50 protein-coding genes and 2 pseudogenes (1 of these 52 running past the window's edge) are annotated in these 57,521 nt (G+C 64.4%); 25 read left to right on the top strand and 27 right to left on the bottom strand.

Annotated features, from left to right (window positions below; translation table 11 throughout):
• A protein-coding gene (locus R6258_RS06710; RefSeq protein ID WP_318448868.1) for a BCCT family transporter crosses the window boundary here: on the top strand, positions 1-277 show its 3' portion. Its footprint begins 1,391 nt before the window's first position; only the last 277 of its 1,668 coding nucleotides appear in the window; the start codon falls outside the window, past its left edge; its stop codon occupies positions 275-277.
• Positions 278-347: 70 nt separating this feature from the next.
• On the opposite strand, the gene R6258_RS06705 is transcribed toward R6258_RS06710, so the two are convergent.
• The 4 genes from R6258_RS06705 to R6258_RS06690 all read right to left on the bottom strand — a co-directional run bounded on the left by R6258_RS06705 (position 348) and on the right by R6258_RS06690 (position 5,578).
• On the bottom strand, positions 348-1,076 hold the full coding sequence (locus tag R6258_RS06705; protein ID WP_412176359.1) for a 3'-5' exonuclease: 729 nt from the start codon (positions 1,074-1,076) through the stop codon (positions 348-350).
• A complete protein-coding gene (locus R6258_RS06700; protein ID WP_318448866.1) occupies positions 1,076-2,983 on the bottom strand; it encodes a DUF294 nucleotidyltransferase-like domain-containing protein in 1,908 nt (635 codons plus the stop codon). The genes R6258_RS06705 and R6258_RS06700 overlap by 1 nt, the downstream gene beginning before the upstream one ends.
• A gap of 98 nt (positions 2,984-3,081) precedes the next feature.
• A complete protein-coding gene (gene cobA, locus R6258_RS06695; RefSeq protein ID WP_318448864.1) occupies positions 3,082-3,948 on the bottom strand; it encodes a uroporphyrinogen-III C-methyltransferase in 867 nt (288 codons plus the stop codon).
• Positions 3,949-4,117: 169 nt separating this feature from the next.
• Positions 4,118-5,578 (bottom strand): sodium-dependent transporter, encoded by a 1,461-nt coding sequence (locus tag R6258_RS06690; protein ID WP_318448862.1) that lies wholly within the window; start codon positions 5,576-5,578, stop codon positions 4,118-4,120.
• A gap of 323 nt (positions 5,579-5,901) precedes the next feature.
• Here R6258_RS06690 and R6258_RS06685 point away from each other — a divergent pair, with 323 nt between their 5' ends.
• Complete coding sequence (locus R6258_RS06685; protein WP_318448860.1) at positions 5,902-6,381, top strand: MarR family winged helix-turn-helix transcriptional regulator; 480 nt, start codon at positions 5,902-5,904, stop codon at positions 6,379-6,381.
• A gap of 122 nt (positions 6,382-6,503) precedes the next feature.
• Here R6258_RS06685 and R6258_RS06680 read toward each other — a convergent pair whose 3' ends face one another.
• Together R6258_RS06680 and R6258_RS06675 are read right to left on the bottom strand one after the other, a co-directional pair.
• Positions 6,504-6,710, bottom strand: a complete 207-nt coding sequence (locus R6258_RS06680; protein WP_318448859.1) for a DUF2795 domain-containing protein — start codon at positions 6,708-6,710, stop codon at positions 6,504-6,506.
• A 234-nt stretch (positions 6,711-6,944) separates the two neighbouring features.
• Positions 6,945-7,289: a general stress protein gene (locus R6258_RS06675; RefSeq protein ID WP_318448856.1), complete on the bottom strand. Its 345-nt coding sequence runs from the start codon at positions 7,287-7,289 to the stop codon at positions 6,945-6,947.
• Positions 7,290-7,671: 382 nt separating this feature from the next.
• Here R6258_RS06675 and R6258_RS06670 point away from each other — a divergent pair, with 382 nt between their 5' ends.
• The 5 genes from R6258_RS06670 to R6258_RS06650 all read left to right on the top strand — a co-directional run bounded on the left by R6258_RS06670 (position 7,672) and on the right by R6258_RS06650 (position 11,853).
• A complete protein-coding gene (locus R6258_RS06670) occupies positions 7,672-8,112 on the top strand; it encodes a translesion error-prone DNA polymerase V autoproteolytic subunit (protein ID WP_318448854.1) in 441 nt (146 codons plus the stop codon).
• The gene (locus R6258_RS06665; protein WP_318448852.1) at positions 8,109-9,389 is read left to right on the top strand and encodes a Y-family DNA polymerase; all 1,281 of its coding nucleotides are present in this window, start codon (positions 8,109-8,111) and stop codon (positions 9,387-9,389) included. The genes R6258_RS06670 and R6258_RS06665 overlap by 4 nt, the downstream gene beginning before the upstream one ends.
• 514 nt (positions 9,390-9,903) lie before the next feature.
• Positions 9,904-10,131: a hypothetical protein gene (locus tag R6258_RS06660; RefSeq protein ID WP_318448850.1), complete on the top strand. Its 228-nt coding sequence runs from the start codon at positions 9,904-9,906 to the stop codon at positions 10,129-10,131.
• A gap of 361 nt (positions 10,132-10,492) precedes the next feature.
• The gene (locus R6258_RS06655; RefSeq protein ID WP_318448848.1) at positions 10,493-10,834 is read left to right on the top strand and encodes a hypothetical protein; all 342 of its coding nucleotides are present in this window, start codon (positions 10,493-10,495) and stop codon (positions 10,832-10,834) included.
• Between the two features lie 224 nt (positions 10,835-11,058).
• A complete protein-coding gene (locus R6258_RS06650; protein ID WP_318448847.1) occupies positions 11,059-11,853 on the top strand; it encodes a Crp/Fnr family transcriptional regulator in 795 nt (264 codons plus the stop codon).
• A 732-nt stretch (positions 11,854-12,585) separates the two neighbouring features.
• On the opposite strand, the gene R6258_RS06645 is transcribed toward R6258_RS06650, so the two are convergent.
• Positions 12,586-14,259 (bottom strand): methyl-accepting chemotaxis protein, encoded by a 1,674-nt coding sequence (locus R6258_RS06645; RefSeq protein ID WP_318448845.1) that lies wholly within the window; start codon positions 14,257-14,259, stop codon positions 12,586-12,588.
• A gap of 442 nt (positions 14,260-14,701) precedes the next feature.
• Between R6258_RS06645 and dusA the strand changes: the two genes are divergently transcribed.
• The gene (gene dusA, locus R6258_RS06640; RefSeq protein WP_318448843.1) at positions 14,702-15,760 is read left to right on the top strand and encodes a tRNA dihydrouridine(20/20a) synthase DusA; all 1,059 of its coding nucleotides are present in this window, start codon (positions 14,702-14,704) and stop codon (positions 15,758-15,760) included.
• 7 nt (positions 15,761-15,767) lie between these two features.
• Here dusA and R6258_RS06635 read toward each other — a convergent pair whose 3' ends face one another.
• Positions 15,768-16,796, bottom strand: a complete 1,029-nt coding sequence (locus tag R6258_RS06635) for a succinylglutamate desuccinylase/aspartoacylase family protein (protein WP_318448841.1) — start codon at positions 16,794-16,796, stop codon at positions 15,768-15,770.
• Positions 16,797-16,937: 141 nt separating this feature from the next.
• Between R6258_RS06635 and R6258_RS06630 the strand changes: the two genes are divergently transcribed.
• A complete protein-coding gene (locus R6258_RS06630; protein WP_318448839.1) occupies positions 16,938-17,684 on the top strand; it encodes a sulfite exporter TauE/SafE family protein in 747 nt (248 codons plus the stop codon).
• Positions 17,685-17,780: 96 nt separating this feature from the next.
• On the opposite strand, the pseudogene R6258_RS06625 reads toward R6258_RS06630, so the two are convergent.
• Positions 17,781-18,245 (bottom strand): annotated as a pseudogene (locus R6258_RS06625) (CDP-alcohol phosphatidyltransferase family protein); the annotation flags it as partial.
• Between the two features lie 403 nt (positions 18,246-18,648).
• Between R6258_RS06625 and R6258_RS06620 the strand changes: the two are divergent.
• The 5 genes and pseudogenes from R6258_RS06620 to R6258_RS06600 form a co-directional block, all read left to right on the top strand.
• Positions 18,649-19,620, top strand: a complete 972-nt coding sequence (locus R6258_RS06620) for a zinc-binding alcohol dehydrogenase (protein WP_318448837.1) — start codon at positions 18,649-18,651, stop codon at positions 19,618-19,620.
• Positions 19,621-19,724: 104 nt separating this feature from the next.
• On the top strand, positions 19,725-20,123 hold the full coding sequence (locus tag R6258_RS06615; protein ID WP_318448835.1) for a 6-carboxytetrahydropterin synthase: 399 nt from the start codon (positions 19,725-19,727) through the stop codon (positions 20,121-20,123).
• Complete coding sequence (locus R6258_RS06610; RefSeq protein WP_318448833.1) at positions 20,120-21,220, top strand: glycosyltransferase family 4 protein; 1,101 nt, start codon at positions 20,120-20,122, stop codon at positions 21,218-21,220. The genes R6258_RS06615 and R6258_RS06610 overlap by 4 nt, the downstream gene beginning before the upstream one ends.
• Positions 21,217-22,092 (top strand): hypothetical protein, encoded by an 876-nt coding sequence (locus tag R6258_RS06605; RefSeq protein WP_318448831.1) that lies wholly within the window; start codon positions 21,217-21,219, stop codon positions 22,090-22,092. Before R6258_RS06610 ends, R6258_RS06605 begins: the two co-directional genes overlap by 4 nt.
• Positions 22,089-23,000 (top strand): annotated as a pseudogene (locus R6258_RS06600) (lysylphosphatidylglycerol synthase transmembrane domain-containing protein); the annotation flags it as partial. The gene R6258_RS06605 and the pseudogene R6258_RS06600, both read left to right, overlap by 4 nt.
• Before the next feature lie 45 nt (positions 23,001-23,045).
• On the opposite strand, the gene R6258_RS06595 reads toward R6258_RS06600, so the two are convergent.
• Positions 23,046-23,924 carry a RibD family protein gene (locus R6258_RS06595; RefSeq protein WP_318449164.1) on the bottom strand — a complete coding sequence of 293 codons (879 nt, stop codon included), beginning with the start codon at positions 23,922-23,924 and terminating at the stop codon, positions 23,046-23,048.
• 81 nt (positions 23,925-24,005) lie between these two features.
• On the opposite strand from R6258_RS06595, the gene ribA reads away from it, so the two are divergent.
• A complete protein-coding gene (gene ribA, locus R6258_RS06590; RefSeq protein ID WP_318448829.1) occupies positions 24,006-25,196 on the top strand; it encodes a GTP cyclohydrolase II RibA in 1,191 nt (396 codons plus the stop codon).
• Here the strand turns inward: ribA and R6258_RS06585 are convergent.
• Positions 25,172-26,002, bottom strand: a complete 831-nt coding sequence (locus R6258_RS06585; RefSeq protein WP_318448827.1) for a creatininase family protein — start codon at positions 26,000-26,002, stop codon at positions 25,172-25,174. The genes ribA and R6258_RS06585 overlap by 25 nt on opposite strands.
• Positions 26,003-26,139: 137 nt before the next feature.
• Between R6258_RS06585 and R6258_RS06580 the strand changes: the two genes are divergently transcribed.
• The 4 genes from R6258_RS06580 to R6258_RS06565 all read left to right on the top strand — a co-directional run bounded on the left by R6258_RS06580 (position 26,140) and on the right by R6258_RS06565 (position 31,292).
• Positions 26,140-27,699 (top strand): cation:proton antiporter family protein, encoded by a 1,560-nt coding sequence (locus R6258_RS06580; RefSeq protein WP_318448825.1) that lies wholly within the window; start codon positions 26,140-26,142, stop codon positions 27,697-27,699.
• A 113-nt stretch (positions 27,700-27,812) separates the two neighbouring features.
• On the top strand, positions 27,813-28,814 hold the full coding sequence (locus R6258_RS06575) for an amidoligase family protein (protein ID WP_318448823.1): 1,002 nt from the start codon (positions 27,813-27,815) through the stop codon (positions 28,812-28,814).
• The gene (locus tag R6258_RS06570) at positions 28,811-29,515 is read left to right on the top strand and encodes a gamma-glutamyl-gamma-aminobutyrate hydrolase family protein (RefSeq protein ID WP_318448821.1); all 705 of its coding nucleotides are present in this window, start codon (positions 28,811-28,813) and stop codon (positions 29,513-29,515) included. Before R6258_RS06575 ends, R6258_RS06570 begins: the two co-directional genes overlap by 4 nt.
• A gap of 106 nt (positions 29,516-29,621) precedes the next feature.
• Positions 29,622-31,292: a GMC family oxidoreductase gene (locus R6258_RS06565; protein ID WP_318448819.1), complete on the top strand. Its 1,671-nt coding sequence runs from the start codon at positions 29,622-29,624 to the stop codon at positions 31,290-31,292.
• A 111-nt stretch (positions 31,293-31,403) separates the two neighbouring features.
• Here the strand turns inward: R6258_RS06565 and R6258_RS06560 are convergent, their stop codons facing one another.
• From R6258_RS06560 to nfi, 3 genes are all read right to left on the bottom strand, one after another.
• The gene (locus R6258_RS06560; RefSeq protein WP_318448817.1) at positions 31,404-31,835 is read right to left on the bottom strand and encodes an OsmC family protein; all 432 of its coding nucleotides are present in this window, start codon (positions 31,833-31,835) and stop codon (positions 31,404-31,406) included.
• A 207-nt stretch (positions 31,836-32,042) separates the two neighbouring features.
• The gene (locus R6258_RS06555; RefSeq protein ID WP_318448815.1) at positions 32,043-32,582 is read right to left on the bottom strand and encodes a DUF1415 domain-containing protein; all 540 of its coding nucleotides are present in this window, start codon (positions 32,580-32,582) and stop codon (positions 32,043-32,045) included.
• Positions 32,583-32,715: 133 nt separating this feature from the next.
• A complete protein-coding gene (gene nfi, locus R6258_RS06550) occupies positions 32,716-33,483 on the bottom strand; it encodes a deoxyribonuclease V (RefSeq protein WP_318448813.1) in 768 nt (255 codons plus the stop codon).
• 418 nt (positions 33,484-33,901) lie between these two features.
• Here nfi and R6258_RS06545 point away from each other — a divergent pair, with 418 nt between their 5' ends.
• Positions 33,902-35,155: an exonuclease SbcCD subunit D gene (locus R6258_RS06545; RefSeq protein WP_318448811.1), complete on the top strand. Its 1,254-nt coding sequence runs from the start codon at positions 33,902-33,904 to the stop codon at positions 35,153-35,155.
• Entirely contained in the window at positions 35,152-38,433 is a 3,282-nt protein-coding gene (locus R6258_RS06540; RefSeq protein ID WP_318448809.1) for an AAA family ATPase, read from the top strand. The genes R6258_RS06545 and R6258_RS06540 overlap by 4 nt, the downstream gene beginning before the upstream one ends.
• Before the next feature lie 34 nt (positions 38,434-38,467).
• On the opposite strand, the gene R6258_RS06535 is transcribed toward R6258_RS06540, so the two are convergent.
• The 4 genes from R6258_RS06535 to R6258_RS06520 are packed head-to-tail and all read right to left on the bottom strand — an operon-like array spanning position 38,468 to position 42,183.
• The gene (locus tag R6258_RS06535) at positions 38,468-39,409 is read right to left on the bottom strand and encodes a 3-keto-5-aminohexanoate cleavage protein (protein ID WP_318448807.1); all 942 of its coding nucleotides are present in this window, start codon (positions 39,407-39,409) and stop codon (positions 38,468-38,470) included.
• A gap of 19 nt (positions 39,410-39,428) precedes the next feature.
• Complete coding sequence (locus R6258_RS06530; RefSeq protein ID WP_318448805.1) at positions 39,429-40,466, bottom strand: 2-dehydropantoate 2-reductase; 1,038 nt, start codon at positions 40,464-40,466, stop codon at positions 39,429-39,431.
• Positions 40,463-42,037 carry a sodium:solute symporter family protein gene (locus R6258_RS06525; protein ID WP_318448803.1) on the bottom strand — a complete coding sequence of 525 codons (1,575 nt, stop codon included), beginning with the start codon at positions 42,035-42,037 and terminating at the stop codon, positions 40,463-40,465. Before R6258_RS06525 ends, R6258_RS06530 begins: the two co-directional genes overlap by 4 nt.
• Positions 42,034-42,183, bottom strand: a complete 150-nt coding sequence (locus R6258_RS06520; protein WP_318448802.1) for a hypothetical protein — start codon at positions 42,181-42,183, stop codon at positions 42,034-42,036. Before R6258_RS06520 ends, R6258_RS06525 begins: the two co-directional genes overlap by 4 nt.
• A gap of 243 nt (positions 42,184-42,426) precedes the next feature.
• On the opposite strand from R6258_RS06520, the gene R6258_RS06515 reads away from it, so the two are divergent.
• Positions 42,427-43,461, top strand: coding sequence for an AraC family transcriptional regulator (locus R6258_RS06515; protein ID WP_318448800.1), 1,035 nt, complete (start codon positions 42,427-42,429; stop codon positions 43,459-43,461).
• 135 nt (positions 43,462-43,596) lie between these two features.
• On the opposite strand, the gene wrbA is transcribed toward R6258_RS06515, so the two are convergent.
• Entirely contained in the window at positions 43,597-44,202 is a 606-nt protein-coding gene (gene wrbA / locus R6258_RS06510) for an NAD(P)H:quinone oxidoreductase (protein ID WP_318448798.1), read from the bottom strand.
• 164 nt (positions 44,203-44,366) lie between these two features.
• Here wrbA and argE point away from each other — a divergent pair, with 164 nt between their 5' ends.
• Complete coding sequence (argE, locus tag R6258_RS06505) at positions 44,367-45,524, top strand: acetylornithine deacetylase (RefSeq protein ID WP_318448796.1); 1,158 nt, start codon at positions 44,367-44,369, stop codon at positions 45,522-45,524.
• An 86-nt stretch (positions 45,525-45,610) separates the two neighbouring features.
• Complete coding sequence (locus tag R6258_RS06500; RefSeq protein WP_318448794.1) at positions 45,611-46,372, top strand: FadR/GntR family transcriptional regulator; 762 nt, start codon at positions 45,611-45,613, stop codon at positions 46,370-46,372.
• Positions 46,373-46,408: 36 nt separating this feature from the next.
• On the opposite strand, the gene R6258_RS06495 is transcribed toward R6258_RS06500, so the two are convergent.
• From R6258_RS06495 to R6258_RS06460, 8 genes are all read right to left on the bottom strand, one after another.
• Positions 46,409-48,214, bottom strand: a complete 1,806-nt coding sequence (locus R6258_RS06495; RefSeq protein ID WP_318448793.1) for an IlvD/Edd family dehydratase — start codon at positions 48,212-48,214, stop codon at positions 46,409-46,411.
• An 86-nt stretch (positions 48,215-48,300) separates the two neighbouring features.
• Complete coding sequence (locus R6258_RS06490) at positions 48,301-49,329, bottom strand: sn-glycerol-3-phosphate ABC transporter ATP-binding protein UgpC (protein WP_318448791.1); 1,029 nt, start codon at positions 49,327-49,329, stop codon at positions 48,301-48,303.
• Positions 49,330-49,333: 4 nt separating this feature from the next.
• On the bottom strand, positions 49,334-50,974 hold the full coding sequence (locus R6258_RS06485) for a glycoside hydrolase family 43 protein (RefSeq protein WP_318448789.1): 1,641 nt from the start codon (positions 50,972-50,974) through the stop codon (positions 49,334-49,336).
• A gap of 3 nt (positions 50,975-50,977) precedes the next feature.
• Positions 50,978-51,808, bottom strand: coding sequence for a carbohydrate ABC transporter permease (locus tag R6258_RS06480; RefSeq protein ID WP_318448787.1), 831 nt, complete (start codon positions 51,806-51,808; stop codon positions 50,978-50,980).
• A complete protein-coding gene (locus R6258_RS06475) occupies positions 51,805-52,728 on the bottom strand; it encodes a sugar ABC transporter permease (protein WP_318448785.1) in 924 nt (307 codons plus the stop codon). The genes R6258_RS06480 and R6258_RS06475 overlap by 4 nt, the downstream gene beginning before the upstream one ends.
• Before the next feature lie 60 nt (positions 52,729-52,788).
• Positions 52,789-54,054: an ABC transporter substrate-binding protein gene (locus R6258_RS06470; protein WP_318448783.1), complete on the bottom strand. Its 1,266-nt coding sequence runs from the start codon at positions 54,052-54,054 to the stop codon at positions 52,789-52,791.
• A gap of 43 nt (positions 54,055-54,097) precedes the next feature.
• The gene (locus tag R6258_RS06465) at positions 54,098-54,982 is read right to left on the bottom strand and encodes an SMP-30/gluconolactonase/LRE family protein (RefSeq protein ID WP_318448782.1); all 885 of its coding nucleotides are present in this window, start codon (positions 54,980-54,982) and stop codon (positions 54,098-54,100) included.
• Positions 54,979-55,749, bottom strand: a complete 771-nt coding sequence (locus tag R6258_RS06460) for an SDR family oxidoreductase (protein ID WP_318448780.1) — start codon at positions 55,747-55,749, stop codon at positions 54,979-54,981. Before R6258_RS06460 ends, R6258_RS06465 begins: the two co-directional genes overlap by 4 nt.
• Before the next feature lie 311 nt (positions 55,750-56,060).
• On the opposite strand from R6258_RS06460, the gene R6258_RS06455 reads away from it, so the two are divergent.
• Entirely contained in the window at positions 56,061-57,293 is a 1,233-nt protein-coding gene (locus R6258_RS06455; RefSeq protein WP_318448778.1) for an ROK family protein, read from the top strand.
• Positions 57,294-57,521: the final 228 nt, after the last annotated feature.

Raw genomic sequence — 57,521 nt, 5'->3', positions numbered from 1 at the left:
CGGTATCGTGCTGGTGATGGTGTTCTTCATTACCTCGTCGGATTCCGGCTCGCTGGTGATCGATTCCATCACCGCCGGCGGCAAGGTCGACGCGCCCAAGCCCCAGCGCGTGTTCTGGGCGTTGATCGAGGGCGCCATCGCCGTCGCGCTGCTACTCGGCGGGGGGCTGACGGCGCTTCAGGCGGCGGTGATCTCGACCGGCCTGCCCTTCACGCTCGTGTTGCTGGCGGCGTGCTACGCCATCGTCAAGGGGCTGATGAGCGAGCCACGCGCCTAGGCGCATTGCTCACTGCCTACGAAAAAAAGAGCGGCTCGCGGGCCGCTCTTTTTTGCGTCGATGAACCTCCTCAACGCCAGAATGTGCCGACCGGGGTCTGCCAGGAATAGTGGCGGGCGATCTGCGCCTGGAATAGCTCGGCGGTGGCCAGCGCGTCGCTTAAGGCATGATGACCGGTATAGGCCGGCAGGTTGTAGCGTTGACGGCTCTCGTGCAGCCGAACCGATGCCGGCGGTCGTCCAACCAAGCGCTGCAGCCACAACCAGCGCCGCCGACGGTGACGCACCGCCTCCAACGACATGGTATCGATCATCGGAAACAGCAGGTGCTCGTCGACCCGATCGTGCATCGCCGCATCGAGAAACTCACGCTCGATGGGCCGATAGTGAACCACCGCCAGCCGTCCGGCCAGGCACTCCAGCAGGTCATCGAGAATATCTTCCAGGTCCGGCGCGTCGGCCACTTCCGCATGGGTAATGTGGTGAAACGTCACCGACTCGTTGCTCAGCGATCGACGTGGCGCCACCACCCAGTAGCGTGCCTCGCCAAGGCGAATGCGCTCCAGCGTGAACGGCAGCACGCCGATGCTGACGATGCTGTGGCGGCTGGCATCCAGTCCGGTGGTTTCAAGATCCAGCGCCACCAGCGGCACGTCGCCGACCGGCGTTTCGGGTCCCGGGGTACCGGCAGCATAGTAGCGCTCGAGACGCGGATCGCGGGCCCGGGTTGCACGCGAGGCCAGATAGGCCGGCCAATCGGGCACCTGCTTGCTCAGCCGGGAGAATAAGCGCATCACCATCAGCGGCCCTTCGAAGGCATCGGGTAGCGGAAGCCGAGAAACTTCTGGGCGTGGCTCAACACTTCGAAGGCATCCTTAAGGTGTCGCCGCTCACGCCCCGATAGCCTCTCGGGTTCGACGCTGTTGTCGGTGGTGTCCTCGTCATGCTCGATATCGTAGGCCTGATGGCGGATGCGCACCATCGACAGCAATTCGAAGGCATAGCGCAGCCGTTCATTGACGCCTTCGGGCAGCAGTCGGGTGCTCGCGATGTCGTCCAGCCGGGCGAAGGTATTCTGTGCTTTCGAGCCACAGGCCAGCGCATGGATTCTCACCAGGTCGACCAGTGGCGCCGTACCACGCCGCTTGAGGTTGATCGACTGGCGGTGCTTGCCGTCCCGCTCCATCACGAAGGTGCGGAAGAAGCCCAGCGGCGGCGTGCGCCCCAGGGCATTGCGCGCCATCGCCGCGAGGAAGACCGGGCGCTGCGGGGCGCGTTCGGCGATCAGATCCTGCAACTGTTCGACGTAGGCCGCCTCGCCATACACGCTGGCCAGGTCGAAGAAGATCGAGCTGTGCAACAGCCGCTCGGGGCTGGGCTCGTCCATCCACTCGTTGAAATAGCGCTTCCAGACCCTGAGCGGCTGACGCCAGCGCTCGTTGGTGGCCATGATGTCGCCCTTGCAGTAAGGGTAATTGCAGGCCGCCAGGCCATCGCTGACGAACGCCGCCAGGGCCTTGAAATACTCGTCGTGGTGCGCGGGGTCGAAGCTGTCGTCGAGGATCAGCGCGTTGTCCTGATCGGCGGTGATGGTCGGCTCGTCGCGGGCCATGGAACCCAGCACCATGAAGCAGTAAGGCACCGGGGGCGGCCCCAGCTCGGCCTCGCCAAGCTCCAGCAGGCGGCGCGCGAAACTGCGTCCGATGGTCGCCAATGCCTGCCCGACCATTTCCGAGTTGGCGCCGTCCTTGACCAATCGGGCAAAAGCGGTACGCACCTCGCCACTCAGCGTGGCGAGCTGGTGCGCGTCGGTCTGGTGAAAGATATTGTTGACCAGGTAGAGGCTGCTATGGGTTTCGTAGCGCACGATGTCAGAAAGGTTCAGCACCCCGACCGGATGGCGACGATGCAGCACCGGCAGATGCTGGACGTTGTTGCGCAGCATGCACAGCATCGCCTCGTACACCGATTCACCCGACTGGATGGTGATCGGGTCCTGCGACATCACCTCGCTGACCGGCGCCTGCGGCGAGATGCCATCGGCCAGCACCCGGGTACAGAAGTCGCGATCGGTCAGAATGCCCGCCAGCCGCCAGGCCTGATTATCGCGCCCGCTGAAGGAATGCTCCCAGTCGCCATCGGGCGCATCCAGCACCAGCACGCAGGTGGCGTTTTCCTTGCGCATTTGCTGGGCGGCCTGCTGCAGCGGCGTGTCGGCCTCGACCAGCACGGCCTGGCGGTGGATCAGCTTGCGCACCCGCGTGGTCAGCATGTTGCTGTCGCGATGCTGCTCCTCCACCGTGGCCTTGAGCCGCTGACCGCCGGTATCGACGAAATCCGAGAATTCGTCGTTCTCGTCGCAGAGCTGCTGGAACAGCGCCTCGGGAATGAAGTAGACCAGCGAATCCTCGAGCGCACGCACCGGGAAACGCACCCGATTGTTTCTCAGCAGATCCGAGTAGCCGAAGATATCCCCCTCACTGAGTCGGTTGAACAGGCTGCCGCTACGCTTGTACATCTCCACCGCACCGCTGCGCAGATACCACAATTCGTGGATCGGCTGGTCCTTGACCAGCAGGTCGGTGCCGGCCTGGAAGTAGCGGATCTCAACCTGCTCGGCGACGCGGTCCAGCAGCGCGTCGGGAAGCGTGTCGAAGGGTGCGAACTGCGCCAGATGATCGCGTATGTCGAGCTGCTCGATAGTCATGACGGCCTCGTCCATGGCGTCGGGGATAGGAGTCATTTTCGAGAGCGCCCCGACGAGCGTCAACCGCTACCGGACACCGGTTCACCGCCGACAAGCTGCTAGGCCGTGTTGGCATCGCTCTGCGGTGTGGGGTGCTTGCCATGCTCCCAACCCTGGCTCGCCGAACGGGCGCCATCGAACCAGGCGAGCCGCTCGGCCAGCGACACCACGCTGCCGACGATGATCAGCGTCGGCGGGCGAACCGGCCCCTGCGTGAGACTGACGGGAAGCGTCGCCAGCGTGCCGACGTGCAGGCGCTGGCGGGCGGTTGTGCCCTGTTCGATCAGCGCCAGCGGCGTCTCGCCAGGCAGGCCGTGGGCGCGCAGTTCGCGGCGGATCACCTCGAGGCTGCCCAGTCCCATGTAGAACACCAGCGTCTGCTGCGGCCGGGCCAGCGTCGGCCAGTCCAGGTCGCTGCTGCCGTTCTTGAGATGACCGGTGACGAAGCGCACCGACTGAGCGTGGTCGCGGTGGGTCAGCGGAATGCCGGCATAGGCCCCGCATCCAGAGGCGGCGGTGATTCCGGGTATCACTTCGAATGCGATGCCTGCGTCAGCCAACGTCTCGAGCTCTTCACCGCCACGGCCGAAGATGAAAGGGTCGCCGCCCTTGAGACGTACCACTCGCTTGCCCTGACGCGCCCAGTCGACCAGCGCCTGGTTGATATCCTCCTGCGGCAAACTATGCCACGAGCGGGCCTTGCCCACGTAGAGCTGCTGCGCCGTCGGGTTGGCCAGCGCCAGAATCTCGCTGCTGACCAGCCGATCGTGAAGGATCACCTCGGCGACCTGCAGGCGCTTCAGGGCCTTGAGCGTCAGTAGTTCGGGATCGCCCGGCCCGGCTCCGATCAGGCAGACCTGGCCACGCGGAAAGTCGTGCAACGCCGACGAAGCGGCACGAGACTGCGTGGAAGGGGTATCGGGCATCGGCTAGCTCTTATAACAAAATATAAGAAGGGTTCTTCTGGTTAGACGCAAAAATAATCATCCCGCAGCGACTATGCCAGTAACGTCTGGTTGCCAGCTTATAACCCAAGGTCCACAACGCAAACGCCCCGGCCAAGGCCGGGGCGTAGAGCACAGTACCAGCGGGAGGCTAGCCGGCCAACTGCCGCTTCAGCCGAGGGCTTAACAACTCACCGATCAGCGTGATTGCCACCAGCACGGCCAGCAACCAGGGCCACTGGCGCCCCATATCGAGCGCCATCAGGCCCAATGCGTCGATGAAGATCAGCACGATGCCCAGCGGGCTGACGTAGCGGATCATGAACAGCCATAGCGCGTACGGGACACGACCCAGCCCCATCTCGGAGCGGAAGATCTCGTTACGCAGAAAGAACCCGGCCAGCAGCGCCATGCCCAGTCCGCCCAGCGGCATCATCCAGCGCGAAGTCAGATAATCCAGCCAATCGAAGAAATTCTTGCCGCCTAGCGTCCACTCGGCGCCGACGTTGAACGATAGCATCGCCAGGGTGCTGACCAGCCACAGTACGATACCGGTGCCCCAGGCCGCCTTGCCCCGCGGCACGCCCTTGCTTTCGTTGAGCCAGGCAACGGTGGCCTCGATCATCGAAATCGCCGAGGTCAGCGCGGCCATGGTCAGCATGACGAAGAAGATGATCTCGAGCAGCGTACCCAACGGCATCTGCTGGAAAGCCAGCGGCAGGCTCATGAAGATCAGCCCCGGGCCGCTCGCCGGGTCGAGGCCGTTGGCGAAGATCACCGGAAAGATCGCCAGCCCCGCCATCAGCGCCACCAGCGTGTCGCAGATCGCCACGATGAAGGTGGTACGCGCGATCGACTTGCCATCGGGCAGATAGGAGCCGTAGGTAAGGATCGCCCCCGAGGCCAGCGACAACGTGAAGAAGGCGTGACCCATCGCCGCCAGCAGGCCGGCGCTGGATAGCTTGCCGATCTCGAAGGCGAACAGGAAGTTCACCGCCTGGCCGAAACCGCCGGAGAACATCGCATAGACGATCATGATCGCCAGCATGATCACCATGCCCGGCATCATCCAGCGCACACTCTTCTCGATGCCTTCCTGTACGCCCTTGCCGACGATCAGCATGGTGACCACGGTTACCAGCGTGCTCCAGAAGCCCAGGTTCAGCGGGTTGGCGTTATTGGCGCCGAAGATCGCCGCCATGCCGTCGACGCTGTCGGCGTTCAGCCCGCCGGTGATCGCCTTCCACAGGTATGACACCGACCAGCCGGCGACCACCACGTAGAACGACAGGATCATGAAGCCGCACAGCATCGCCATCCAGCCGAGCAATGCCCAACCGCGACCATGCCCGGACTCGCGAGCCACCCGCCGGATGGCGTCGATCGGACTGCCGCGACCACGGCGGCCAAAGCCGATCTCGAGCATCATGATCGGAATGCCGATCGCCAGAATGCATAACAGGTAGACCAGCACGAAGGCACCGCCACCGTATTCGCCGGTCATGTAGGGGAATTTCCAGATATTGCCCAGCCCCACGGCCGAACCGGTCGCCGCAAGGACGAAGCCCCAACGGCTTATCCAAAGATTGTGGGGTTTCTCTCTCGTCGTCATGGAACACCTTAAAAGTTTTGTTGTTGTGCCGATGGATCGCAGCGCATCGTTGCACAAGCCGGCGATTGTAGCGTTATTGGCTCAGCTGTCACCAACGATGCGGGCGCGTCTCGCGACAGATTTCTTGCAACCTGGTCGATGATTCGCCATAAAGTTTCATTTGAAACCTTATGTCGAAGCCCAACGCCGCCACAAGCATCTGGACGGCATCCCGATTGCTTCAGCGGTAGAATTGCGTAACGTTTTCACTACACGTTCTTTCGCGGCAGGCGCCATTGGCATGGCGCCGCTACACTCGTGCGCCCCGCTGCCAGGAGACCTCCTTGCCCATCCCCGACCATCCGCCCCACATGCTCGCTCTCCAGGCGTTCCTGCCTTACCGGCTATCCAACCTGGCCGAGCGCATCAGCCAGGCGCTGTCGACGATCTACGCCCAGCAATACGACCTGACCATCGCCCAGTGGCGGGTGCTCGCCTGGCTACAGCAGACCCAGCCGCTGACCGCCAAGCGCATCTGCCAACTGACCGACATGGACAAGGCCCGCGTCTCGCGTGCCGTCGCCCAGTTGGTGGAACGCCGACTGGTTCGGCGACAGCGCGACACTACCGATCAGCGCACGCTATGGCTGACCCTGACCACCGAGGGCAACGATCTGCTGGCCTCGGTGATACCCCGAGCGCTGGCCTGGGAAAGCGAATTGATAGCGAACCTGAGCCCGGCGGAATATCGCGAACTCTTCAGGCTCCTGGCCAAGGTAGAAGCCGGCCTAAAATATGATTCACCAGCCGACGACGACAGCTAGCAAGTGGATGGCTGACCTTGCGGTGTCCATGAAGCGTCTCGTTTATCGGGCCCATGGGCCGCCAAGAAAAAAGCCAACGACCGGCAAGTCGTTGGCTAAAACGGGTCTTGAATAAAGGACATTCATTCGACTTCGCCGACACCCTTGGTGACGTCGGCCATGCTGCCATATTCCTGATCGGGCATCTGACGTATGATTTCCATTACATCATCCCCGGCACCGTTGTCCTTGGCCTGTTTTTCGAGATCTTCCCGGCTAGCAGGAAAATCGACACCCTTTAGATGATGAGTAATATTGGCGGGAGATTGACCTCCGAGTCCTCTAGTCATGATTGCCTCCTATCCTTGTAGAGACGTGTTTGGCTGCTACTGCTCCATAAAGGTAGAAATCAACCCGTATTCCCACAAGCGAGGCGGAGGAACAGAACGAACCAAACCTTATGACCAAGCAGGACGAGAGACCACCCTCGCCCTGCTCTTTCCACTATTTAACTTTTATCAATACAGTAAATATCAAGACGTTAAATAGCGAGTCAATTTTTGGCTATGAGCCACCCGCTTGGCTTAGCGGCCTCCGCTACGGTTGTGCTCGCCACCTTTCTTGCCGGCTTCGGAAGCCTTCTCACGATCGTTGGCGAAGTTTCCACCACTCTGCTGACCACCTTTCTGACCAGCTTCGGATGCCCTCTCGGGATCGTTCTTGAAGTTTCCGCCGCTGTTCTGGCCACCCTTGTGGCCAATATCCTCATAGAATTCTTTTCCATGGCTCTGTGAAGTGGCTTCGCCACCCTTGTGTCCAATGTCTTCGTAGAAGTCTTTATCATGAGTTTCCGAGGTGGTGTTTCCGCCTTTCTTGCCTGCCTCGTTAACGCTCATGCCTTTATCGTCATCCTTACGCTTATCAGCCATTACCAATCTCTTGATCGTCTTCCTTAACAAGATCAATACAGCGGCTGCTAGACAATCAACCTTATGCAACCAGTCAACTGCATCGATCAGACAATTCCAGAGTAGCCAAGATTTGATAGCTTTCAAGCCTTCCAAAATCGCACAATAAAGAGCAGCTAATCTGCGCAGATTGCGTGCCTTTCAATAAATATAAGTTAAATAATCGGCGACTCTAGAGGTGTACTCGGGTAGCAAGAATCCCTGAGGGAATTTCAATTGCGGGGTCAGTCGACCGTTCGCCGGCCACGGATGACGAGATTGGGCGCAGGTTGCGTTGATTTGCTCGGCATGGGCGTCTATCGGATACTGTATGCATAGACAGTCAAAGAGGCAGTCTTCGCTCATGGTCGACTTCATCATCCGCCGGGCCGCCCTGGCGCCACCCGCGCAGGCGTTGCCCTATCCGCTGGTGCGTCCACGCGCCGGCTTTTCCGGCTTCCCCTCGCCAGCCGAGGACTACGAGCAGCGCGCACTCGATCTCAACGAACGCCTGGTCAAACATCCCGCGGCCACGTTCTTCATGCAGGTCGAGGGCGACAGCATGGTTGATTACCAGATAAGCGATGGCGACACCCTGGTCGTCGACCGGGCGCTGGAGCCACAACCCGGGCACATCCTCGTCGCGCTGGTCGATGGCGAGGTGGTCGTCAAACGCTACGAGCAACACCATGGACGACCGCTACTGTGTTCGGGCAACCCTCGCTACGCACCGATTCCGCTCAGTGACCGCGACTGTCAGATATGGGGCGTGGTGCGTGCGGTCATCCATGAGTACCTCGTATGATCGGCCTGATCGACGCCAATAATTTCTATGTCAGCTGCGAGCGCGTTTTTAAGCCGCACCTGGAAGGCGTTCCGGTCGGCGTGCTGTCCAATAACGACGGTTGCGTCATCGCCCGTTCCTCGGAACTCAAGGCGCTGGGCGTCGCCCTCGGCGCCCCGGCCTATCAGCTTCAGCCCCTGCAGCGCCGGCAAGGCATTGAGCTGGTCTCCTCCAACTACGAGCTCTACGGCGATATGTCGGCACGCATGCGCACGGTGATCGAGACGTTCTCGCCGTCGGTCGAGCCCTATTCCATCGATGAGGTCTTCGCGCGCTTCGACAGCGTAGCGGATGACGAGTTGGAAACCCATTGCCGTCAACTGCGACAGCAGCTAAGACGTCTCACCGGGCTGCCGGTCTGCGTCGGCGTGGCGCCTACCCGCACCCTGGCCAAGCTCGCCAATCACATCGCCAAGAAAATGCCCGCCTATCATGGCGTCTGCATTCTGCGCGCCAATGACGACGCCACCCGCGTGCTCATGCAGAGCACCACCATCGATCAGCTGTGGGGCATCGGTCGGCGATTGGTGGAACGTCTGCACCTGATGGATATCCATAGCGTCTGGGAGTTGCGCAGTGCCGATCCCAAGCGCATACGCCGACGCTTCTCGGTCAATCTCGAACGCACGTTGCTCGAATTGCGCGGCATACCCTGCCTGGAAATGCACGACGGCAACGATGCCAAGCAGCGCATCATGACCTCGCGCAGCTTCGGCCGATTGACCGGCGAGTTCGACGACTTGCGCGAAGCCGTGCGCCAGCATGCCCAACGCGGCGCCGAGAAGCTGCGCCGACAACGCGGCCTGGCGCGGGCAGTGCTGGTCTTCCTCAGGACCAACCGGCACCGTACCGATCATGTCCAGTACAACCCAAGCGCCATCGTCGAGCTCGGCCACCCGACCGCCGACAGCCGGTTGATCGCCGCCGCCGCCGGGCAAGCCCTGGCGCGCATCTATCGTCCCCGCCACTGGTTCATGAAGGCAGGGGTCATGCTGCTCGATCTGGTCGACGCCGAGCGCCAGCAACTGGCGCTGTTCGACGCTCCCCAGCAAGCCGCCGAACGCGAGCGCAGCGAGCGGCTGATGGATACGCTGGATACGCTCAACCGCTGCATGGGACGGGGCACCGTACGTCTGGGCATGCCCCGTGATGACGCCACTTGGCATCTACGCTGTGCCCATCTCTCCTCACGCTGTACCACTCGCTGGGACGAGATTCTCCGGGTCAAGGCACGTTGATCGGCCATACCCAGGCTGCTCGCCTGGTAAAACGGATAACGCAAAAAGCCCGGCCTTTACAGGCCGGGCTTTCAGTAGTGCTGCGTTTCCTTGCGGCTTCCGCGAGCGTCCTGCCCGCGCTTCCTTGGCTGCCGAGTCGTCCTGACTCCATTCATCCCTAGACGGGCTCTTCCCTGCCCGATGCGCCTACCTTCTCAAATATTTCCCAGGACTTAGATAACCCAGGTTAAACGATCCATTAAAGTTTCATAACCATGCAGTTACATAACTCAAGTTAGTGGCTCGTTCCGGTGTTGCTTGTAAGAGATCGCTTACAGCATGTAACGGCTATCTCTCACAGTCAGGCCTCGGCCTGCCACGTAAGCTGTCTTTTCGTTGCCTTCAGTAGCCCGAACGGCTGCCACAAACCAGCCGTCATTCGGTTCGGTTCAGGCAACACGCCAAATGGTTTCGCGAAGACGCTGGACGACAAGGACCTAACATCAAAGGTCAGGAGTCATCAAGGAGAGTGGCCATGAAACATATCACCCGGGAAATCGATGCTCAGGGCAACGATATCCTCATGTGCGATTGTGGCAACGTCGAGATCGCTGCACACGACCCAGCCACATGGACTACCTTCAGTTACCAGCGCCTATTGGGGGCCCTTGGCTGTGTGAAGTGCCTGCGCTGCGCACGCTACGAAACCGTGTCATTTCGCGCCCCGCTGGAAACGCCTGCCGCCCGCCGCCAGCACGCCTGATCATGTCGTAATGAAGCGGCCCCGACCGAGCCGATCATGAAGCGTGACAAAAAATACCCCGCCTCTCGGCAGGGTTAAAAAGCAGGGAAGTCTGAAACAACCCGACAGGCCATATCCCGCGCGAATGCTACGCTGGGGTAGACCGCCGGCCTGGGTAGACAGTTTCACAAACTTAAGCGATTTATGATTTAACCCAGGCCATCAAATTGTAAATTTATGTGTACATGGTTACATATCTGGTCGACTCCAGACAATAACGCCTAAGAAACCTCCGGAACCAACGTAAAATGCGCTCAGATGCGAGGTTGGTGCCTTGTCAGCGCTTTTCTACACTGTAAGAGCATTCAACAAGGAGGTGTCTATGCGGTCACCTAAACTAGCCATTGGCGTCAGCCTACTGACCTTGGCCCTGTCAGCATTAACGACCATCAATGCCTGGGCGGAAGTGTCGACGGAAAAGGCTCAGCAACTGATGGAGCAATGTCAGAAAAAGACGGTGCAACACCGTGACGGAAAGAAGCTCACCGGTAATCCGGTAAAGAGCGAAAGCAATGCCAAGAGCTATAAGCCTGGAGAGCCCTTCGAACTACATATCAACTTCACTGGACACGGCAATACCGTGCATAACGTGACCTGCCAGATCGACGGACAAGGCAAGGTCAGCTTCAAGGAAGTCGATCAATCGGGCAGCGCCAAGAAGTAAACATGCATAGCGGCAATCTGCAGATTATCAACCAGAGAGAGCTTTCTCACCGTCATAGCGCCTCACTTTGCTGGGGCGTTTATATTTTGGAGAGGCGCATCGTACTCAGGCATGAAACATCGGGCCGCGTTCGAGTTGCCGGCTATGATGGCCATACATGAATGATCGGGTACCCTCGTTAAATGGAGGTGATGCCACGAGGGTACAGAAAAAGGAACCCAAACATGCCCCACTCAAAAGTCTGTGTTTCAGACAATCTTTCCCACTACATGCCGCTGACAGCCGATGATCATCGGCTGCTCGAGGAGCTCGAGCAAAACCCGCGAACGGCCACCAAGGACGAAGTGCTTTGGCAGAGCGATGATGTGCCAGCTACGCTCTATACGCTACGTAGCGGATGGGCCTATAGCCTCCATAGCGCGGGCAGCGGCAACGAACAAATCCTCGATGTATTCCTGCCCGGTGATCTGCTGGGCATTCGCGAACTTACTTTCCCGGCCTATGCCACATCGTTGGTCATGCTCACCGACGGCGTCGTCTGCCCTTTCCCCGCCGAACGCTTGCTCAACATCTTCGAATCGTCGCCGACCCTGACATTGGCAATTCATGCCTCGGCGGCACGCCAGCAGGCCATCATTACCGAAAGGCTGGTCAATATACTGCGTCACGACGCACGCTCGCGCATTGCCCACTTCATGCTCGAACTCTATTATCGGCTCAAACGCATCGACGCCACCTTCACCCATGACTTTACATTGCCACTGAGCCAGCGCGACATGAGCCGGCTGTTGGGTATGACCACGGTACATATAAGCCGCACGCTGACCGAACTGGAGCGCGAAGGGTTACTGCGAAAGACCCGCCGGAACGTGCAGATATTGGATCTCGACGGCCTGGCCAGGGTTGTATCATTCGATCCTTTCAAGATCACCGACAAGCTCAATCCACTGTTTAAAGGAGGCGCAAGCGGTTCATGGACGCAGCGAAACCCCGTTTCAAGCGCCCGACCCAGTCGATAGAAATGACAACCATTAACTCGAGTACCAGCCGGAACGCAAGAAGCCTGGCCATAACGGTCAGGCTTCTGATACGGCACATCCCTGTACTTCCCATCAGCCTCCTGCCGATGATTCCTTAATAACGCTGATAGCGCTTTAACTTCCCTGTCGCCCCCTCCCTGGAGCCGTCATGCTCAGTGGCGAGTATATCGTCTGAGTGCGATTCGAGAAGATGGAAAAGGGTCACGAAAGAGTCGTAAGCTAAAGCTTACACACCGCCGCCGCCTTTATATCGGCATAGCAAAGCAATGCAGGGATAGCCACCTGATGAATGCGGGGCCGCGAGCCCGAGAAGATTTGCATGGCATCAGACAGAACTAATAAAGCCCGGCCTGTGAAGGCCGGGCTTTGCGTGGCGCTATGCTTCCTGCTGCCCACTCATGAGCCATCCCGCTCATGCATCCTTGGTTCATCGGGCGTCCCTGCCCGGGTTCCATTGCGACATTCCATGTCTACATATGCAGCATACGTGCCCTGGCCCGGGTAGTATTTAACCTAGATTAGAAAGTTATGTAGGAAATCGCGGACACGTGATGTAGGCGCTGGCTGACCGGCATTGGCGAGTGAGCCTAAAGCGAATTCGTAAAAGTGCAGTGCAATGAAAAGGCCCCACTGCGTGGGGCCTTGAACGACGTGTACAGCAACTCAGGATACAGCCCTCGAACCGGCCACATTGAATCAAGCGCGAGTCGGTCAGAAGGTCGCCCACTCCTCTACTTCGGCCACTTTATCGGCCTTTCTCGGGGCAGGTAGAGACGATGCCTCAGCCCGTACCGGCACGATCGATGCTGCAACCGCCTTCTGGGATTCGCCCTGATCGTTCGTCCGGAACTTAGCGATCATATCGGCCATGGTTTCAGCCTGCCCTTTCAGCGAAGCCGCAGCCTGACTGGTTTCTTCCACCAAGGAAGCATTTTGCTGGGTTGCCGAATCCAACTGAGTCAGCGCCACATTGATCTGCTCTATACCACTATTCTGCTCGCGCGTGGCGGTTGAGATCTCCTTCATCAAGTTGGATACCTGACGAATGGCCATGACCGAAGATTCGATCGTTTCACCACTCCGCTTCGCCTGTGCAACGCCTTTGACAATCTCTTGCATCGTGGATTCGACCATATCCCGAATCGCTTTCGCAGATTCGGCACTGCGGCTGGCCAGCGAGCGCACCTCCTGCGCAACGACGGCAAAGCCTCGGCCTTGCTCACCGGCACGCGCTGCTTCGACTGAAGCATTTAGCGCCAGGATATTTGTCTGGAAAGCAATGGAATCGATGATCGATACCACCTCAGTGACCTGCCGTGAGCTTTCGGCGATGGTTTCCATCAGCTGCGTGGTACGTTTTACCTCACTACCTCCGACTTCTGCCGCATCCGCAGCATTCGCCGACAGTCGGTCCGCCTCCTGAGCCGAGTCCGTATTTTGGCGCACGGTAGAAGCCATCTCCTCCATGCTCGATGCCGTCTCCTGCAGCGATGCAGCCTGAGATTCGGTACGTGCCGCCAAGTCCTGGCTTCCCAGCGCTATTTCATTGGAGCCGTTGAACACACCGTCACTGCTGCGACGTAGCTCCCGAACCAATCCGTTCAGGTTTTCCTGCATTTCATACAGCGCAACGAACAGCAGTGATATCTCGTCCTTTCCGTTCGTATCGATTCGAGACGTCAAGTCACCTTGAGCTACGCGCTGCGCGACATTCACGGCACGGTACAATGGCCGGGAAATACTCCGGGTAATAACGTAAGCCAGCAATACGGCCAACAGAAGAGCAACGACGGCGAACCCCAACAGTGACCAGAAGGCGGCCTGGTACTGCTGATCGATACTGCTGCCCGCTAGCGCCACTCGCTCCGCCACTGCCTTATCGATCTTTGCTGCCAGGTCCTCGAGACGATAAATATCGTCCTTGTACTGACTGAACACCGCATTAGCCTGTACCGTATCCTGTATCTCCTCGCTTGCGATCTCCTTATATACGGCACGAAACCCTTTCGCGTAATCTTCCAACGCTTTTCCGGCTTCGGAATAAAGCGTCTTTATTTCCTCTTGCTTTGCCAGCTTATTTCCTTCGACAAGCGTCATCGAAAGCGCTTTCTGGGACTTCTCCCACTTGTCAAAATAAGAAGCCGTTTTTTCCGCATTATCGATATTGATAAAGGTATCCTTTTCATACCGACGTTCTTCAAGGGCGAGTTGCTGAACCTTAGCGGAATTGTTACCCAAAGCAATATCATTGTTTAGAGCATGGTTAGCGGTTTTCTTTATCGAGTTTAGCCCCAAAACACCGGCGGCAAGCGTACCTAGCAGCAAAACCAACACAAGTCCAAAGGCGACGCCGAGCCGCGTACCAATCTTGAAACGAGAAAGCATAATATGGAACCTCAACGGTGGTGTTATCGCCTTATCGGCACGGCATTATTAACTTGCTTTTGTGTCGTTTGAAACCAGCCAACCGTGTTTTCAAGGTGATTTTTGCAATGTTTCACAATGTCGGGTTAACCACTCATACCTTCTCGCCCGATTGAAAAAAGGACAGGTGACTATTATCCAGGCGATCGGTATCGCTGGGATCGCTCGATGATGGCTCGCTTGGCGTCTAGTATCCCATGCAAATTCATACGGAAAGTGCTCGATGGCATCGCCCAGGGGCATGTTCCTTCCATCGATTGGCCCTGACGAGCAATGCGGATCCGTACAAGGTATGAGAAAATGCCGCCCTTTCTCGGACGCTTGGTATCGTCACCACCGGTCAGCTCCAAGTGTGATGACTCGTCCGGGCAAGCCCATCCAACAACTGTGAACACGAACAGTTATGGCTGATATGGCAACCGCCTCAACCCGCATGAACACTGGCATCACGCGGCCTGCGTTGGATAGAACATTCTCCGTCGCGCCGATGATGGACTGGACGACGCGCGACTTCCGCGCCTTCGCTCGCACGCTGACGCGACATGCCTTGCTGTACACCGAGATGGTGACCACCGGGGCGATCCTGCATGGCACGCCGCGCGAGCGCTTCCTCGGTTACGACGCGCTGGAGCATCCGCTGGCCCTGCAGCTCGGCGGCAGCGATGCCGGGGAGCTGGCCGAGTGCGCGGCGATCGCCGAGGAATGGGGCTATGACGAGATCAACCTGAACGTCGGCTGCCCCAGCGACCGGGTGCAGAACAACCTGATCGGCGCCTGCCTGATGGCGCACCCGCAGACCGTCGCCGACGCGGTGCGCGCGATGCGCGAGGCGGTAGCGATCCCGGTCACGGTCAAGTGCCGTATCGGCATCGACGATCAGGACGAGGACGCCGATCTGGCGCGCTTCATCCAACGGGTCGCCGACGCCGGCTGCGAAACGTTCATCGTGCACGCCCGCAAGGCCTGGCTGCAGGGCCTGTCGCCCAAGCAGAACCGCGACGTGCCGCCGCTCAACTATCCGCGCGTTCAGCGTTTGAAGGCGCAATACCCCGACCTGCACATCGGCATCAACGGCGGCATCAAGACGCTGGCCGAGTGCCGCGAGCATCTGGATGCCGTCGATAGCGTGATGGTGGGTCGCGAAGCGTACCAGAATCCCTGGCTGCTGGCGGGCGTCGACGAGGCGCTCTACGGCCAACCCGGCCCGGCAGCGTCGCGCCACGGTGCCGCTCGGGCGCTGCGCCCCTATATCGCCCAGCGGCTCGAGGAAGGCGCCAAGCTCAACCACATCACCCGGCATCTACTGGGGCTATTCCAGGGCTGCCCGGGCGGGCGGCGCTTTCGCCGTCACCTGTCCGAGAATGCGCATCGCGAAGGTGCCGGGCTTGGCGTGTTCGACGACGCCCTGGGGCTGGTGTCCGAGCCGCACGAGACCGCTGCCGGCGTCCCCTCCCTAGCCTGATCGCCGGTCAGAGCGTGTCCGGCGTGCCCTCGTAATCCGACTGGAACGTCTCGACGGCGTTCTCGGCCTCTTCGATCGCCTCGAAGCGGGCGACGTGGAACAGCGCCTCGCCTTCGTTGGCCAGCGGCAGGTTGCTCATGCCGATGACTATGCCGTCGGCGTTGGCCACCACCTCGCCTTCGGAATTGCCGAACGGATCGGCGACGAGCCCCAGCACCTGGCCCTTGGCGACCCGCGCGCCGAGACGCACCCGCGGACGCAGGATGCCGTCGATCGGCGCCCGCGCCCAGCTCGAGCCGTTGGCGACCTCGGCCGGCGGCGGCTCGCGACGGCGCCGGCTGGCCGCCAGCATGCCCAGGTGGCGCATCACCCGCAGCACTCCGCGCACCCCCGGCGCGATCGCCCATTCGTCGAAACGCAGCGCCTCGCCGGCCTCGTAGGTCAGGACCGGTACGCCGTGATGCTGGGCATAGGCGCGCAAACTGCCCTCGCGCAGCTCGGCGTTGAGGATCACCGGCGCGCCGAAGGCCTCGGCCATTGCCGCCGTCTCGCTGCCCACGCTCAGTTGGGAGCGTACCTGCGGCAGGTTGGTGCGGTGGATGGCGCCGGTATGCAGATCGATGATGTGGCTCGCCAGGTCGACGATCTGCTCGCGAAACAGCGCGGCCACCCGCGAGCCGATCGACCCGGCGTCACTGCCCGGAAAGCAGCGGTTGAGATCGCGCCGGTCGGGCAGGTAACGGGTGTGCTGGACGAAGCCGAAGACGTTGACGATGGGCACCGCGATCAGCGTGCCGCGCAGCCGGCGGATCGCCGTCGACCGCAGCAGCCGACGGACGATCTCGACGCCGTTGATCTCGTCGCCGTGGATCGCCCCGCAGACCAACAGCACCGGCCCGGCCTGGCGGCCATGCACCACTTCCACCGGGATGTGCAGCGGCGCATGGGTGTAGAGCTTGGCCACCGGGACGTCGATCTGCGCGCGGGAACCCGGCGCAACGCGCGCGCCGGCGAGTTCGAAGGGAGCTCGTGCCATGATCCATCGCTCATATAGCAGAAATCTGGCTCCCTTATACGCGGACTGTGCCGGCTTGACGACCCTGGGCCCCCTGCCGCCCCCCCGCACCGGGGCCGCGGCTGGTAAACTGCCGCACCCCGCCGCTGACGAGGAGCGAGGATGAGCCTGCCCGACTATTCATTATTGGCGTGGACGCTGATCGTCCTGTCGACCTATCTCACCGGCATCTCGAAGGGCGGTTTCGCCGGCGGCTTCGGCTCGCTCTCGGTGCCTCTGATGGCGCTGGCGATCGGACCGATCGAGGCCGCCGGGCTATTGCTGCCGCTGCTGCTGGTGATGGATGCCTTCAGCGTCAAGGCCTGGTGGGGGCGTCAGGCAACCCGCGAGGTCTATCGACTGCTGCCGGGCATGGCCGTCGGCGTGGCGATCGGCACCCTGACCATCGGCGTCCTCGACGAGGATCTGATCCGCCTACTGCTGGGGATCATCTCGCTGCTGTTCGCCGTCTACATGCTGCGCCGACCGCGCGCGTCGCGGCCGATCCATCGCTACTGGTCGCTGCCCGCCGGGATCGGCTGCGGCTTCACCAGTTTCCTCGCCCACGCCGGCGCGCCGCCGATCAACCTCTACCTGATTCCGCGCGGGCTCGACAAACAAGCGTTCATCGCCACCTGCGTGGTGGGTTTCGCTGCGGTCAACCTGATGAAACTCGGGCCCTATCTATGGCTGGGCGAAATCAACCTGACCAGCGCCGGCGCGTCGCTGCTACTGGTGCCGGTCGCCTGGGCCGGCGTGCGCAGCGGCCTGTGGCTGCAAAACCGGGTCAACGAGCGGCTGTTCTATCGGCTGATCATCGTCGCCATGGCGATCGTCGGCATGCAGCTGATCGTCAAGGCGCTCGGCTAGGACGGCGTGCCGATGGCGTATCAGCCAGGCGATATCGACCCCGAACGAGTAGCCCAGCAATCCCAGCGCCAGCATCGCCAGGCCGGCAGCGGCCGAGGCCGGCACGAAGGGCAGCAATCCAGTCAGCAGCGACGCCGACTGCCACACGCAGATCAGCTTGCGCCGGCGGCTGTCCGGCAGCGGCCGACGCAGCCAGGGCCACGGCCGGCCGGCAAGCACGAAGCCATAGCGCATGACGCCGATCGCCAGTACCCAGGCGCCCACCTTGTCGAGCGCGAGCAGCGCCGCGCTCAGCACCAGAATGAAGAAGGCATCGAGTTCCATGTCGAAGCGCGCACCGAAGCGCGACATCGAGCGTGTGGCTCGCGCCACGAAACCGTCCACCCCGTCGAGCAGTAGCGCCACCAGCGCCAGCCCGGCCATGAAGCAGGCCTGGCTGCTCATGAATGCGGGAAAGATCAGTGCACCGGCGATGACCGCCACTAGCATGGCGCGCAGCAGGGTGACGCGGTTGGCCCAGCCCAGCCAGCGCCAGGCCGTCGGCCAGCGCCAGGCGATCATCCCCAGCATCGCCAGAAAGACCAATCCGGCGCTCAACCGCAAACCCGTGGGGGCGGACAACCCCGACAGCAGGCCCTCGATCAGCAACGCAAACAGCGCCAGGCCCGCCGCCATTTCGGCCAGCGTGGTCAGCGCCAGGCGCCGCTGACGGCGCATCGAACCATCGGCCATTTGCATATCCCTCTCACAGGAACTTCATCGAAAACCTCGCTTCGATGGACCGGTCGGCTTGACGCCGGGGCCGGCACACTCGAAGTTATTATGACAGGGCACGATCCAGATAAGGATCATGCGCTATCGGCTGGTTGCCAGTACATGGACGAATAGCTATACAATTTTTGTACAACCGTTGAACCCATTGACCCGCGCCGGGTCGATAGGTTCATACCGCCAGGATGGACCCATGCCCGCCATGACCGCACAGGCTTTCTGGACTCTCGCCCCGGGCCAGGGCGCACTCCGCCAGGAAACGCTGCCGCCTCTGGGCGACGACGACGTGCTGGTGCGCAATCGCTTCAGCGCGATCAGCCGCGGCAGCGAAGCGCTGGTCTTCAACGGCCGCGTGCCGCCGAGCGAATATGCCCGCATGCGCGCGCCCTTCCAGGCCGGTGAGTTCCCGGGCCCGGTCAAGTACGGCTATGCCGGCGTAGGCACCGTCGAACAGGGCCCCGAGGGGCTGCTCGGCCGCTCGGTGTTCTGTCTTCATCCCCATCAGGATCGCTACGTGGTCCCCGCCGATGCCGTGGTGCCGTTGCCGGACGACCTGCCCGCAGCGCGTGGCGTGCTCGCCGCCAACATGGAAACCGCCGTCAATGGACTGTGGGACGCGGGGCCGCGCCCCGGCGATCGCATCGCGGTGATCGGCGCCGGGGTGGTCGGCGCGCTGATCGCCTATCTCTGCGCGCGCATCCCCGGTACCCGGGTCGAACTGATCGACATCGACTCCACCCGCGCGGAGCTGGCCGCTGCGCTCGACGTGCCCTTCAGCACCCCCGAGGCGGCCTGTGGCGATGCCGACCTGGTGATCCACGCCAGCGGCAACGCCGCAGGCCTGCGTCACGGCCTGGCACTGGCCGGCCACGAGGCACTCTTGATCGAGATGAGCTGGTACGGCACCCAGCCTGTCAGCCTGCCGCTGGGCGAGGCCTTTCACGCCCGCCGCCTGACGCTGCGCTCGAGCCAGGTGGGCACGGTCTCGCCGGCACGCAGCGCACGCTGGAGCCACCGCCGCCGCCTCGCCCTGGCGCTCGATCTGCTGCGCGATGAGCGCCTCGACGCGCTGATCGACGGCGAAAGCGACTTCGTCGATCTGCCCGCGCTAATGCCGCGCCTGGCCGAAGCTCACGGCGTGCTGTGCCATCGTTTACGCTACTGATACTGAAGAGTTACTGACAGGAGCCGCTGAACGGCAGCCGTAAGATGGCGCCATCGACTGTCGTACCTGCGCACAACGCACCCTTCGCACAAGGAGCCCCGTGCATGTTCAGCCTCACCGTCCGCGATCACATGATGATCGCCCATAGCTTCCAGGGCGAGGTGTTCGGCCCCGCCCAGCGCCAACATGGCGCCACCTACGTGGTCGACGTGACCTTCAAGCGCCCCGAACTCGACGAGCATGACCTAGTGGTCGATATCGGCCTGGCCAGCGAGGCGCTCAAGGCGCTGCTCGGCGAATTCAACCTCGGCAACCTCGACGAGCACGAAGCCTTCCGGGGCCGCAACACCACCACAGAATTCATGGCTCACGCGGTCTTCGAGCGCATGGCCGCGGTGATCCGCGACGGCCGGCTGGGTAACGGCGCCAAGGGCCTGACCCAATTGAGCGTGACGCTGCACGAGTCGCACATCGCCTGGGCCAGCTACGAGGGGGCACTGTGAACGCCGGAGCCAGCCGTAACGAACACACCCTGAGCCTGATCGTCGCCGGCGACCCCCAACAGCTGACCGGCGGCTACGTCTACGACGCGCGCATCGTCGCGGCGCTGCGCGAACAGGGCTGGCAGGTCACGGTCGTCGGCCTCGAAGGGCGTTTCCCCGAGCCCGACGCAAAAGCCGCCCGCGCGCTAGAGGACGCCCTCACCGGCCATGCCGACGGCGCGCGGGTGGTGATCGATGGCCTGGCAATGGGCGGTCTGCCCGAGGTACTCGCCCGTCACGCCGAACGGCTCGACCTGACCGCTCTGGTCCACCACCCGCTGGCCGACGAGACCGGGCTCGACCCCGCCCAGCGCACCCGCTTCACGATCAGCGAGACCCGCGCGCTGGGTGCAGTGGGCCGGGTGATCGTCACCAGTGCCTTCACCGCCCGCCGGCTGGCCGATTTCAACGTCCACGCCGAGCGCATCACGGTGATCGAGCCCGGCGTCGCCCGCGCGCCGCTCTCGCCACGCGCGACGGCCGACTGCCCCGGCCCGACACGGCTGCTGTGCGTCGCCACCCTCACGCCGCGCAAGGGCCACGAGGTGCTAGTCGAGGCCCTGGCCCGGCTCGCCGATCGCGACTGGCAGGCGACCTGCATCGGCGGGCTCGACCGCGATGCCCGCCATGTCCGTCATGTCCGCGAGCGAATCGCCGATCATCGGCTCGACTCGCGCATCGAGCTGGCCGGCGAGCGCGCCCACGACCAGCTGATCGAGGCCTATCAGGAGGCCGACCTGTTCGTGCTGCCTTCGCACTACGAAGGCTATGGCATGGTCATCAGCGAGGCGCTGGCCCACGGCCTGCCGGTGATTACCACCACCGGGGGCGCGCTGGCCCACACCCTGCCGCGGGAGGCCGGGCTCGCGGTACCGCCCGGCGACGAAGGGGCGCTGGCCGAGGCCCTGAAGCGCTGGTTCGACGACCCCGAGTTGCGCCAGCGATTGCGCCAGGGCGCCCAGCGAGCCCGCGATGGGCTCGCCGACTGGTCGGACGCCGGACACGCCTTCGCGACGGCGCTACAACGCCCGGCGCTGGCGAGCGGAGCATCGGCATGAGCGACGAGGGGCGCTTTGCGGCCGGCTGGCTGAGCCTGCGCGAACGCGCCGATCATCAGGCACGCAGCCCGCGGTTGACCGGCCACGCCAGCGACTGGCTGCGCCGCCGCAGGCGTGACGGCGACCCCCTGTCGCTGGTCGATCTGGGCTGCGGCACTGCCAGCAACCCGGCGTACTTGGCCGAGCGGCTGCCCGGCCCCCAGCGCTGGCGATTGGTCGATCACGACCCCGCCCTGCTGGCCCAGGCCGGATCGCGCCTGGGCCGGCTCGTCGACGAGGATGGCCGAGCGACAGAATGGAGCTGCGATCGCCAGCCGCTGACGCCCCTGTCCCCGGCGCTGCTCGACGGCGCCGACCTGGTCTGCGCCTCGGCGCTGTTCGACCTGGTCTCCTGCGATTGGGCCGAGCGGCTCGTCCGCGCCTGCGCCGAGCGTCGGCTCGCCGCGCTGTTCACGCTCAGCGTCACCGGCGACTGGGCCTTCATCGATTCCCGGGGACAACGCCGCGAGGATGGCGAGGATCGCTGGGCGCGGGACGGCGTCATCGCCCATCAGCGTCGCGACAAGGGCTTCGGCCCGGCACTCGGCGGCGACGCGCCAGCAGCACTAAGCGAAGCGTTCGCCGCCCACGGCTATGCGGTGAGCAGCGCCGCCAGCCCGTGGCGGCTGCCGCCCGGCCGTGTCGAAAGCCGCACCCTCGGCAGTGCCCTGCTCGCCGGCTGGGGCGATACGCTCCACGAGCAATACCCGGATGACCGCGAACGGGCGGACGCCTGGCTGGAAGAGCGCCACGCGGCGCTGGAAGCCGGCGAGCTGGGCATCGAGATTGACCACATCGACCTGTTTGCCGAACCCGGCGAGGCGCAATCGTGAAGCGCCCGGCATTTCCCGCCCTGCTGCGGCTGGCGATCAGCCTGGGGCTGTTCGCCGGGCTGCTGGCCTGGCTGGATGTTGCGGCGATTGCAGCAGAGATCGAGGGCCTGGCGCCCGGCTGGGCACTCGTCGCGCTGCTGCTGACGTTGCCGCAGGTCGCGGTTTCGGCGTGGCGCTGGCGGTTCACCGCTCGCCTGCTGGACGTGCCGCTGTCACGCCGCGCGGCCTTCGGCGATTACTACCTGGCTACCTTTCTCAACCAGTTGCTGCCCGGCGGCGTGATGGGCGACGTGACCCGCGCCTGGCGCCATGCCGACGCCAGCGGCGCGCGCGGCCCGGCGATCCGCTCGGTGATCATCGAACGCGTCTCGGGCCAGCTGGTGCTATGGCCGGTCGCCCTGCTGGCGCTGTCCACGCCGCTCTGGCACGCGCCGCTGAGCCAGGCCGGCCACGCCGCCCTGGCGGCACTCGAGTCGGTCGATGCGCTGGGCTGGGCGACGCTGGCGGTCATCGTGTCCGGCGCGGCACTCGCGCTCGCCTGGCTGAACCGACGCCCATCGCACGCCGCCAAGCGGCTGTCGCAGGCGCTGACCCGTGGACTGGCTCGGGATCTGGCCCGCACCTTGACCGACGCCCGAGTCTGGCCACGCCAGTTGCTCGCCTCGCTGCTGGTGGTGGCCAGTTACATCGCCGTGTATGTCTGCGCGGCCCGGGCGATCGGCGCCGACATCGCGCTCACTACCTTGCTGGTATTGATTCCGCCGGTGCTGATGGCGATGGCCCTGCCGCTGTCGGTGGCCGGCTGGGGACTGCGCGAGGGTGCCGCGGCGCTGGTCTGGAGCGGCGTCGGGCTGCCCGCCGAACAGGGCGTGGCGATCTCGATGGCCTACGGCGTGCTGGTGCTGGTCTCGAGTCTACCCGGCGGCGTGTTCCTGTTGCGCAGTCGCCATCGCTCAGGCATCGAGCAGGCGCAGGTCGAACAACGTGTCGTCGCCGAGGGGAAAACAGCGCGACGGCGGCCGACGCGCCTGGTCGAGGCTGTCGATCGGCGGCAATCGCAACCCGGGACGCCCGGAACCGATCAGCAGCGGCGCCACCAGCAGGTGCAGACGGTGCAGCACGTCGGCCTCGACGAAGCGCGACACGGTCACCCCGCCACCCTCGACCAGCACGCGCGCGAGGCCGCGTTCGGCCAGTGCCTCCAGAATCGCCCGGGGCGTGACGCCCTGCGCGCCGGCGGGCAGTTCGAGACGTTCGACGTGGCCGCCGACGCCCCTCAGGACGGGCGCGCCATGGCCGACCAGGTGCAGTGTGGGCGCCTCGCCGGACTGGAAGACGCGATGCCCGGAGTCGAGCCGTCCGCGCGGGTCGAACACCACCCGGCAGGGATTGCGGCCCATCACGTGACGCACGCTGAGTTGCGGATCGTCGGCGGCGACGGTACCGGCGCCGACCAGCACGCCGTCGACCAGCGAGCGCAGACGATGCAGATGGACGCGACTGGCGAGGCCGTTGATGTAGTGCGAGGCGCCGCTATCGGTGGCGATGCGCCCGTCGAGGCTCTGGCCGAGCTGGGCGATCGCCAGCCCGCCGCGTCGCGCCACCAGCGGCAGCAGGCAGTCGAGCAGGTCGCGGCAAGCGGCGGGCAGCGCGTCGGCGCTTTCGCAGACGTCCCGCCCGACGTTTTGCCCGACTTGCTGCCAGGCGCCGCCCCGCACGACCCGCAGCGACAGCGAGCCGCTAGTCAGCGTCGCGGCGGTCGCGATTGACCAATCTTCATCGAGCGCCTGGCGAATGCACTGCCATGCCTCGTCGACATACGAGTCGCTCATGTCTTCTCCGGAAGGCGTATCGCGATTCATCATGCGCAGCGCGCGGTAACGGGGCAACCCCGCCGTGACAAGGAGACGCTCATGCATCAGGTCGAACGCGCCTTATTCGATATCCGCCGGGGACTGCCGGTACTTCTGCGCGACGCCAAGGAATCGGTGCTCGTCCAGCCACTCGAGAGCCTCGACGATCATACCCTCGAGCGCTTGGTGACGAGCGCCGGCAGCGAGCCGGGGCTGGTGCTGAGCCGCCATCGCCTGGCGCTGCTCGGCCGTCAAATAAGTGCCGAGAGCGCACGCCTGCCGCTCGCGCCCCGCGAACTCGACGATCTCGCCCGGCTCAACGCCCTGGCGTTCGGCCGGCGCGGGGCGGCGCCCTGTTCGATGCCCTGCCCGGCGCCGGTCGCCGCCAGCCGCACCGACCACGCCGCCCTGACGCTGATGCGTCGCGCGCTGCTGATCCCCGCCGCGCTGACCGCACGGGTCGCACCGCATGCCGAAGATTCGATCCATGCCCTGGTCGGCGACGGCACGCTACTGGCCATCGATGCCGCCGATGCGGCGCGCTGTTTCGAGAACGCCAACGGTATGCTCAAACGGGTCAGCGAGGCGCGCATCCCGCTCGCCGAGGCGCCCGAAAGCCGCTTCATCCTGTTTCGCGAGCCGGATGGCCTGCGCGAGCATCTGGCGATCGTGATCGGCGATACCGCACGCTGGCCGGCGACCGTGCCGCTGCGCCTGCACTCGGCCTGCCTGACCGGCGACCTGTTCGGCAGCCTGCGCTGCGACTGCGGCGAACAGCTGCGCAACGCCGTTGCCGAGATCCAGGCCCTGGGCGGCGGTGTGCTGCTGTATCTCGCCCAGGAGGGACGCGGCATCGGCCTGGCCAACAAGCTACGCGCCTACAGCCTGCAGGACGAAGGGCTCGACACGCTGGACGCCGACCAGGTGCTGGGCTTCGGCGAGGACGAACGCCGCTACGGGATCGCCGTCGACATGCTCGCCGCACTGAAGATCCACCGCGTGCAGTTGCTCACCAACAACCCGGTGAAGATCGCCGCGCTGATCGAGGGCGGTATCGATGTCGCCGACCGCCAGGCGCTCTACGGTCGGCTCACCGACGAGAATCACCGCTACCTGAGCGCCAAGGCGAGCCGGGCCGGGCACCTGCTCGACGAGCTGATGAGCGGCGCTCTCGGCACTGAGCCCAACGACGCTCTCGACGACTCCCGCAATGAAGTGGGCATCGATCAGCCGGGATCGCGCCGGGCCTGAAAGTCGTCGATATCGAGCGCTCGGGTCTCGCCGAGCAAGCGCGCCAGTCGTTCGGCGTAATGGTTAACCAGCCGTTCGCCGAGCGCGGCGTCGGCGAGCCGGGCGTTGCCCACCACCCCGCCGGGATGCAGGTCCTCGGCCATCCAGGCGAACGCCGCCTCACCCTCGGGGCCGAGCAGCTCGTCGCGCCCGGCCATCGCCTCGCCGCGCGACGGTGGATGCGTCAGCGCCTCGCGGCGCACCTTGTGCGGCGCCAGGTGCAGCATCAGCGCCGTTTCCAGCGCGCCGCCATGCAGGCCGTGGCGCAACTCCTCGGCCGGCAGCCCTTCGGCCGTCGGGGCAAAGCGCGTGTAGTGCGCCTTGACCACCAGCATGCCCCAGCGGCGACGCAGCTTGAGCGCCGCCAGGTCCATCACCGCCTTGTTGCCGCCGTGACTGTTGAACAGCACCAGGCGCCGCACTCCGGCGCGCGCCAGGGCGTCGCCGTGCGCTTCGATCACCGCGATGGCGATCTCGGGCGGCAGGCTGAGCGTACCGGGGAACGCCGTGTGTTCGTCGCTGGCGCCCACGGCGAGCGCGGGCAGCACCAACAGCGGAAAGCCGTCGGGCAGGCGCTCGCGCGCGGCGGCGAGCAGCCCCTGGCCGATATCCAGGTCGGTGGACAGCGGCAGATGAGCGCCATGCTGCTCGATCGCCGCCAGGGGCAGCACGGCGACGCTCTCGGCGACACTATCGGCGGCGACGCGTTCGGCCAGCTCGCGGCTGGTCAGATCCTGCCAGTCGCAGCCCCGGCGACTATCGCTCATGGCGCTTCCTCATGGTCGAAATTGAGTCGAGGTTGGCGGATTGTCATCCTCACTATGTCACGATAGGCCACAGCGCGTCGCCAGCTCGGCGGCGCGGATTCGCCAACCCTTGCCGCCAGTTCTTGCCGGAGCCTGCCATGCTGGAAGTCATTTGTCTGTCGTTCGCCTTCGTGCTGGGCCTGGTGGCGCGGCGCTGCGGCCTGCCGGCGTTGATCGGCTTCCTGGCGGCGGGCTTTCTGATCAACCCGCTGGGCAATCAATTGTCGTTGCCGGCCTCGACCCCGGCGGTGCTCGATCACGTCGCGCATCTCGGCGTGCTGTTGCTGCTGTTCACGGTCGGCCTGAAGCTCAAGCTCAAGAGCCTCGCCCAGCCCGAGGTGATCGGCGGCGGGCTGGTGCATTTCGTCGTCACCGTGGGCGTTTTCGCGCCGGGCCTGCACTGGCTGGGCGGCATCGCCTGGGGGTCGGCCGTGCTGCTGGCCGTCGCCCTGGCGTTCTCGAGCACCGTGCTGTCGGCCAAGAGCCTCGAGTCGCGCCGCGAATTGCGCGCCTTTCACGGCCGCGTGGCGATCGGCATCCTGATCATCCAGGACCTGATAGCGCTGTTCGTGCTGGCCTTCTCGACCGGCCAGGTGCCCTCGCCCTGGGCGTTGCTGCTGTTCGGCCTGCCGCTGCTGAGACCGCTTTTCCATTGGCTGATCGATGTCAGTGGCCACGACGAGCTGTTGCTGCTGATGGGGCTGGTGCTGGCGGTGGTGGTCGGCGGGGCCGGTTTCTCCGCGCTGGGGCTGTCCGGCGAGGTCGGCGCGCTGGTGCTGGGCGCTCTGGTCGCGGGTCATCCGCGCGCCCAGGAACTGGGCAAGTCGCTGTGGGGGCTCAAGGAGCTGTTCCTGGTCGGCTTCTTTCTCAAGATCGGCATGTCGGGGCTGCCCGACTGGCAGGCACTGGGCTTCGCGGTGGCGTTCACCGCACTGCTGCCGCTCAAGGCGGCGCTGTTCTTCTTCCTGTTGATCCTGTTTCGGCTGCGCGCGCGCAACGCCTTTCAGGCCGCCGTCAGCCTGACCAGCTACAGCGAATTCGGGCTGATCGTCGCCGCGGCGCTGGTGCCCGATGCGCTGGTCGGCCTGGCGCTGGCCGTGGCGCTGTCGTTCTTGATCGCCGCGCCGCTGCAGCGCAATGCCCATGAGTTATTCGCCCGCCTCGAGCCATGGTTGCTGCGCTTCGAGACGCGTACCTGGCACCCCGACGAGCAACCCGCCTCGCTGGGCGATGCCCGCGTGCTGATCCTGGGCATGGGCCGCACCGGCACCGCCGCCTACGATCGCCTGCGCGAGGACCAGACGCGCCTCATCGGCATCGACGCCGACCCCAGCCGGGTCGAGCGTCACAGCCATGCCGGCCGCCACGTGGTCTACGCTGATGGCGAGGATATCGGCTTCTGGCACAGCCTCGCGCTCGATACCGTCGAGGTGGCGGTGCTCACCCTGCCCGACGCCGAGTCGAAGATCTTCGCCACCCGACAGTTGCGCCAGCATGGCTTCAAAGGGGCGATCGTCGCCCATAGTCTCTACGAGGACGAAGCCGAGGCGATTCGCCGCGCCGGTGCCAACCAGACCTACCTGACCATGCATGAGGCCGGCCTGGGGCTGGCCGAGCATGTCCGCCAGGGGCTGGCGCTTGTCGAGCGCCCCGGTTAGGCAGACACACGGTGACTCGTTAGCAGCCACGGTATTTTACCGCTCGGGGCTTGCCAGCACTTCGGCAAGCCGTTGCAATGGTGGTTTTCGCGCATCGCAGCAGGAGGGTCGCCATGAAGCCCCAAGCGCCACCCGTACCGCGCACGACAGAGGGGCATTTGCGCCGTGTCGGCGTGGAAATCGAATTCGCGGCGCTCGCACCGGCGGCGGCGGCCGCGCTGGTGCAGAACCGTTTCGGTGGCGACATCCACCAGCTCAGCCCGCATCGCTTCAAGGTCGAGGGCACCCGCTGGGGCGACTTCACCGTCGAACTCGACTCAAAATACGCCCATCCCGACGACAAGGTGCTGGAAAAGACCCAGGCGAGCAGCAGCGACGCCGAATGGCACCGCCTGCGCGCCGAACTGCACAACCGCACCCGGGCGCTGATCGGCGATGCCGTGTCCGGCGTGGTGCCCACCGAGATCGTCTGCCCGCCGATCCCCTGGCTGTCGCTTGGCGAGCTTGACTCGCTGTTCGACGCCCTGCGCCTGCAGGGCGCCCGCGATACCCGCGAGAGCCTGCTCTACGCCTTCGGCCTGCACCTGAACCCGGAAGTGCCGGGCATCGATACCGCCAGCGTGCTGGCCCACCTGCGCGCCTACATGATTCTCGCCGAGTGGCTACGCGAGGAGATCGACATCGACATCACCCGCGAGGTGCTGCCGCATGCCAATCCGTTCCCTCGCGACTATGCCCTGCAGGTGCTCGACCCGGGCTACCGGCCCGATCTGGCGACCCTGATCAAGGACTACGCCGTAGCCAATCCGTCGCGCAACCGCGAACTCGACCTGTTCCCGCTGTTCGCCTTCCTGCAACCCGACGAGTTGCCCCAGTTGCTCGGCGACGAACGTATCAAGCCACGCCCGACCTACCATTACCGGCTGCCCAACGCCCAGTTCGCGCAGCCCGACTGGAGCGTGGTCGCGGAGTGGAACCGCTGGGTCGAGGTGGAGCGCCTGGCCGCCGATGAAGCGCTGCTCGCCGAACGCGGCGGCGCCTACCTCGCCCATCACCATCGACTACCGATGATGCGCTGGCTGGATCGCCTGCGCGGATGGATGAAGGACGCATGAAGAGAAGACCCCTGATCGGCATCACCACCTCGAATGACAAGAGCCGGCTGGCCTGGTACTGCGACTGCCTGGCGGTCTGGCGCGCCGGCGGCCGGCCGGTGCGACTTTCCCCGGCGCGCCCCGACGGTACCCGTCTCGACGGCCTGATCGTAGGCGGCGGCGACGACATCGGCGCGCAGCTCTACGGCGGCGAAGTCCAGCTCGACGTACGCGTGGATCCCGAGCGCGATACGCTCGAACTGGAGCTGCTCACGCGGCTGGTTCCGGACGGCTGCCCGGTACTGGGCATCTGTCGCGGCGCGCAGATCATCAACGTGTTTCTCGGCGGAACCCTGCTCAGCGACATCTATGCCACCTACGAACACATCAAGCCGCGCCGCACGGTGCTGCCGCGCAAGACCGTCGACGTCATCGAGGGCAGCCGGCTGCACGACATCCTGCGCGTCAACTGGTGCCAGGTGAACAGCCTGCACCACCAGGCCATCGACGCCACCGGCCATGGCATCGATATCGTCGCCCGCGATCGCGACGGCCTGGTCCAGGGCATCGAGAGCCACCATCACGATTTCCTGATCGGCGTGCAGTGGCATCCCGAGTTCCTGATCTTCAACCGTCCGCAACAACGCCTGATCCGCGCGCTGGTCGATCACGCCACACGCTACGCCGCGCGCAGCGAGACCCCCTCCCAGGCCGGCGCCTGACGCCGCGCCGGGGCCCGCTTCGCCGGCCTTCGACTATCGTCGGCTCTCGTTGCAGGGTGCCTCTCGCCTAGTCTGGAAGCATCCATAACGACAAGAGATGCCGTCCATGACGCATGCCCGCAACTACCCGGCCACCGACACCCTGATCGTCGGCGCCGGCCCCGCCGGTTGCCTGCTCGCCAAGCGCTTGTCCGAGGATCCACATCACCGGGTCACCTTGATCGAGGCGGGCGGACGCGACAACTACCCCTGGATCCATATTCCGGTGGGCTACCTGCACTGCATCGGCAATCCGCGCACCGACTGGTGCTATCGCACCGAAGCCGAAGCCGGCCTCAACGGCCGCGACCTGGGCTATCCGCGTGGCCGGGTACTCGGCGGCAGTTCGTCGATCAATGGCATGATCTACATGCGCGGCCAGGCCGCCGACTACGATCACTGGGCCGCGCTGGGCAACGCCGGCTGGGACTGGCAGAGCGTGTTGCCGTTCTTTCGGCGTAGCGAAGATCACTACGCCGGCGCCAGCGACATGCACGGCGCGGGCGGCGAGTGGCGGGTCGAACGACAGCGCCACCGCTGGGAAATTCTCGAGACCTTCCGCGAGGCCTGCGCCGAGTGCGACATTCCGCCGATCGAGGACTTCAATGGCGGCGACAACGAGGGTTCGAGCTATTTTCAGGTCAACCAGCGTCGCGGCGTGCGCTGGAACGCCTCGAAGGCATTCCTGCGCGGGCTCGAGAAGCGCGACAACTTCACCCTGATCACCGATGCCGAGGTCGACCGGGTGCTGTTCGACGAGCAGGCCGCGCCGCCGCGCGCCTGCGGCGTGCGAGTGCATCTGGACGGCGCTTACCAGTCGCTCGCCGCCCGCGAGGTGATCCTCTCGGCCGGCGCGATCGGCTCGCCGGCGATCCTGCAGCGCTCGGGGGTCGGCCCGCGCGAGCTGCTCGAGTCGCTCGCCATCCCGCTCGTCCACGCCGCGCCCGGTGTCGGCGGCAACCTGCAGGATCATCTGCAGTTGCGCATGATCTTCCGCGTCGACGGCGTCGCCACGCTCAACGAGATCGCCGGCTCGTGGCACGGCAAGCTGGGCATGGCCTGGCAATACCTGATCTCGCGCAGCGGCCCGCTGACCATGGCGCCCAGCCAGCTCGGCGTATTCGCGCGCTCCGACCCGGACCAGGCCAGCGCCAACCTGGAATATCACGTCCAGCCGCTGTCGCTGCCGGCCTTCGGCGAACCGTTGCACCCCTTCCCGGCGTTCACCGCCTCGGTCTGCCACCTGCGCCCGGCGAGCCGCGGCAGCGTGGCCATTCGCTCGCGCGACAGCGCAAAGGCGCCGTCGATCCGGCCCAACTACCTGAGCGAAGAGAGCGACCGCCGGGTCGCCGTCGATGCCATCCGCCTGACCCGGCGTATCGCCGCCGCGCCGGCACTGGCCCGCTATCGCCCCGCGGAGCTCAAGCCCGGCCCCGAGTGGCAGAGCGACGAGGAACTGGCCCGGGCCGCCGGCGACATCGGCACGACCATCTTCCATCCGGTGGGCACGTGCAGGATGGGACGGGACGCTCAGGCGGTGGTCGACGATCGCCTGCGCGTGCAGGGTGTCGAGTCATTGCGCGTGGTCGACGCCTCGATCATGCCCACCATCACCTCCGGCAACACCTGCTCGCCGACCCTGATGATCGCCGAGAAGGCCGCGGCGATGATCCTCGAGGAGCGCGAGTGGCGCGCCATTCGTCACAGCACGCCCGAGCCCGCCGTATCGCAGGCCTAGTGCACGCCGGGGTCCAGGCGCGACGAAGCCGGCCCGAGGGCCGGCTTCGTCTATCCCCATGTTGCTTCGGATCGAGCGATGAGGCATTCGTGCATCGCCCGACCGCTGGTCTCAATTCTCGAGCTTGGCGTCCAGGGTAATGTTGGCCTTGAACAGCTTGGACACCGGGCAACCTTCCTTGGCCTTGTTGGCCGCGGTCTCGAAGGTCGACTGGTCGGCGCCGGGAATCCTGGCGACGGTATCAAGATGGATCGCCGAGATGGTGAAGCCGCTGTCATCCTGCTCAAGGGTCACGGTGGCCTGGGTCTTGATGCTCTCGGCCTCGAGGTTTTCCTCGCCGAGGATCATCGACAGCGCCATCGAGTAGCAACTGGCATGGGCCGCGCCGATCAACTCCTCGGGATTGGTGCCCGGCTGGCCCTCGAAGCGCGTGTTGAAGCCGTAGGGAAGATCCTTGAGCGCGCCACTCTCGCTGGAAACGCTGCCCTTGCCCTTCTTCAGGCTCCCTTGCCACTGCGCGGATCCTTTCTTCTGAATGCTCATGTCGTCTCCTTTGGTTGGCCGATGGCAGGCATTGCCGTGCCTCGCTCAAGCGTTCTTGCCGTCTGATGGCTTGCGCCCATCTCACTGTAGTCGATCGGCAGCCGTCACGGGCGACGCACTGCGCCGTACCCTGAGCGTCACCTCGTTACATGGCCACCCGGGCGTGTGCTTTCAAGGGGAAATCCTGAAAGCGACGACCGAAACCAATCAGGCCTCGCCCACCGACTGACAGGCGGCCCGTTCGGCATCCAGCCGGGCATTGCCCAGGCGCCGCATCAGTGCGACGTTGCGCTCGGGGATGGCCTGCGGGTCGGGATAGTTGTCCAGCGCACGACTCACGCTGGCCTCGCGCAGCAGGTGCAGCATCGGCCACGGCGAGCGGTTGGTGGCATTGGCCGGGTCGTCGGGCTCGGCACCGTCGAAACAGTAGTCGGGATGAAAACTCGCCAGTTGATAGACGCCACTGTAGCCCTCGGCCTCGAGCAACGCCTCGGCGAGATCCAGCAGGTCCAGATAATCCTCGAACTCATCGACGCCGCGGGGCAGTATCAGCAGCGTGGTCTCGATGGCCGGCGAGGCGTCGAGCGCGCGGCAGGCCTCGATCAGCGTCAGCAACGCCGTCTCGAAGTCGTCGGCCGCCAATACCTGATAGCGAATGCTGTCGCGGCGCAGCTCGCGGGCGGCAAACGGACATACATCGTGGCCGACGACGAAGCGCGACACCCAGTTGCGGGTCGCGGCGATCATGGCTGTTTCGGTTGGATAAGCGGACATGCCAGCCCCCGGCGGTAGAACATCGGGACGCGGAGTACGCCCCGTTCAGCAATCAGGTCGCAGTGTAACCGATCGAGGCACGAACCGACGCTGTCCCGCCAGGTTCTCAAAACAACGAACCGTTGGGCTCGACGAAGCGACTGCCGCGCCGCGAGGCGATGCGATCCGCCAGTCGCGTCGGTTCCGGCAGCTTGGTGCGGCCCAGGCAGGCGATCGTCCAGTCCAGCGCGGTGGCAAGGCTCAGGCGGTGGCCCGGCGAGACGATCACCGGCTTGACGTTCTCCCGCGAGCGCAACATGGCGCCGATGATCACCCGGCCGCTGGCGTCGACCGGCGCGTCGGCCGGGTCCTCGTCGCGTCGCTTGTCGCTCAGCGCGGTCCATTCGCCCTTGGCCGCGGGCACTTCGCCGTGGCGCCCGCACAGGCGTTTCTTGGCCACCCCGAGGGTCGGCAGGTCGAGCCACAGGCCGAGATGCGCGGCGATGCCCAGACGCCGCGGATGGGCGATACCCTGGCCGTCGACCATCACCAGGTCGGGGCGCCGCGACAGGCGCTCGAAGGCGCTCAGCGCCGCGGGGATCTCGCGAAACGATAACAGCCCGGGGATGTAGGGCATGCGGGTCGGCTCGCGGTGGACGATCTCGTCGACGGGAGTCAGGTCCGGCCAGTGCAACAGCACCACGGCGGCACGGGTGGTGGCGCCCTCGTCCTCGAAGCCGATATCCATCCCGGCGATCCACTCGACCGTGTCGAGGCGATCACGACGCTCGACCCGCGGGGCGAGTTGGCGCTGCAGGGCGATCGCCTGCTCGGGCGTCAGCGACCAGTCGTGAAGCGGTTCGCGCGGGGAGGGTTGAAGTGAAGTATCAGGCATAGCGGCAAGGTCCTTTTGTCGTCCTTGCTCCTAGCCTAGCAGTCAGGCTTCGTGAGACCGAAGCGATGGGGTGCGCGTTAAGGGCACCGGCTGCGAACGTTTCATGCCGGGCGTTATTGTGTTTGTGGCTCCGGCCATGAATGCGCAGCGGTGACGATTAAGAAGCTGGCGTTGCTCCAAGTATTCTTGTTGCTCAGTTGTTGTTGTGTCGCTGTGGTTCTTGTGTCGCTAAAGTATTGCGCCTGCGAGCGGCGCGGTCAGCTCCAGTCAAGCCGCTGGCGCTCGTTCTGACAAGCTATCCATCCGTCTAAGATGCACTGCACAAATCGCCTCGGGGCGCCTGGTCACGGGGATGGAACCGCCCCGCCGAGGCGCTACACTGGGCGCACTTTTTTACCGGCTGGCTCAGGAGCTCATCGTGAAACTGCTGCACACCGCCGACTGGCACCTGGGCCAGACCTTCCACGGCCAGGAACGCCACGTCGAACACCGGGCGTTCCTCGACTGGCTGCTCGAGACCCTCGCGCAGCGCCACAGCGACGCCCTGCTGATCGCCGGCGACATCTTCGATGTGGTCAATCCCTCGCTGCGGGCCCAGCAGCAGCTCTACGACTTCATCGTCAGCGCTCACCAACGGCTGCCACGACTGACCATCGTGCTGATCGCCGGCAATCACGACAGCGGCGCGCGCATCGAGCTGCCCGGGCCGCTGCTGGAGCGTCTGCGCACCCATGCGCTGGGTCGCGTGATCTGGCTCGACGACGACCAGGGCGAGACTGCCCGCCTCGATGCCGAGCGGCTGCTGATACCGCTAGAGACCGCCGATGGCCAGGTCGCGGCATGGTGCCTGGCGCTGCCCTTCCTGCGCCCCGCCGAAGTCACCGGCGGCACCCACGGCGACGATTACGTCAGCGGCGTCGAACGCGTCCATCGCGAGCTGATCGAGTGCGCCGAGGCGCGGCGGCGTCCCGGCCAGGCGCTGGTCGCCATGAGTCACGCGCACATCCAGGGCGCCAGCGTGTCGGCCGACAGCGAGCGGCCGATCGTCATCGGCGGCGAGGAATCGCTGCCCAGTACACTGTTCCCCGCCTCGCTGGCCTATGTTGCCCTCGGCCACCTGCATCGCCCGCAGCAGGTCGGCGAGGCGCGTATCCGCTACAGCGGCTCGCCGCTGCCGATGGACTTCTCCGAAGTCGACTACCCTCACCAGGTCGTCGAAGTGACCCTCGACGGCGAAGCGCTGGCCGGCTGCGAGGCGATCCGCGTACCGCGCGCGGTGGCTTTGCTGCGGGTCGGACCGGCATCGCTCGATGCGGTATTGGCTGAACTCGAGGCGCTCGATAGCGACCCCGAGGCCCCGCGCGAACGCTGGCCATGGCTCGAGGTGCGGGTCGAGCTCGACGCCCCGCGGGTCGACCTGCGGGCCAGCATCGAGCAGGCGCTGACCGACAAAACGGTGCGCCTGATCCGCATCCAGTCGCTGTACGCCGGCAGCCGCAACGTCACCGCTCTCGACGCCGCGCCCCAGGAAACCCCCGAACCGACGGCACTGTTCGCCCATGCCTGGGAGCAGCAGTTCGGCGCCCCGCCGGACGACGACGTCACGCGCGATTTCGCCAGCCTGCTCACCGAGCTCGCCCATGCCGATCCGGCGGAGGACGCCGACGCGTGAAGATTCTCGCCATTCGCCTTCACAACCTCGCCTCGCTGGCCGGCGAGCATGCCATCGATTTCGCCGCCGGGCCGCTCGCCGACAGCGGCCTGTTCGCCATTACCGGGCCCACCGGCGCCGGCAAGAGCACCCTACTCGATGCGCTGTGCCTGGCGCTCTACGGTAATACGCCACGGCTGCGCCAGGCGCCGTCGCGGGACTCGCAGGCCCCCGATGTCGGCGACGAACGGCTGACCACCGCCGACCCGCGCACCCTGCTGCGACGCGGTACCGCCAGCGGCTACGCCGAGGTCGACTTCGTCGGCCGCGACGGCGAGCGTTACCGGGCACGCTGGTCGGTACGCCGCGCCCGCAACCGCCCCGACGGTCGCCTGCAGGCTGTCGAGCAGGCGCTCATCGAGCTGCCCGGCGGGCGCGTGCTGGCCAGCCAGAAACGCGATTTCGAGCGCCTTCTGCCGCAACGCCTGGGGCTCAACTTCGACCAGTTCACGCGTGCCGTGCTGCTCGCCCAGAGCGAGTTCAGCGCCTTTCTCAAGGCCGACGACAACGCCCGCAGCGAGCTGCTCGAACGGCTCACCGACACCGGCATCTATTCGCGCATCTCGATCGCCGCCTACCAGCGTGCCAAGCAGGCCGCCGAACGGGTGCGCGAGGTCGAAGCGCGTCTCGACGGCGAGCCACCGGCCGAAACCGCCGAGCGTGCCGCGCTGGAAGAGAAGGCACGCGATGCCGACCGCGACTGGCAGGTGATCCAGCAACGCGAGAAGGCGCTGCACGCCGAACAGGCCTGGCTCGACCGGGAGCTCGGCCTGCGGGAAGCCTGGCAGCAGGCCGAGCGCGAAAGCGCTGACAGCGAGCAGGAGTGGCGCGCACTCGGCGTGGCGCGCCGGACGCTCGAACGGCTCGAGACCCTGGCCGCGAAGCGCCACGACTTTCACGAACGCGACCGGCTGGCTCGCCAGGCCGATGGGCTCGGGGCCCAGCTCGCCGAGATCCAGGCAAAGCGTCAGGCCAGCGATACCCGGCAGGCCGAGCAGGACACCGCCTTCCAGGCCGCCGACAGTTCCCTGGCCGCGGCCCGGCAGGCCCAGCGCGATGCCCAACCCGCCCTGCAGGCCGCCAGCGAAAGCCGTCAACGGCTCGATTACCTGACTCGCGAGCTCGACGAACTCGACGACGAGCATCGCCGCCTCGGCGAGCGCCGCGCCACGCTGAACCGCGAGCTGGACGATCAGCGCCGCCAGCGCCAGCTAAAGGCCGATGAGCTCGCCGCTCTCGAGCAGCGTCTCGGCGGCGACCCGGAGCAGGCCCGCCTGGCGCTGCAGGCCCGCCACGACGAGATGCGCCAGCGCCACGCCGAGCTCGACGCATTGCGTCATGCCGCTCAACGCTGGCAGGCGCTCGATTGCGAACAACGCGCACTCGACGAGCAACAGCGCCTCGACCTGGCCCAGCAAAAGCGCCTGCTCGGCGACGGCAGACAGGCCCGCAGCCGGCTCGACGCCTGCCAGCAGGACGCCGAGCGCTGCCACGCCAGCATCCAGCGCCTGCGCGCGGCGCGCAGCGAGCGGGTCGAGGCGCTACGCGCCCAGCTCGAAGCCGAGCACCCCTGCCCGGTCTGCGGCAGCCGCGAGCATCCCTACCGGCACGCCCCGTCGCCCTCGCCAGACCAGGCCGCCCTGGCGGCGAGCGTCGCCGAGGAGGATCGTCAACTGGCCGAGGTCGACCGGGCGCTCGCCACGGCCCGTGACGAGCATCAACGACTGAGTGCCGACTATCAGGCGCTGCGCGCGCAATGCCAGCAACGCCAGCGGCGCCTGGCGGAGTTGAGCGAGTCGTGCGACGGCGCGCGCCGGGCGCTCGACGCCCTGCCGCTGGCCGCCGAATATCTGGCTGAGGTTGAGCGGGATGCCGGCCGCGGCACGCCATGGCTGGACGAACAGCTAGCCGACAGCCGGCGGCAACGCGACGCACTCGCCGGCGAACTGACCCGCATCGATGACGATCGGCGCCGCCAGCAACCGCTGCGCGAAGCGCTCAACCGGCACGATCTGGCGATCGGCCGGCAGCAGAGCCAGCTCGAACCGCTCGACAGCCGGCTGGGCGAGATCGACCGCGCCCGGCCGCCCCGGCGCGCGCAGCGTGCCGATCTCGAGCGCGACATCGCCGCGCGGCTCGGCGTCCACGCCAGTATCGAGGCCTGGCGCCAGGCGCTGGACCAGGCCTGCAACGAAGCCCAGCAGCATGCCGACCAGGCCCGCGAAGCGCGCGACGCCGCCCGCCTGGAGAGTCAGCGCCTGGCCCAGCAACAGCACGACCTGATGCTACGTGTCGAGCAGACCCGTGAGGCGCAGCGTGCGATGACCGCCGAGCTTTCCGCCTGGCAGGCCGCCAATCCTGAGTTCGACGACGCTACGCTGAACGAACTGCTGGCGATGGACGACGCTTCGCAACGCGCCTTGCGCGAACGCGTCGAGAACGCTCATAAGGCGCGGGAAGCCTGCCGGGTTCGCGCCGGCGAGCGCCGCAGCGGGCTGCTCGACCATCGTTGCCAGGGACTCGACGAGATCGATCGAGCGGTTCCCGAAAACGACCATGCCCGCCTCGACCGGCGCCGCGAGCAGGCCGGCCAAGCCCGCGAGGCGCTGGTGCCCGCCTGCGAAGCCGCCCAGCAGCAGCGCGACCGGGCGATGGCCGCGCTGCACGACGACGACCGCCGCCGGGCCCGGCAGCAGGAACTACAAGCAACGCTAACGACGGCGCGGGACGAACACCGTCGCTGGGGACGCATCAGCGAGCTGATCGGCTCCGCCGACGGCAAGGCATTCCGGCGTATCGCCCAGGCCTACAACCTCGAGCAGTTGCTCGCTCACGCCAACCAGCACCTCACCGGCCTCACCCGGCGCTACCGGCTGGCCCGCGGCGGCAGTCCACTGGGCCTGCTGGTCGTGGATACCGAGATGGGCGACGAACAGCGCTCGGTGCATTCGCTATCCGGCGGCGAAACCTTCCTGGTCTCGCTGGCCCTGGCGCTGGGTCTGGCGTCGATGGCTTCGGGCAAGCTGAGGATCGAGACGCTATTCATCGACGAGGGCTTCGGCAGCCTCGACCCGCATTCGCTGGCGCTGGCCATGGAGGCGCTCGACGGCCTGCAGGCCCAGGGCCGCAAGGTGGGCGTGATCTCTCATGTTCAGGAGATGCATGAACGCATTCCGGTGCGGATCCTGGTGGAGCCCCTGGGGAACGGTACGAGTCGGGCAAGGCTGGTGAGTGGATAAGAAAAGAGCAGCATGACTACTCGGCCAACAACGGTCAGCCAACAACGGCGGCACTGCCTTTTAGCTTGAGCATCTTGCGGGCGTCATCGGGCGTGGCAATGTCGAATGAAAGCTCGTCCAGAATCCGCCCGATTTTCTGCACTTGCTCGGCGCAGGATTTGGCCATCTCGCCGCGGCCGAGATAGACGCTATCTTCAAGTCCGACACGCACATTGCCGCCCATGATCGCACCCATGGTCAGCAATGGCATCTGATGTCGCCCCGCGCCGAGCACCGAAAAGCGATAGTTTTCCCGTCCGAACAGGCGGTCCGCCGTGGTACGCATGATCGATAGATTTTCTGGGTCAGGGCCCATTCCTCCCAGGATGCCGAAGATCGTCTGAACGAGAAAAGGCGGCTTCACCAAGCCCTCGTCAACGAAGTGAGCAAGATTGTAGAGATGACCCAGGTCGTAGCATTCGAACTCGAAGCGGGTGCCGCAATCCTCGCCCAATACCTTGAGGATATGCTTGATGTCCTTGAACGTGTTGCGAAAGATCAGGTCTTCCATGCCTTCGATGTAGGGCTTCTCCCATTCGTATTTCCAGTTCTTGATGCGGCGCGCGGCCGGGTGGATCGAGAAGTTCATCGACCCCATGTTCAGCGAGCACATTTCAGGTTGAAGTTGCAGTGGGTAAGCCAAGCGCTCTTCAAGCGTCATGCGGGTGCTTCCGCCGGTAGTGATATTGATGACCGCATCGGTCTGTTCACGTATACGCGGCACGATCTGATCGAAAATCGCCGGTTCGGCCGTGGGGCGTCCATCCTTCGGGTCGCGGGCATGCAGGTGCAGGATCGCAGCACCGGCATGGGCGGCGTCGATGGCGTTGGTAACGATATCGTCCGGCGTCAATGGGAGATAATCCGACATCGAGGGTGTGTGTACCGATCCGGTAACCGCGCAGGTGACGATCACCTTGGAAGATGTTTTAGCCATGGTTTTCTCCTTTGGGGCGCTATTTCGGATCGATATGATCGCTCAACAGCTCTTCGAAGCGCGCGATGTTCGAGAAGTCGGGAACGCTGCGTCGAGACTGCGCCTCGCTGACCAGCTCGACGACGCGATCATTGAAGGGAGTGGGCAAGCCGTGTTTACGTCCGGTATCGCACACGATGCCGTTGATGAAGGAAATTTCGGTATCGCGTCCCTTTTCCAGGTCCTGCAGCATGCTGGCACGCAAGGCACGATGATGACTCCATATCCGCCGGATCATCGGCAGCTTTTCGCGGACGTTCGACGAAGCAAGCGCGAAATCCTCGAAGTCCTCGCCCTGCATGGGCGCCATGCGACAGCCTTCGGCATGAGCGGCCTGTACCGTCTCGTTGGCAATGAAGGCTATACAGAGCAATGCCCGAGGATCATCCAGCACCTCGCCGAACGTGCAGCCCAGCGCTGCCGACATGCCACTGAAGGTCGCGTTCATCAGCACCTTGGACCAGCGGATGCTCATCAGGTCGTCCAACAGCTCGGTGTGTCCGACACAGGAGAGATAGACCTGGGCATCCAATAGGCCTCGACGAGTGACGCCGTCCATCGAGCCGATCTCGAAAGCGAACCTTTTGACCACCTCAGCGCTGGTCGTCAACTGCGACACTCCCGGGCCGATCCAGGTGGCGCCGAAACCGACAGCGCCGCCGATGGTGCGCTCCCGCCCCATGACAGCGGCGACCGAGGGTTCGGGGATGCCGTTCTGTAACGTGCAGACCGTGCCATCGGTACGCAGGTGATTCGAAAGGTGTGACAGAACCTGGCTGTTGGCGGTCTGCTTATTCAGCAGAAAGACCAGATCGTATTCGCCAGTCATTTCATCGGGCGTCAGGGCGTGGACCGGTATGCGCAGATCCATTTCCCCGATGATGCGTGCGCCCTCCCGATTCAAGGCATCGACATGCTCGCGATTAGTGTCGATCAGATCGACGGGGCGGTTACCCTTCGTCATCAATGCGCCAATGATCGTGCCTAGCGAACCCGCGCCTATGATCGCTGCTCTCATGCTATGTCTTCTCTTTTCGCATCTGGCGTGACCGCTGCCGGTTCCGGCGCTGATTCGCCGCGTATCCGCAGGGCCACTGCCCGGGTAGAAGGGCTGACGTCAGGTTCGAAATAGGCCTCGTAGGCTTCCTTCGGCGGTGCCGGCGTCAGATAGACCGCAACCAGTGTCGCCACCAGCGATAAGCTGGCTCCCGCCGCAAACGGATTGGAAAAATCCATGGCCCTGGCGGCAATGTAGGCAACGATACCCACCAAGATGCCGGCATAGGCGCCCGAACGATTCATCCGTCGCCAGAACAACCCCAACCAAACGGGCCACATGAAAGCCGCGCCGAAAGCGCCATAGACATAGGTGAACCCCATGGCCAGCAGCATCGGAGGCTTGATCGCGCTAATGACCGCCAGAAGGCCAAGCCCCAGGACGGCTAAGCGCAGATGGCGCGTGGCAGTCCGATCGTCGAATTTGCGTTCGCTGTAGAGCGAGCGATAGATATCGTAGTAAAGCGACGTTCCGCAGTTCAGCAGCATCGAGTTCGCGGTCGAGACGGCCGCCGCCAGCAAGGCGATCAGTGTCATAGCCCCGACAAAAGCCGGTGCGTGCCCCTGCACGATCAACGGCATGATGTAATCGGTTGTCTTGCCCTCGGGCAAGCTGGGCAACAGCGCCTTGGCACCCAGGCCGATCAGGATCAGGCAGATGAAAATTGGAATCAGTGCCACGATGGCCCACATCATTTGCAGGACGGCGGCCTTGCTGTTGCGCGGCGCCATGAAGCGAGCGATCCAGTGCGGTGCGACCGACGCGCCTATGGCATTGGACATGAAGATACCCAGCAACACCGACCAACCGAAGGTGCCCGCAGGCGACAGCAGGATGCCGGGTTCCATGGGTTCGCCGCCGACGTTGATGGGCGCCGTCGTCTGGGCCACGCTCTCGAGGATGGCACCGACGCCTCCCGTGGCATAGAGAATCGCCCCCGTACCGAAAGCCAGCCCGATCAGGATCAGCGATGCGTTCAGCGTATCGGTCGCCGCTACCGACCAGAACCCGCCCAGCGAGGTCAGCATCAGCAGAACCAGGAAGGCGAAGATGGCATATTCGTAGGGAACGCCGGTGATCGTATTGAACACGATGCCGAAGCCCACTACCTGCAGATGACAGAAGATGAAGTAGCCGACGAACATCAGCACCGCGACGAGGATCTGCAGACTGCTGACCTTCTGGAATGGCTCGAACCGCATGCGAATGAATTCGGGGAAGGTGCGTGCGGGCAACTCGGGACGGCGGATCTTGTAAGCCAGCAGCGGCATGATGGCCGTCGCCAGGAACCACCCGGCCACCCAGCCAATGATGGCCGCTATACCGGTACGGTACAGGTAGCCCGGTACCCCCATGACCGAGGCCACGCTGACCCACGTCGCCACCGTCGTGCCGATCCCCAGCAGTAGGCCCATGCGATGCCCGCCGCTGGTGAAGTCGGATAGCGATTCGACCTGCCGCATGCTCTTCATGCAGGTCCAGGCGAGAAACAGCAGGTAGCCCCCGAAGACGACGTAGTAGTAGATACTCATGTCCGCTCCCTGTTCTCATAGCGGAACAGCTTGCCGGTGGCACCCCAGCGGGGAACGCCTGATGCCTCTATCTTCCTGCACAAGCTGATTGAGACCACGAAGCTGACGACGATGCTGGCGCTCCAGAAAAGCAGTGCAATTAGCATTGTTTTCTCCTTATGCACTTTCTTATTAGCTTTATTAGCCGGCCTTCGGAGGGAATGAACCACCGCTTATACGACTATGTGATAAGTCAGCCTTAACCACACCGATGGCAAAGCATCTCTGCCCGCTAGAGGCTGGCGGCACCCTCCAAAAGATGGTATCAGTCAATCTATACAGCCCCCACAGAGCAGCCAAGGTTCCTGGCGGACAAATTCAGGGTGGGTAACGGACACGGATGAAATAATATGTCTTACAGACTTCCGCTTCCTGGCGATAAGATTTATGCACCGTTCAAGATCGCTGCACTGGTAGAAATACTTGAAGCGCAAGGTATTAGCCCGGCAAATAGCTTGCAGGGTACCGGCATAAAACCCGATCAAGTACACAATGCTTACGTAAGAATCTCGGTGAGGCAGTACGCACGAGTTTGTGTAAACGCCCTTCAGCTATCCGCTGATCCGAGGACTTCATTTTTGGTGGGATCGAAGCTCCACCTTTTTGCGTATGGCATGTACGGGTACGCTCTCATGTCGTGCCCATCGCTTAGAGATTATTTCGTCTTAGGTGTGAAGTATCATTTGCTGGCCGCTCCAACCTTGAAGATAAGGTGGGAGGAGAGATCGGACACGGCGGTATGGCTTTTTCCCGATGAGTTCACCTTCGCATCGTCGCCTGAGCTTCGTCGCTTCCTGATAGAACAACAGTTCATGCAGCATGTCACCCATCTCCAGGATGTGGCCGGCAGGAAGGCTTTCCCGGTTCAAGCATGTTTCTCTTATCCCGCGCCTGATCATGCGTCCATTTATAGTGAGCATCTTGGTTGTCCATGTTACTTCGATCAACCGATCTGTGAACTGCATTACAGCAATCAGATACTCGGTTATAAGCCCGTTCTTTCGCACGATCTTTCAGCGAATCTTTTGCGGGATACTTGTGACGATCTGGTCTGCAAGGCAGTCACCTCGACGGGGCTTGGAGAGGAGGTCTACCAGCTTTTGATTCGAGCGCCGGGCAGGTTCATGAACATGGAGGATGTGGCAAACAAGTTCCACATGACGTCCCGCACACTCAGAAGGCGCCTTGCCGAAGAAGGGCTGTCCTTCTCGGAAATACTCGATGATGCACGCAGGACCCTGTCGATAGAGCACCTGCGATCCACCCATCTGCGCATAGACGATATCTGTTCGCTAGTTGGGTTCAGCGATGTTTCGAATTTTCGCAAGGCATTCAAGCGATGGACGGGGGATTCACCCAGAAATCTGCGCCGGCACGCATCCTGATTAGGCACTGCGAATATCGAGGGCGCATGGGCGCGTCCGATTCGAGCGCGCTGGAACCGACCGGTCAGGACGCCAGCCGGATCGTGCGGGAAACGAGTGGCTGGGCTGACCGGGTTGCCCTAGAACCATCCGCTCTTAGCCGGCAAGCTTGGCGGTGAGCTTGGCCACGTGCTCGCCCTGGAAGCGGGCGATGGTCAGCTCGTTTTCGCTGGGTTGGCGGCTGCCGTCGCCGCCGGCCAGGGTCGTCGCCCCGTAGGGGGTGCCACCGGATACCTCGTCGAGCTTGGTGAGCGCCGAGCAGGAGTACGGCACACCCACCACCACCATCCCCAGGTGGAACAGCATGGTATGGATCGAGGTCAGGGTGGTTTCCTGGCCGCCGTGCTGGCTGGCCGTGGAAGTGAAGGCGCTGCCGACCTTGCCGACCAGCTTGCCCTGGGCCCAGACGCCACCGGTCTTGTCCCAGAAGTTGCGCATCTGCGAGGTCATGTTGCCGTAGCGGGTGGGAGTGCCGATGATGATCGCGTCGTAGTCGACCAGTGCATTGGGATCGTCGAGCACCGGCGCCGGCTGATCGCGCTTGTAGCCCGATTTCTCGGCGACCTCGTCAGGCACCAGTTCGGCGACGCGGCGGATGTCGACCTCGCTGCCGGTGACGCTGCGGGCACCTTCGGCGACGGCGTTGGCCATGGTCTCGATATGTCCGTAACTCGAGTAGTAGATCACCAGAATGCGGCTCATGACGGCTCCTTGTTTAGGGATAAGCTGAGAGATGAATTGAGCAGGGTGAATGAAGGCCCGCATTCAAGATGGGTCACACCGGGCGCCCGGTCAAAACGCTGCCGGCTCGGCTGGCACGCATGTTAGGCTGGACGCAACAGTCCCGGAGCCCCATCGGAGCCTTCATGAGATCCGCCCAGCAACTTCTCGAAACCCTCGTCGGCCATCCCAGCGTGTCACGCGATTCCAACCTGGAACTGATCCGCTTCATTGAAGGCTACCTCGACGAGTTCGGTCTGCCCTATCAGCGCATCGAGAACGACGACGGCACCAAGGCCAATCTGCTGGCCCGCATCGGCCCCCAGGTCGAAGGCGGCGTGGTGCTGTCGGGTCACACCGACGTGGTACCGGTGGACGGCCAGCCCTGGACCAGCGATCCATTCTCGCTGACCGAGCGTGACGACGGCCGGCTCTACGGCCGCGGCAGTTGCGACATGAAGGGCTTCATCGCCTGCGCGCTGGCCCAGGTACCGCGCTGGGTCGAGCAGGAGCTGACCCGGCCGATCTATCTGGCGCTGTCCTATGACGAGGAGGTCGGCTGCATCGGCGCACCGCGCCTGATCGAGACCCTGATGGCCGACGAGCCCCGCCCCGCCGCGGTGATCGTCGGCGAGCCGACGCTGATGGCGCCGGTGGTCGCGCAGAAGGGCATCACCAATCTGCGCACCACGGTAAGCGGTCGCGAAGCGCACTCCAGCCAGGTCAACCAGGGCATTTCGGCGATCCACGTCGCCGCCCGCCTGGTCGCCAGGATCGAGGACATCATGGCCGAGCTCAGCGCCGAGGGACGCGTCGACGAGGCCTTCAACGTCGCCCATTCCAGCCTGCACGTGGGCAAGATCCAGGGCGGCACGGCAATCAACATCACCGCCCGGGAGTGCCAGTTCGACTGGGAGATCCGCCATTTGCCCGAGGACGGTTTCGACACGGTATTCGCCCGTTTCGACGATTATGCCCGCCGCCTCGAGGCCGAGCTGCGCGAGCGTGCGCCCCAGGTGAGCATCCGCACCGAGAATCTCACCGACACCGTGCCGGCGCTGGCCGACCGCGACAACGCCGCGGCACTCACGCTGTGCCGGGAGTTACTCGGCGAACGCACCAGCGAGGCAGTGGCCTACGCCACCGAGGCCGGCCAGTTCCAGCGTGCCGGCCTGCCCACCGTGATCTGCGGCCCGGGCAGCATCGCCCAGGCGCATCAACCCGATGAATACCTCGAAGTGACCCAGCTCGATGCCGGAGTGGCCTTCATGCAACGCCTGGGCGATCGCCTGGCGGGACGCTAGCCAGTGCACACGTCACACGGAAGTGACATTGCCCAAATGTTGAACATATGTCAGCGTGAATCAAACACTGGTTGGAAAACTCTAACGTGAAGGCAAAGCAACGCAAGTCACCGCTGCGGCCCAGTGTCGCCGAGGCCCTTGCCGAATCCATCTTTTCCGGGCATTACCAGCCCGGCGACTTCGTCCCCAAGGAACTCGCGCTGTGCGATCAGTTCGCCATCAACCGCTCGGCGGTGCGTAGCGACCTGCGCCAGCTGGTCGACGTGGGGATCATCGAGCGTATCTCGGGCCACGGCTCCAAGGTTCGCGAATACGCCGACTGGAACATTCTCGATCCGCAGGTCACCGCCTGGATGACCCGCTACGCGGCACCCAATCCCAAGGTCCAGCGGGAGATACTGACCTTTCGCCTCGACGTCGAGCCCTACGTGGCGATGACCGCCGCCAGACGCGCCACGGCGCGCGATCTGGTGGCGCTCGAGGAGGCCTTCGAAGGCATGGGCCAGTACCTGCACAACGCCGACAGCGGCGAGGAGCGTCGGCTGCACAGCGATTATGACGTGGCCTTTCACGAAGCGATCTTCAAGGCGACCCACAACATCGTCTGGGCGCAGCTCTCGCATATCCTGCGCCCGTCCATCTATCTGCTGGTGTCGATGTCCAACGTCAGCGAGACCGATGATCCCGCCGAAAGCCTGGAACGCCATCGACGCCTGATGGAACACATCCGCGCCCGCCAGCCGCGCGAAGCGTTCCGCGCGGCTCAGGCGGTGCTCGCCGGCACCGCCAAGGCACTCGGCCTGGAAGCCCCCGAGACGTCGCTGGGACGCAGCGTGGAGCTCGACTGAGCCCACGCCGAGCGCCCTTCCTCGACAGCGATCCGTTCAGTGATTGTCCCGCGGCGGCGACCGGCGTGCCACGTCGCGGTACTTGGTCGCCGGTTCCAGGGTCATGCCGCGATCGAGCGGTTCCACCATGCTGCGCTGGATCTCCTGCCACGGCGTCTGGTGCGCCGGATACGCATAGCCGCCCCGCGCTGCCAGCCGCTCGCGGCGCTGCGCCAACTCGGTATCGTCTATCAGCAGATTGGCCTCGCCCCTGCGCAGGTCGACGCGGATGCGATCGCCGGTCTCGAGCAGCGCCAGGCCTCCGCCCACGGCCGCCTCGGGCGAGGCATTGAGGATCGACGGTGAGCCCGAGGTGCCCGACTGACGCCCATCGCCGATGCACGGCAGCGACTCGATGCCCTGGCGGATCAGCGCCTCGGGCGGCTGCATGTTGACCACCTCGGCGCCGCCGGGATGCCCCACCGGCCCGGCGCCGCGCATGATCAGAATGGTGTTCGCGTCGATCGTCAGGTCGGGATCGTCAATGCGTGCGTGGTAATCCTCGGAACCGTCGAACACCGCCACGCGGCCCTCGAAGGCGTCGGGGTCCTCGGCGCGGCTCAAAAAGCGCCGGCGGAAATCGCTGGCGATCACGCTGGTCTTCATCAGCGCCGAGTCGAACAGGTTGCCCTTTAAGTTGATGAAACCGGCGGCCTCGACCAGCGGATTGGCGTAGCGACGAATGACGTCGTCGTCGTTCGTTTCGCGACCGGCGACATTGACGGCCAGGCTCTGGCCGTTGACGGTGCGCACGTCACCATGTAGCTTTCCGGCGCCGAGCAGCTCGCTGATCACCGCCGGCACGCCACCGGCACGATAGAACTCCTCGGAGAGATAGCTGCCCGCCGGCATGACGTTGGCCAGCAGCGGAATCTGATGACCCAGGCGCTGCCAGTCGTCGTTGTCGATCTCGACCCCGGCGTGGCGGGCGATGGCGTTGATATGCACCGGCGCGTTGGAGGACCCGCCCAGCGCCGAGCACACCACGATGGCGTTCTCGAACGCCTCGCGGGTGAGGATGTCGCTGGGCCGCAGATCCTCCCAGACCATCCCGACGATGCGCTCGCCGGTCTGATAGGCGACCATCGAACGCTCCTTGTAGGGCGCGGGAATCATCGCCGAGCCCGGCAGGCTCATGCCCAGCGCCTCGGCCATCGAGTTCATGGTCGAGGCCGTGCCCATGGTGTTGCAGTGGCCCACCGAGGGCGCCGAATCGGTGATCCGGGCAAGGAATTCGGGATACTCGAGGTCGCCGGCTGCCAGCCGCTTGCGCAGCTCCCAGACCACGGTGCCCGAGCCCACCCGCTCGCTGCCCCGCCAGCCGTTGAGCATCGGCCCGCCGGACAGCACGATCGCCGGGATATTGACCGTCACCGCCGCCATCAGGCAGGCCGGCGTGGTCTTGTCGCAGCCGGTGGTCAGCACCACGCCGTCGAGCGGGTAGCCGTGGAGTATCTCGACCAGGCCCAGGTAGGCCAGGTTGCGATCCAGCGCCGCCGTCGGCCGGCGCACGTTCTCGTGAATCGGATGCATGGGAAACTCGAACGGGACGCCGCCGGCGGCGCGGATGCCGTCCTTGACCCGCTTGACCAGTTCGATGTGGTGTCGATTGCAAGGCGTGAGATCGGACCCCGACTGGGCGATGCCGATGATCGGCTTACCGCTGGTCAGCTCTTCCAGGGTGATGCCGTAATTCATGTAGCGTTCGATGCACAGCGCGGTGGTCCCCGGATGCTCGGGGTTGTCGAACCACCAGCGCGAGCGCAGCTGCTCGGGCGTCATGCGGCGTGACTCGTTGGCCATGTCAGCTCCTTGTCCTTGCTGGGCGCCGGGATTGGCTGAACGTAAGTCAAACATATCTTTCGTATGTTCAACATACACCGATAGCCTTAAAAGCCCGACGCCACCGGCGACGCCTCGATGCGCATCCCGCCACTATCGAAGCAATGCAGCGAATCGGCTCGCGGCGTCAGCCACAGCGACTCGCCGGCTATCGTCGGGTCGTCGCCCGGCAAGCGCACGATCAGATCGCCCAGATCCTCGCCGTCGACATAGGCGAAGGTATCGGCGCCGAGCTTTTCGATCACCCGCACGCGACCGCGCCAAGTGCCCTGCTCGCGGCTGACATCGATATGCTCGGGTCTCACTCCCAGCGTATGCGCGCCATGCGCTTGCGCGGTCGCGCCCCCGATCAGGTTCATGCGCGGCGAGCCGATGAACCCGGCCACGAAGCGCGTCATGGGGCGCATGTAGAGCTCCATCGGGGTCCCCGCCTGCTCGATGCGTCCGCCGTTCATGACCACGATCCGATCGGCCAGGGTCATCGCCTCGACCTGGTCGTGGGTAACGTAGATCATCGTCGCGCCGAGCCGCTGGTGGAGTTCGGCCAGTTCGACGCGCATGCGGTTGCGCAGTGACGCATCCAGGTTGGAGAGCGGCTCGTCGAACAGGAAGACTCCCGGATTGCGCACGATGGCCCGGCCGATCGCCACGCGCTGACGCTGCCCGCCTGAAAGCGCCGCCGGCTTGCGATCGAGATACTCCTCGAGGTTGAGCAAGCGGGCCGCCTCGGCGACCTTGGCCTTGCGCGCCTCGACGGGCACCTTGGCCAGGCGCATGCCGAAGTCGATGTTGCGGGCCACGCTCATGTGCGGATAGAGCGCATAGGACTGGAAGACCATCGCCACGTTGCGCTCGGCGGGTTCCTCCTGGGTCACGTCGCGGCCACTGATCGATACCGTGCCTTCGCTGGCGGTCTCGAGTCCGGCGATGATGCGCAAGAGTGTGGACTTGCCACACCCCGATGGCCCCACCAGCACGGTGAAGCTGCCGTCGTCGATCGCCAGGTTCATGTCGGGGATCACCTCCGCACCGCCCTTGAAGCGCTTGCGAATTCCACTCAGGGTCACGTCGGCCATGGAGTCATCCTCTCGGTAAGTCATTGCCGGTCGTCTGTGGCTCGGACCGGGTGTAGCGAAACGCGCTGAAGTCCGCCGGCAGGCCGCGCCCACTGATATCGTGCGCCGCCATGCCCAGGAAGGTGCCGGTGAAATAGCCGTGGGCGCGCCCCGCCCCCTCGTCGGAAAGCATTCCGGCATCCAGCGTCGGACCGATCGACCGCCACTCGCCGGCACCCTCGGCGTAGCGAAACTTGAGGCTGGCGCCGTCCATCGTCAGGCCCAGGCGCACCGGCGTGGCCTCGTCGAGTACCACCGGAGCGGCCAGGGGGAAGTCGAGATCGCCGCTCGGCCAATTATCGGCGCAGCTCAGGATGGTCAGCACGCGCCGGCCGGCATCGTCGCGGGTGACCGCCAGATAGTGGAACTTGAAGCGGTTGTAGTAGGCGATCAGCCCGGCGCACTGCTGATAGTCCTCGGGGGCGAATTCGAGCGTGGTCTCCGCCTCGCAGAGGAAGGCGTCGCGGCGTCGCGCGACCAGCGCCTGCTCGAACCACGAGCCCGGCGACTGGCGACCGTAGAGGCGCAAGTACCCGGGCCGCTCGGTCAGCGAGAACAGTCGCTCGGGATACGGCGTGCGCAACCATTGAAAGGCCATCGGCAAGGTCGCGTTGTCGAAAGCGTGGTTCTCCTCGCGCTCGGGCGGCCGGGGCGCCGCACCGCCCGGCGCCGCCAACTCGGCCGCCGGGGCACTGTCACCAGCCGTCAGGCGCAACCAGCCATCGTCGTCCCAACGCACCCGTTGCAGGGCCGTTTCGCGGCCCAGCGGCGAACGCTGGGTGCCCGGCAGCGGCCGCCCACAGAGATGCACCAGCCAGGTCTCGCCCGCCGGCGTATCGACCAGGTCGGCGTGGCCCGCGCGCTGCAGCGCGAGGGTTTCATCGCCCCGCGAGGTCAGCACCGGATTGTCCGGGTGCACCTCGTAGGGGCCGGTGATCGACCTTGACCGGGCCATGGTCACCGCATGGCCATAGCCCGTGCCGCCCTCGGCGACCAGCAGGTGATACCAGCCGTCGCGCCGGTACAGATGCGGGCCCTCGGTCAATTTCATGTCGGTGCCGGCGAAGATCGTATGGCTCGGGCCGGTCAGCGTCTGCGCCTTGGCATCGTACTCCTGCAGCACGATGCCGCCGAAGCGGTCCGGGCCCGCCGCCTGGCGATAGTCCCACTTCAGGTTGAGCAGCCAGTGGCGTCCGTCGTCGTCATGGAACAGCGACGGATCGAAACCGCTGGCGTTGAGAAACACCGGATCGCTCCACGGGCCCTCGATGCTCGGCGCGCTGACCATGTAGTTGAGCCCATCCTTGAAGTGGCCCTCGTAGCGCTTCATGTCGGTATAGATCAGCCAGAAGCGGCCCTGTGCATGACTCAGGCAAGGCGCCCAGATGCCGCAGGAATCGGGATTGCCGCGCATGTCGAGCTGGGCGGGCCGCTCGAGCGGCCGGCGCACCAGCCGCCAGTTGACCAGATCCGTCGAATGATGGATCTGTACCCCGGGGTACCATTCGAAGGTCGAGGTGGCGATGTAGTAGTCCTCGCCCACCCGGCAGATCGAGGGGTCCGGGTTGAAGCCCGGGAGAATGGGATTGGTGAACGTGGCGGTCATGCCTCACCCCTTCACGGAGCCGCCGGTGAGCCCGGCGACGATGTATTTCTGCGCCGCCAGGAAGAACACGATGGCGGGCAGGATGGTCAGCGAAACGAACGCCAGGATCAGGTTCCATTGGGTCAGGTACTCGCCGCGGAACTGCATCATGCCCAGCGGCCAGGTGTAGACGGACTCGGTATTGAAAACCACCAGCGGCAACAGGAAGTTGTTCCAGCTCTGCACGAAGACGAACACCCCGACCGTGGCGAGAATCGGCGTCGACAGCGGCAGCGTGAACGACCAGAAGAAACGCAGATAGCTGCAGCCGTCGACGTAGGCCGCTTCGAACAGCTCGCGCGGCAACTGGTCGAAGAACGCCTTGAACAGCAGGATCGCCAGCGACAGGCCGAAGGCCGTCTGCGGCAGGATCACCGCCCAGTAGGTGTCCAGCAGCCCCAGATCCCGCACCTTGATGAACAGCGGCAGGATCGCCGCCGCAAACGGGAACATCAGCCCCAGCAGCAGGTAGGAGTGCAGCATGCGCGCGCCGAAGAAACGGATGTGCGAGAACACGTAGGCCGCCGCCGCCCCGACGATCAGCGTCAGAATAACCGTCGCCGACGAGATCAGCAGCGAGTTGCCCAGGTACTGCCAGAAGCTGGGGTCTTCGAGGATGCCCACGTAGTGGCTGACGTCCCAGCTGGCCGGCAATCCCAGCGGATTGGTGCGCAGTTGCGCATTGCTCTTGAAGCCGCCGAAGAACGCCGCCAGCAGCGGGCCGATGACGAAGCCGGCAACGACCAGCAGCACGATCACCCGCAAGCTGTTGCGCAGCAGGAACAGCCGGCTCATGTGCCCTCCTTGGCCGTCGTGTGGCGCTGGTAGAAGAAGGCGATCAGCATGGCGATGACGAACAGGAAGATGGCGGCGGCACTGCCGAAGCCGATCTTCAACCGGGTCAGGCCGAAGGTATACAGGTAGGTGACGATGGTATGGGTACTGTTAGACGGACCGCCGTTGGTCAGTGGAATGATGATGTCGAAGATCTGCAGCGAACCGATCAGCGCGAAGAACACGCTGACCACGATGGCGTGCTTGATCATCGGCACCTGGACGTGGCGGGCGATCTGCCAGGGGCCGGCGCCCTCGAGACGCGCGGCCTCGACGAGGTCTTTCGGCACCCCCTGCAGGGCGGCGATATAGATCATCATGTGGAAGCCGAAATACTTCCACACGATGACCGTCATGATCGCGGCGAACGCCCATTGGCGCTCGGCGAGGATGTACACCGACTCCATGTCCAGGGCATGGAACAGCTGGGCCGTCACCCCGTACTCGCCATCGAAGACGAAACTCCAGATCAGCCCGGCGGCCACTTCGGCGAGGATATAGGGAAGGAAGAACACCAACCGGAACAATGCGTTGGTCGGTGTCTTGCGATAGATCAGCAGTGCCAGGCCCAACGCCAGCGGCAATTGCACCAGCAGCGAGACAATGACCAGCTGAGCGGTATTCCATAGCGCCGTATGGAAGATCGAATGTCCCAGCAGACGCTGATAGTTCTGCGCTCCCACGAAGTCGCTGGGCGCAGCGTAGCCGTTCCAGTCGAACAGGCTGTAATAGGCGGCATCCGCCAAGGGCAGGATGACGAACAGTGAAAACAGGATCAGCGCCGGCGGCAACAGCAGCAGCACGGCACTCAGCCGGCCACTGGCGCGGCCGCGCCGCAGCCGGTGACGCCAGCCGGAGGGGGAATACGACGATGTAATCATCTCAGACACCCGGTGAGAGGCTCGACGGGGGGCCGTGGCCGGCCCCGGCGAAAGGCACGCTTAACGGAACTGCCAGGCTTCCTCGACACGTTCGGCCGCTTCTTGGGGGCTGGTCACGCCCTGAGCGATGTCGGTGCTGATGTCGTTCACCGTCGCGCCGACCGAAACGCCCAGGTCATGATCGAGAAATATCTGATGATAGGAGGCCTGCTCGATATCCCTGGCCACCTTGCGGCCGTAGGGCGTCGCCAGCGCCTTCTCCGCGCCCTTGACGATCGGCACGAAGATGCCGCGCTTGGCCGCCTCGCGCTGATTTTCCAGGCTCAACAGGCTCTTGAGAAAGGTCACCGCCATCTCGGGAGCGTCGTGCGTGACTGCCCAGCCGTTCAGCCCGCCGAAGGTCGCCTCGTTGCCCTGCCCGCCTTCCACGCTGGGGAACGAGATGAAGCGCAGGTCCTCGTCCGGCACCCCTTCCCCGCTCACCGAGCGCTGCTTCGAGGGCAGATAGTCCCAATCCCCCATCAGATGGAAGGCCGCCTTGCCATCGCCGAACATACCGCTGGCGCGTTCATAGGTGGTGGCCATGAAGCCGGGCTGGAACGGCTCGAGATCGGCCAGCTGCTTGAGCTTCTCGCCGGCCTGGACGAAAGGCGGCGCGGCGAAACCTTCGCCCTCGCCCGCCTTGGCGGTCTTGAAGCCCTGCTGGCCGGCCAGCCGCGTGGCCAGGCTGCCCCAGTAGAAGTGCATCGGCCAGCCATCCTTGGCCCCCACCACGATCGGCGTGACGCCGGCCTTCTTGAGCGTGGTGACGGCGTCGAGGAAATCCTGCCAGGTGTCGATGGCGTCGACATCCACGCCGGCCTTCTCGGTCAGCGCGGTGTTGGTCCACAAGCCCACCTCGGTCACGTACAGCGGTGCGCCGTAGATCTTGCCGTCGATGGTGAAGGCATCGATCGCCGAGTCCGGGAAACGCGCCTGCCAGCCGTCCTGCATGGCCGCGGTCAGGTCCTTGACGAAGCCGGCCTCGACCTTCTCCTTCAAGGCCTCGCCACCCCAGCTGTAGAAGATGTCCGGGCGTTGGTCGGACTGCAGCAAGGTGGGCAGTTTCGACTTGTAGGCCTCGTTGGAGAGGTAGTCGAGTTCGATGGTCACGCCGGGATGGCTTTTCTCGAATTCACGAGCGATCTCGGCGTAGTAGTCCTTCTCGACCTGGCTGATTTCCACACGCATCACGCGGATGGTGGTATCCGCCATCGCCGACTGCGCGGAGCCGAGCAGTGTAGCGACGGAGACGATCATCAGGGTCTTTCTGGGATGGCTTAACATGGCTACTCCCGTCTTGTTGTTGGGGCGTGGCATGGGCGGTCGCTCAGCGCGTGACGCGCGGTTCGACCAGCCCCGGGTTGGGCGCGGGCATGGCGAACAAGCTGCCCGCCGACGGCCATTGGTGGTGTTTTTCGTCGTCACTCAGGTGCTGAGTGGCGGTGGTGATGTAAAGCGTCTTCCGGTCGGTTCCTCCGAAAGCCACCATGGTGGGGTGCGGGCACGGCAGTGCGTGGCTTTCAAGGAAAACGCCGCGGCTGTCGAACCTGGCGACCTGACCGCCTCCGTAGAGTGCGCACCAGTAGTCGCCCTGGCTGTCCACCGCGGCGCCGTCCGGCACTCCGGGCAGGCCGTGATGCGCCAGGTCGATCCATGGCTCACCCGCCTCGAGCGTGCCGCGTTCGGCATCGAAGGCGTAACGCCATACCTGGCGGGTTGGCGAATCGGTGTGGTAGGCGAAGCGACCATCCGGGCTGAATGCCAGGCCGTTGGAGATGGCCAGCGCGCCTCTCACCGGTGTGAGACATTCGCCGTCCAGGCGATACAGGTTGGCACTCGGTGCTTCCTCGGCGGCGTCGATCGTGCCCACCCAGAACCGCCCGAGCGGATCGCAGCGGCCGTCGTTGAAGCGGTTACCGGACTCGTCGAGCCATTCGGGGTTGGCGACGATCAACGCTTTTTCACCGCTGGCAGGGTCCAGCCGATAGATCCCCGAGCGTGCGGCGACGACCAGCCCCGTATCGCCCAACGCCAAGCAGCCCAGCGGCTCGCCCAGCGCGACACTATACGGAGCGACGCCGCTCCCGGGCCGCCAGCTGTAAACCAGCCCATGATTGATATCCAGCCAGTGGAGACACTCGTTCGCCGCGTCCCACACGGGGCTCTCGCCCAGGCTCATGTCGAGCGCGACGGCGACGGTGGGCGCACTCATCCCCAGCCTCCGTCGACCGGGATCTCCTGGGCGCTGATCTGGGCGCTATCGTCGGCGGCGAGAAACAACGCGGTGGGCGCGATGTGCTCGGCTTCCAGGCGCACTTTCAGGCATTGACGGGCCTGGATACTGGCCTCGTCCTCGGGGCCGATCCACTTCTCGAGCTGGCGCTCGGTCATGATGCTGCCGGGCACCAGGGTGTTGACGCGAATTCCATGAGGACCCAGGTCGCGGGCCAAGCTGCGCGTCAGCCCGTGCACTGCGGCCTTGGCGCTGACATAGGCGGCCATATCACCGAGCGCCAGACGCACGCTGATCGAGCCGAAGTTGATGATCGAACCGCCGCCCGCCTCGCGCATCTGTTCGGCCACGGCCTGGATGGTGAAGAACATCGGACGCAGGTTGAGCGACATCCGTTCGTCCCAGTAGGCCACATCGACATCGCGCCAATCGTGGCGGTCATCGTTGGCGGCATTGTTGATCAGCACGCGAATGGGGCCAAGCGTCTCGCCGACCCGGACGATGGTGGCTTGCAGAGCCTCGACATCCCGGATGTCGCAGAACTCGAAACATGGGGTACGGCCGGTTTCCTGCTCGAGTTCCGCGACCAGCGCTTCGCTCGCCTCCCTGGCGATATCGACGAACACCACCCGGGCGCCTTGGCGATGAAAGGCGCGTGTCAGGGCGGCGCCGATACCGCTACCGCCACCAGTAACGAAGACCACGCGCTGGTCGAGGCTGGGGTATCGCGCTGAAGGGTGGGTCATGCCGACTCCTGTTTTTCTTCGCTTTGCGGTCTTCGGCGCGACATGGTGATTCGTGCTTAGCGCCTCTGCAGCAACCGCACAAGCCATTGACTAGCTGCATGCGGTATTTAATTTATCACATGAATTAAATAATCCAGCATGGCCCTTTAGTCGTTGCGACTAAAGGCGAAAAAGTGCGCTTTTAAGCTGTGGCGAGCAACAAGGAGACCTTGATAAGCCATCTATCGAACTTAAATCTTAAGAAATGGCATTTTCCCTTGGCGCATCGAACGCTATATAATTAGCATCATGAATTAATTAGAGGTCACTTCATGGTCGCCCCGGTCACCGACTCGATACGCACCGACAACACCCTGGCTCTGATCCGTTCATTGCGCGCCCATGGCGCCATGGCGCGCGTCGACCTGGCTGCCGTCAACCAGTTGAGTTCGGCGACGGTGACCTCTATCAGTGGCGAACTGCTCGAGCGGGGTGTCATCGTCGAGCGTCCATTATCCACTCAGCACCTCGGTCATCGCGGCCGCCCCAAGACGCTGATAGCCCTCGATCCCGATGCGGCCTGCGTAATCACCGTCAAGCTGTCGATCAATGAAGTGCGCTTCACGATAGGCAACTTCTGCGGCGAGCTGCACTACAGCGACACCCAGACGGTCGATACGCTGGCCTTGACGGCCGAGGCGCTGATCGAGCTGTTGATCCAGCACATCGACGGCCTGAGCCGGCGCCTGGCGGCCACCTGCGGCCCGGTCGCCAGCATCTGTCTGGCTGTACAGGGGATCGTCTCCCCGGTACGCGGCAGCATCGTCTGGTCGCCGGCCTTCGCCCTGCGCAATGTCGATATCGTCTCGCCACTTCGCGCCCGTTTCGCCTGTCCGGTTCAACTCGATAACGACGCCAACTGCATCTCCGCGGCGATTACCCGCCATCCCGACTACATGGACATTCCCAACCTGGCAGTGATCATGCTCGGCTATGGGGTGGGCATGGCGATCATGATCGATGGCAAGCCCTATCTCGGCGCGCACGGCTCGTCGGCGGAATTCGGGCATACCAAGTACGAGTCCAACGGTGCGCTCTGTGCCTGCGGCAAGCGCGGCTGTATCGAGGCCTATATCAGTGACTACGCCCTCTATCGGGACGCTCACACATTGCTGCCGCTGCCCACCGGCGATAGCGCCCATCCCTCGGAAGAACAGATGCAAGCGCTGGTCCGGCTCGCCGAGAACGGCAACCCGGTCGCCAGGCAGATATTCGACAAGGCGGGTCATGTGCTGGGTACCGGCATCGCCAACGTGCTGGCCCTGTTCAATCCCGACCAGGTACTGATCACCGGTTCGGGCGTGCGCGCCTACGAGCAGCTCAAGCCCAGTCTCGACCAGGCACTGAATGATGCCCTGGTCGAGGAGCTGATCGGCCAGACGCGCCTCGCCATTTATGGCTGGGATCACGACATGACCTGCATGGGCGCTATCCAGTTGGCCCTGAAGGCAGCCGACCATAGGCTGGTCCAAGCCGATCGGCCGAGCGCCCTGCCCCTGTCCTGAGTCGCTACGCAAGGCGGCTCGAATACTCTGCGCGGCCGAATCCAGCCAAAGCCATTCAGACAAAAAAGCGCCGCCGGCTTTGACCGGCGGCGCTTTTTATTGCCTGGCTAACCCGGCGCTAGCGCTTCAATGCGAGTGCCGGGGCACCTCAGCGCCGCGACAGCCGACCAGGAAGTCGAAGTCGCAGCCCTCGTCGGCCTGCAGCACCCGCTCGATGTACAGCTGACG

It is taken from the genome of Halomonas sp. HP20-15 (assembly GCF_033446685.1).
Lineage (GTDB): Bacteria > Pseudomonadota > Gammaproteobacteria > Pseudomonadales > Halomonadaceae > Modicisalibacter.
The sequence above is the reverse complement of the archived record's forward strand: the minus strand, read 5'-3'. Positions and strand labels throughout refer to the sequence as shown.

Coding starts and splice junctions, on each gene's coding strand:
- dusA (WP_318448843.1), top strand. CDS start 14,702: ATGGCTGATATGGCAACCGCCTCAACCCGCATGAACACTGGCATCACG.
- R6258_RS06680 (WP_318448859.1), bottom strand. CDS start 6,710: ATGACTAGAGGACTCGGAGGTCAATCTCCCGCCAATATTACTCATCAT.
- R6258_RS06520 (WP_318448802.1), bottom strand. CDS start 42,183: ATGCTAATTGCACTGCTTTTCTGGAGCGCCAGCATCGTCGTCAGCTTC.
- R6258_RS06670 (WP_318448854.1), top strand. CDS start 7,672: ATGGTCGACTTCATCATCCGCCGGGCCGCCCTGGCGCCACCCGCGCAG.
- R6258_RS06530 (WP_318448805.1), bottom strand. CDS start 40,466: ATGAGAGCAGCGATCATAGGCGCGGGTTCGCTAGGCACGATCATTGGC.
- R6258_RS06690 (WP_318448862.1), bottom strand. CDS start 5,578: ATGACGACGAGAGAGAAACCCCACAATCTTTGGATAAGCCGTTGGGGC.
- R6258_RS06525 (WP_318448803.1), bottom strand. CDS start 42,037: ATGAGTATCTACTACTACGTCGTCTTCGGGGGCTACCTGCTGTTTCTC.
- R6258_RS06460 (WP_318448780.1), bottom strand. CDS start 55,749: ATGACCCACCCTTCAGCGCGATACCCCAGCCTCGACCAGCGCGTGGTC.
- R6258_RS06675 (WP_318448856.1), bottom strand. CDS start 7,289: ATGGCTGATAAGCGTAAGGATGACGATAAAGGCATGAGCGTTAACGAG.
- argE (WP_318448796.1), top strand. CDS start 44,367: ATGAGATCCGCCCAGCAACTTCTCGAAACCCTCGTCGGCCATCCCAGC.
- R6258_RS06700 (WP_318448866.1), bottom strand. CDS start 2,983: ATGACTATCGAGCAGCTCGACATACGCGATCATCTGGCGCAGTTCGCA.
- R6258_RS06555 (WP_318448815.1), bottom strand. CDS start 32,582: ATGATCGCCGCGACCCGCAACTGGGTGTCGCGCTTCGTCGTCGGCCAC.
- wrbA (WP_318448798.1), bottom strand. CDS start 44,202: ATGAGCCGCATTCTGGTGATCTACTACTCGAGTTACGGACATATCGAG.
- R6258_RS06515 (WP_318448800.1), top strand. CDS start 42,427: ATGTCTTACAGACTTCCGCTTCCTGGCGATAAGATTTATGCACCGTTC.
- R6258_RS06585 (WP_318448827.1), bottom strand. CDS start 26,002: ATGAGCGATAGTCGCCGGGGCTGCGACTGGCAGGATCTGACCAGCCGC.
- R6258_RS06535 (WP_318448807.1), bottom strand. CDS start 39,409: ATGGCTAAAACATCTTCCAAGGTGATCGTCACCTGCGCGGTTACCGGA.
- R6258_RS06495 (WP_318448793.1), bottom strand. CDS start 48,214: ATGGCCAACGAGTCACGCCGCATGACGCCCGAGCAGCTGCGCTCGCGC.
- R6258_RS06475 (WP_318448785.1), bottom strand. CDS start 52,728: ATGATTACATCGTCGTATTCCCCCTCCGGCTGGCGTCACCGGCTGCGG.
- R6258_RS06575 (WP_318448823.1), top strand. CDS start 27,813: ATGAAGCCCCAAGCGCCACCCGTACCGCGCACGACAGAGGGGCATTTG.
- R6258_RS06650 (WP_318448847.1), top strand. CDS start 11,059: ATGCCCCACTCAAAAGTCTGTGTTTCAGACAATCTTTCCCACTACATG.
- R6258_RS06595 (WP_318449164.1), bottom strand. CDS start 23,924: ATGAGCGACTCGTATGTCGACGAGGCATGGCAGTGCATTCGCCAGGCG.
- R6258_RS06465 (WP_318448782.1), bottom strand. CDS start 54,982: ATGAGTGCGCCCACCGTCGCCGTCGCGCTCGACATGAGCCTGGGCGAG.
- R6258_RS06485 (WP_318448789.1), bottom strand. CDS start 50,974: ATGACCGCCACGTTCACCAATCCCATTCTCCCGGGCTTCAACCCGGAC.
- R6258_RS06660 (WP_318448850.1), top strand. CDS start 9,904: ATGAAACATATCACCCGGGAAATCGATGCTCAGGGCAACGATATCCTC.
- R6258_RS06615 (WP_318448835.1), top strand. CDS start 19,725: ATGTTCAGCCTCACCGTCCGCGATCACATGATGATCGCCCATAGCTTC.
- R6258_RS06490 (WP_318448791.1), bottom strand. CDS start 49,329: ATGGCCGACGTGACCCTGAGTGGAATTCGCAAGCGCTTCAAGGGCGGT.
- R6258_RS06635 (WP_318448841.1), bottom strand. CDS start 16,796: ATGGCACGAGCTCCCTTCGAACTCGCCGGCGCGCGCGTTGCGCCGGGT.
- R6258_RS06565 (WP_318448819.1), top strand. CDS start 29,622: ATGACGCATGCCCGCAACTACCCGGCCACCGACACCCTGATCGTCGGC.
- R6258_RS06655 (WP_318448848.1), top strand. CDS start 10,493: ATGCGGTCACCTAAACTAGCCATTGGCGTCAGCCTACTGACCTTGGCC.
- R6258_RS06605 (WP_318448831.1), top strand. CDS start 21,217: ATGAGCGACGAGGGGCGCTTTGCGGCCGGCTGGCTGAGCCTGCGCGAA.
- R6258_RS06560 (WP_318448817.1), bottom strand. CDS start 31,835: ATGAGCATTCAGAAGAAAGGATCCGCGCAGTGGCAAGGGAGCCTGAAG.
- R6258_RS06620 (WP_318448837.1), top strand. CDS start 18,649: ATGCCCGCCATGACCGCACAGGCTTTCTGGACTCTCGCCCCGGGCCAG.
- R6258_RS06455 (WP_318448778.1), top strand. CDS start 56,061: ATGGTCGCCCCGGTCACCGACTCGATACGCACCGACAACACCCTGGCT.
- R6258_RS06705 (WP_412176359.1), bottom strand. CDS start 1,076: ATGGTGATGCGCTTATTCTCCCGGCTGAGCAAGCAGGTGCCCGATTGG.
- R6258_RS06570 (WP_318448821.1), top strand. CDS start 28,811: ATGAAGAGAAGACCCCTGATCGGCATCACCACCTCGAATGACAAGAGC.
- nfi (WP_318448813.1), bottom strand. CDS start 33,483: ATGCCTGATACTTCACTTCAACCCTCCCCGCGCGAACCGCTTCACGAC.
- R6258_RS06580 (WP_318448825.1), top strand. CDS start 26,140: ATGCTGGAAGTCATTTGTCTGTCGTTCGCCTTCGTGCTGGGCCTGGTG.
- R6258_RS06665 (WP_318448852.1), top strand. CDS start 8,109: ATGATCGGCCTGATCGACGCCAATAATTTCTATGTCAGCTGCGAGCGC.
- R6258_RS06630 (WP_318448839.1), top strand. CDS start 16,938: ATGAGCCTGCCCGACTATTCATTATTGGCGTGGACGCTGATCGTCCTG.
- R6258_RS06645 (WP_318448845.1), bottom strand. CDS start 14,259: ATGCTTTCTCGTTTCAAGATTGGTACGCGGCTCGGCGTCGCCTTTGGA.
- cobA (WP_318448864.1), bottom strand. CDS start 3,948: ATGCCCGATACCCCTTCCACGCAGTCTCGTGCCGCTTCGTCGGCGTTG.
- ribA (WP_318448829.1), top strand. CDS start 24,006: ATGCATCAGGTCGAACGCGCCTTATTCGATATCCGCCGGGGACTGCCG.
- R6258_RS06470 (WP_318448783.1), bottom strand. CDS start 54,054: ATGTTAAGCCATCCCAGAAAGACCCTGATGATCGTCTCCGTCGCTACA.
- R6258_RS06480 (WP_318448787.1), bottom strand. CDS start 51,808: ATGAGCCGGCTGTTCCTGCTGCGCAACAGCTTGCGGGTGATCGTGCTG.